Below are 57,671 nucleotides of genomic sequence, written 5' to 3'. Positions count from 1 at the left end.
AATGTCTTCGGGCTACTAAATGTCACCCGTGCTGTCCTGCCTAGTATGCGTCAAAATCGCTCTGGACACATCATTAATTTATCGTCTATCGGTGGCTATCGCTCCTACCCAGGATGGGGTGTTTATGGCTCGACCAAGTTTGCCATCGAAGGGATTACCGAAGCCCTACATTACGAGCTAGCACCGTTAGGCATTCACGCTACGGTGGTTGAGCCAGGATTTTTCCGTACCAATTTTCTTGATGCCAGTTCACTGCGTCAGACTAGAATACAAATTCCTGATTATGCTGAAACTGTGGGTAAAACGCGCGACGTGGCAGTTGAACGTAACCATCTGCAACCAGGAGATCCGATCAAACTCGCCCAAGCCATTCTTGAGATTGTCAACACCCCAGAACCGCCCCTTCGCTTACCTCTAGGTACAGACACGCTTCAAGCAATAGCTCAGAAGAACGCCTACGTTGAGCAAGAGACGCAAAAATGGCGAACTCTGGCTGAGTCTACCGATTACAGATAAGGAGTGGAATATGGAGCCAATATCAACTATGCACGTACTGATTGTAAATGATTTTCAAACTGCGACATTTCGTAGTGCTGAAATTCCCCAACCGTAAACCCACTCGCTTTGATCCACACAGGTAAAACACCCCATGCCAAATCAGTCCTCGCTGCTGTGCTAGGAACTGATCTAGGTGGGATTGTGGAAGCGGGGAGAGATGTTAGCAAAATTGCGATCGATTTATAACTCAGATAAATTCTTCCAAGAGGTTTTTTATGCTTCGACAACTTGGTATTGAAGAACGTATATTCTGGTTACATGACCAGGCGATACCGCTACATTTCACAGTAGCTGCAAAGGTAATCGGGGAAATTCAGGTTGACTCATTACAGCAGGCACTAGTTTGGGTGCAACAACGACATCCCTTACTGGGGGTACGAATCGTTCTTGATTCCTTGGGAAACCCTTGGTTTACTGAAGATTCAGCTACTATTCCCTTACGAGTGGTGCAACGACAAAGTGAACAGCAGTGGCAACAGGAAGTGGAACAAGAGCTTGCCCATCCATTTAACTGGAATCAAGCCCCACTAATTCGGATGGTACTGGTTCACGCAGCCGATTGCTCAGAACTGATAATAACCTGTCACCATACGATCGCTGATGGTATGTCAGTAGTTTACTTGCTGCGGGATATACTGCAAGTGATTGGGATACCAGGTAGTCAGCAACAGATTTTACCCGAACGTCCTGCCTATGAATATCTAACGCCGATTGCTCACAAAATTCAACCTCCAACCAAAAACTCACAATTAGAGTTGGTAAATCCTAGCCAGACTATACCGCCAGCAAAAAGTCTTCACTTTCGTCTCTTAACCTGGTCGCTTTCACCCGAAGAGACTGCTACCGTGATTCGCCGTTGTCGACAAGCACAAACTAGCGTTCATGCGGCTATTTGTGCAGCTTTCTTGTTAGCGATCGCGCAATCCCATCACTCACAAAATGACACAGAAGCTCAGAGCCTGGAGCAACAACAACCTGTCACCCTGAATTGTTTAACAGCGATTAATATTCGTCAATTCCTCACACCTCCCATTCAAGAGGACTTTGGCTACTACTTCACCTCAAATATTTCGGCTCATACCATTACCCCGAATTTATCGCTTTGGGACTTAGCCCATATCATTAAGGCGCAGCTCAATCAGAAGATGTCACCCGACCAGATTTTTGCCCATCTTCCCGAAGCTGAAGCGTTTATTGCCACAAATCCCAGTGTTGATACAATCAAAGAGGTCTTCCAAGAACTGTATAGATATGACGTTCTTGTTAGTAATCTCGGAAAATTGTCTATTCCTACACAGTATGGACATCTCCAACTTGCAGCTATATATGGCCCATCTGGAGCCATTCATGTTGAAAATGGTCGTTTTATCGGAGTTACAACCTTAGGAGACAAAATGTTTTTTAACTTGCTCTACCCCGATTTAAACATCTCATTAACCAAGATTGAGTATTTACAAAAGAAGGCAATGCAACTCTTGTTAGGAAAATCGATGGAACAAGTTCAACTATCAAACGATACTTTTATTTCTGAGGACAAGCAGAGCTTAAGCAAAGTCAAGTAAGAAATATCTGGGAGTGGCGGATGAGGAATATTATTACAATACCTTCGTAAAATAAGAGGATAAAGAGAGAGGGCTGATGTAATAGAGTTATTGGGCTTTGTTGCATGAAAGGAAAAAAAGATATACTTTCCCTGGGTTGGAGCAGTAATTAGGCTTCGACTTTGTAACTGTCCGGCTTGCCCAACTGGATCATGCGATTAAGGGCAGCACATTGCAAGAACAACTCGACAGCTTGATTATCAAAAAAGCGTCGTCTTAACTTACCGCCAAAAATGGTTTTAAGTCGAAATATTGCTGTTTCGGATAATGAACGTCGATGGTATCCACTCTCAAGTTTCCATTGCTTACGCCCGACTTGATTCACTCGACGCAGGTTTTCATCTCTAGGATGTGGCTGTGCTATCTCTTGTGGGTGTTGTTGGATTTTGGCGTTACTGCGCGGAGGAATAGTTGCTGTGGCACCTCGCTCCTGCGTCGCATCGTAACAGTCAAATGTGTCATAGCCACCATCACCAGATACTTGCTCTATCGGGTAATCAATCTGCTCCAATAAGTCGGGCAGCACCTCACAATCCGCTAAATCATTAGTAGTAACTACAGCAGCCAAAATTTCGCCACTTCCCTCATCACAGCCAAGATGCAACTTACGCCATGTCCGCCTTTTACCAACCCCATGTGTACGCACTTTCCATTCGCCTTCACCATAAACTTTCACCCCAGTTGAATCTACGACTACATGGACTGCCTTGTTCTTCGGAATTACTGGCAGTTCTACCGACAACTTGCTTAAACGTCTTGATAAGGTAGAGTGATCTGGCACTGCTAGCTCAATCCCCATCAGCGTAAACAGCGATTCTAAAAAACCTTCTGCTTGCCGCCCAGCTAGATGAAACACTGACTGAATCGTTCCCATTGTGGCTATCGCCACATCACTGTAATAATTCGATGCTCCCTTTTTCCCGGTTTTTTGCTGATTGCGCCACTGCTCGATGATCTCTTCGTTCACCCAGAAAGTTATACTGCCTCGTTGCTTGAGTGCCGCATCATAGGCGTTCCAATTCTTCACTTTGTACTGGGCTTTTGTCTTCATATGCAAGGCTAGGCAGAGAGAAAAGGCTATAGGTAAAATTTACCATTTTGCCTATTCACGCAACAACGCCAAATACAAGTTGAAATTGAGAAGCTCGTACTCCAAACTCATCAACTCAATGACATTCCCAATTGCGAGTTGCGAATTGCGAACTGCGAGTGCAAGTCCAAATACAGATTGTGGATTTTTCCTGGAAGTAGAGCAAGGAGCATGAACAATGGAACCGAGTGAAATACTCAAGACATTCAATAGCTGCTACATTCAACTTCAAGCGATAGCTCAAGATAGTCGATGGTTGGCACTATCCAATCTTCATGATGTTGACCCAGAGATGAAAATTCACTTAGGCGACGTATTGCATTATCTGGGGAAGCGATGAACGGTATCGAGCCGTTTGTTGAGGCCAAGATTAACCAGGAGACAAAAATGTGAAACTTTATCTGACCAATGTATCACCAACTCTGCCACCGTGGGCAACCATCACATCCCAAAACCCAAACTTGGTAGAGCTAGAAATTGACGAGCATCACCCCGATTTTCAATCGCTCCTGGATGGATTGGCTAGTGAGATTCAGCCGGGGGTTGTTGGGGTGAAGTCGGCTGATTTGTGTGAGGCTTTGGTTAACAGATGTGGGGATGTTAGGTCAGTTTCAGTAACAAATGTTTTTGTGTAAAAAGGGCAGGCACATGAAAAAGTGCTTGCCCGGAATACAGAATTACTGTTTAGTTGATGATGCCATACTTTGTAACGCCTGCTTTTTCTCGGCTGGGTATAGGTCGGGATTTTAAACGAATTGAAGTTTTACGTTTTGGTTGAGAATCCGGTTGCTGTTGCCCTAGAAATTCAATAAGTTCATTCCCAGTCAGCTTTTTCACTTCAAGGGGCGACAAGCGAGCTAAAGTGCTTGCTTGTCGCCCCTTGAACGCGATCGCTTTACATGGACGAGAAAAACTAGATGAGGCGGGATTGGCAGACGTTACCGATTTAGTTGTGCTGTCAAACCACAAATTACATTTACTGGAATTGAATCCAGAAGAGTTAGGTTTTAACCCAGTTCCTACTAGCACACTGCGGGGAGGGAATGTCCAAGAAAATGCTGAAATTTTGAAAGCAGTTCTGCAAGGAAAAGGTACTCAATCACAACTTGATGTAGTGACTTTAAATACAGCTTTAGCACTCTTTGTTGGGGAAGTAATTCCTGAAACTGATGATTATCTTGGTGCTTTAACAAAATGTGTTGTTCTTGCTAGAGAAGTTTTACAAAGTGGTGCTGCTTGGGCAAAGTTAGAGCAGCTAACCCGATTTCTTCAGTAATCAGGAAATTGACTGTTTATAAAGCCCCTTCTCCTGCGGAGACCAAGGCGAACGGGGCGGGTGTGGGGTGTAGTGAAAAAAAATTAGCCCTGAAGCGATGTTTAAAACCTCGCCCCTCTCTACGAGACGCTACGCTAACGTGGGCGAAAAAATCCTTGTCTCCCAAGGTAGGTCAAATAGAGAGTGGGCTAAACAACAGCCGAGACAGTTAAAGTAGGTAGTGCAAAAAGTTAAAGAAGAATGGGGAATTACAGTCAGTACTAAAACAATTAAAAGAATAATAAAAATACTATCCATACTTTATATTTGGTCAGTACCAAAATATTAGTTGGCTTACAAATCGGCAATTAGACGAGCTTTCCTCAGAAAAAATTGTAGTACAGTCTCTTCACGGGAAATAATATCTGCTCTCCCCTCCATTCCCAGTTGAATGTGACACTGATTTTTGCCTTTACCTAAGACGAGTGTTTCTGGCTCAATCGTAACTTCGTAGTAACTACCAGTTGTTGCTACTTGCGATCTAGCACTCGTGTTAGCCGCAGATGTATTGTTACTATTTTTTTGCGGAGTAATTGCATCGGGAGAAATTGCCTGTACTTGACCCTTGAGAGTACCGTAATCTGGATAAGGGCAAGCACTCACACGCATTTGCACTTTTTGACCAATTTTTAATTTATTCTTATCTTCTGATGCGATCGCAGCTTTAATAACTTGAGGTGCATAGTGAGGCACAATTTGTAGTACTTCTTCTCCAGGACGTACGGTTTGACCTGGGTTGCGTAAATTGAGTTGAGAGACTATGCCATCGGTTGTAGCAGTAATAGTAGTTTGTTTTAAGTCGAGTTCTATTTGCCCCAGGTCGCTAGTATCACGTTCTAGTTGTTTTTCTGTTTCAATTCGTTGCTTAACTAGAGCTTGCCGTTCTTTTTCTAAAGTTGCTTTGCTACTTTCTCCAGAGGCCTTTTCTTGAGCAATACGCTCAGTCGCTATTGCTACTTCAGCATTACTAGGGTTGAGAGCGGCGATCGCTCTTTGTCTTTTGGCTACAGCAGCGGCCACTGCTTGTTGCAGTCGCTCAATAGTTTGTTTTTGAACCTCAACTGCGGCTGTTTGCACGGCTACTGCTTGTTCTTGTTGTTGAGCAATAGCTACAGCCTCTTCTAGTTGATCTTGAGATAGCGCACCTTGTGTGGCTACACTCTGATAGCGTTTTTGTTTGGACTTTGCTGCACCCCAAGCCGCTTGACTAGCTCGGAGATTCGCTTGTGTTGATTTTAACTGTGCTATCCCCGCCTGTAATTCTTTGTTCGCCATTTTAATATTGGCATCAGCTTCTTGGAGTTCAGAAACAGTTGTAATTTTTTTGTCTTGATATTCCCGCTCTCGTCCACTCAATCCGGCTTGAGCAGATGCGATCGTGCGGTTGATGCGGTCATTTTCGGCGTTAATTTGACTATTAAGTGCATGAATTTGAGCGTTGATTTGCACTAATTGCAATTTAGCTTGCTGGATATTAGTTTGCAGTTGGCTTTTTTTAGTTTGCAGGCGGGAGTCATCAATAGTAGCAACAGTATCGCCTTTTTTGACTTCTTGATTTTCTTTGACATAAATCTGCATTACCTGACCTTCGGTTGCTGCTTGTACAATCCGTAATTCACCAGTCGGACGCACAACCGCCTGTCCCTTAACTGTTACTTTATATTTAGCCACAGCCGCCACAGGGATCGCTAAACTAAGAACGCCCAGAATAAATATTCCGCCCCATGTTGTCCAGCGAGTAATAGGTGGAATAAATTCGTTTGTTTGTAATGGAGGGAGGAAATCTATCTTGCTAACCATAATGATGATGACTCAATTATTAATGCTTACCATTTGTAGAAGCAAGAGAAGGTGCGATCGTTCTTTCTTTCGGGAGTGAAACAAAGTCATCTAAAAAGTCTAAATGTTCACCTGGCATTTGCCGTAAATCTTCTGGTCTACCTTGAATTTTTAACTGTCCTTGGTCTAGCAAGACAATCCAATCTGCACGTTGAATAACCTTTGGACGGTGACTGATTAAAATCGTTGTTTTACCTCGACGGTAGTACAGTAATTTATCTAAAACTTGTGCTTCACTCACTGGGTCAAGCGCGCCTGTTGATTCATCTAAAATTAAAATAGGTGGGTCAGTAACGATGGCTCTGGCTATCGCTAATCTCTGCCTTTGCCCACCAGAAAGATTTGCACCAAATTCACCTAAAACAGTTTGATATTTATCTGGTAATTTACTGATAAATTCATCTGCGCCAGCAATTTTACAAGCCTTAACAATATCTTCAAAACTAATATCAGGATAACTAAAACGGAAATTGTCAATAATCGAACGGCTCCAAAAATGGGGTTCTTGAGGTACAAGTATAACCTGTTGCCGCAAACACTCTAAAGACAGGTCTTGTTGGTTATAATCTCCATAGCGAATATTACCTGACTGCACCTGATATAAACCAGTAATTAACTTAGCCAGGGTACTTTTCCCACATCCAGATTTACCAATCAGCGCAATTACTTGACCACCAGAAATAGTTAAAGAAAAATCTTGCAACAAGTCAACTCTACCTGCGTGATAAAAGTTGAGTTGAGTACAGGTAATATCTGCATTACCCGGAATTTCTGCCCAAGGTTTTTTAAAGTCATTCTCATCTTCTGGGGTAGCATCAATCACTTCTGTGAGGCGTTGAATCACAATTTGAGCAGTGATAAATTCATCAATTAACCCAATAGCAGCACCCAAAAAGCCCAAAAAATTACCACTCATGCCGTTATACGCCATTAATTGCCCAATACTTAATGTTTGATTAATGACTAAATAACTGCCTAACCAGAGGATGCCAATATTAATGAACATAGAAAAGATGCCGGTTACTGTACTGCTGTACAGCCCCAGCTTCATCATGCTCCAGCCGAGATTAGCCAGACGACCATAATTGCCTTGATACTCTTGCCAAGCTTGGGGAGTTGCTTGGGTAGTTTTTAAGACTTGAACACCGCGAAAGGTTTCTACTAAAAAGCCTTGATTTTCCGTCCCCAAGACAATCATGTTGCGGGTTTTGCGACGCATTGCTGGGAGGAATAACAAGTTAACAGCCGTGACGATCATAAAAGCGGCAATGGAAGCGAGTGTTAATTGTACGCTGTAAATGAGCATAAAGCTCAACGATGCTACAGCAATAAAGAATTGGCTAGGTAAGCCCAAAACGATTTGCGAAACTAGAGTATTGATGGCGTTCACATCAGCAATACGGCTGACTACTTCCCCACTTCTTCTGCCTTCAAAGTATGACAGGGGTAAATGTAAGAGTTTTCGCCCGTATTCTAAAATTAACCCTAATTGCAATCTTTGACCAAAGTGACCGATGAGGTGAGATTGGACTAAGCCAATGGCACTTCTGATTAGGTTCATGGCGATAACGCCAATTGCCACAGTGGTGAGTAGTTGAGTATCTCCTCGTACTAACACATCATCGGTTAGTAGTTGCATCATAAATGGAGTTGCCAAAGAAAGCAGTCCAATGCCAATGTTAATGGCGATCGCTTGGGCGAGAATAGAACGATAAGGCCAAACCCGTTGGATATAACGTCCAAGACCACCAATTTTATCTGACTCTTGTTCATAAAAGCGACCATCATCAGGAGTCAGCAGCAGCATGACACCATTACCCCAACCCGCCATTAATTCCTGACGAGTCAGATGACGGATACCTACACCAGGGTCGGCAATTACGTATTTATTCCGGTTTTGTCCGTATAAAACTACCCAATGGTTCCCTTTCCAATGGATAATCGCTGGTAAAGGAGCTAAGTGCAAAGAATCGAGTAATTGTGGGCTGGCTTTGACTTGACGGGTATTGAATCCGAGAGTTTCTGCACCCCGACTTAAACCCAAAAGGGATGTCCCTCTTGACCCTGTACCTACGGCTTCCCGAACGCGGTTGAGGGTAAATGTGCGTCCGTAGTGTTTCGCAATGGTGGCTAGACACGCTGCACCGCAGTCTTCTTCACTATGTTGTAGGACACTTTCGTATTTCATATTCCAGCTTTTTAGTAGCCAAGAAAGAAGGTCGAGGCTTTTCACCCCGACTTATAAAACTTTAATTTTCAGCGTTATTTCAGGTGAAAACCGGGCAGTATATATTAGAGGGTTCTGTAGTACACATCATATGTAGAACCTCCTCCAGACACTCGCGTTACGCCCTGACCGTATATTGCTCCTGGAACGGTAAAACCACCTAAATAGTCGTCACCACCGTTGAAGAAGTCGTCGTCATCAAAAAGATCGACCTTTGCGAAATTACCGACCTCTAAACCTAGGTTAACTGCGACATACTGCCCTGTACCTACATCACCGGCTCCCGCAAGGCTTTGACCGTTGAGTGTAATATAGGGGTCGTCTCCGCTGTCGTTGTCTGCACCAGCGTTTATGGCTAGAAAACCATCCACCAGAAGGAAAAATCCTCCCTCTAGGGTGGCTGCTTGTTGTGGGGTTAATTCGGTCAACAGTTGTTCTAGTTGGTTGTTCATCTTCTTTTTTTACTGAAATAGAAACTACAAAATCGATGATTTGGAGTTAGGATAGGCAGTGAATTTGTTGCCAGTCAGAAATTATTTTTTGCGATCGCCTCTAAAATAATTCTTGCATAATTATTATTTTAAAAGTTCATATAAAAACTCATAATTTTTGATGAAAAACTAATGTATAACTTGAACTATATTCCCTCTTTTGTCACCTTCGGCAGAGTATAATCTGAAGCTCCTATTTTTCCTTTCTTATCATAATACATTAGCCAATTTACGAGGGTTCAACACCTGTGAAAAGGGGATGAATACGTCCCAAAGAAAGAAGTGAGCTTGGCAAAAATTTGGGCTAATAAAATAGGCTCAGGCTTTTGAGGCAGTATTTTTAACATTTCATGAACATATCGAAAACCACGGTAATAAGCTTTCAGATCAATAATGCCAGAACCAGGATTATGTTTACGGAAATCAGCCAGAAGATGATGGGATAAATTGACCATAAAGAATGCAAGATTAGCAGCATTAGTCACAGCAGTTTGGTAAAAATACATACCTTAATGAGTAATTAGATTCACATTCACCGCCCATGACTTGGAGTTTGGGCGGTGATTACGCCAGTTCTAGCTCGTCTATGTTGCTGTGACTCTATATCTTATTGTGTAACCATTTACGTTAGCCCAAGCTACAGAAGATCCTGGCGTTGGTAATGTTGAAATTTGTCTCTCACCTAGAAGATCATCGCCTGCCAGTCCAGCAGGATCATCCATATCCAAAAGTCGAAGAAGTGATTTACTCGAAAATACCCTACTTCTGTTAACTACGGCAGTCTGTCCCGCTGTCATGTTCTCCCTTGAGAAAAGAGTTATCCCGGCGAACTGAACGCGGGGATCGTTTTCGGGGCCAGGGTTTACAGCATCAACGGATAATAATGTAAATCTAGCTCCTCCCTCTACGGTGGCTGCTTGTTGGGAAGTTAATTCGGTCAACAGTTGTTCTAGTTGGTGGTTTTTCATCTTCTTTCCTTCCTGAAATACAAACTACAAAATCGATGATTTGGAGTTAGGATAGGCAGTGACTCTGTTGCTAGTCAGAAATTAGTTTTGGCGATCGCCTCTAGAGCGACATAAGACTGTAGTTAATGACATTGAATTCAGAGTCTTTGTTTGACCTCGTTAGGGTTTTAACCCTTTCATCAGAGTTAATGGAGTGGTCTTGTTTGATTTATGCACTTGACCCTAGGCAAGAATTGTTATTTTGCCTATTCAAATTCACAAAATCATTGCCCTGAGTAGCTTCTAGCTATTATGTTTGAAGTAATAAAACTTAATAAAAATGCTATTTACAGAAAATCTAGTCGGTTCAATTGAACCGACTAGATCGAGTTGTTGGATATTGATTTGAACTTAGACAGGACAATCTAAAGTTAAAAATTCAAATCCGTAAATTCACTTGAGAATTGCACATTAGCCTACGGAATAGAGTTCGAGATCATATGGATTGCCAGGACTAGGGTTATCTTGAAACTCATATATACGCCCATCTGACAAATCGTAATCTTGGTTTACGTTGTAATCAGCTCGGCTGTCTTTATCAAAGCTAATGGTTCCTCCACTTGTTGCAGTCCAGATCCATGTCTCATCAGGTTTGTGCAGCCATGACCTACCGTCTAAAACGTAGGTAATATTGTAGCTAGTTTTGTTTTTAATGGTAAACACCTCCTGGGCGCCGCCACTAATTGTTTCAGCAGCTTGTTGGTCAATTTCTTTGATCAAACCAAAATCTTCTAGGCAGCTTTGATTTAACATGATTTTTCTCCTTGTTTCGTTAAGATGACATCAATAGCCTTCAATTCGGTCAATAGACCTCTTGCATAAATATTTTTTTGTCTCGCGCAAAGGCGAGGCAGCGCGGTGGACGGGTTTCCCGACATAGAGCGACTGCCGTCGCAAAGACGCAAAGAAAAGCTCGCAAATAGCGACTTTTGCAAAAAGTCTAATCTCTGCTATCGATGATTTGGAGTCAGGATAGACGATGACTCTGTTTCCAGTCAGAAATCAGATGTGGCGACCGCCTCTAAAATAATTCTTGCATAATTATTATTTTAAAAGCTCATATAAAAACTCATAATTTTTGATGAAAAACTAATGTATAACTTGAACTATATTCCCTCTTTTGTTACCTTCGGCAGAGTATAATCTGAAGCTCCTATTTTTCCTTTCTTCTCATAATATATTAGCCAATTTACGAGGGTTCAACTGATAAATATCAGTTTGAATGCCATCTTCAATATCACTTTCACACAAATATTTCTCCGGTAGATGACGGTAGTCTAGTTTTTCCCCGTATTTACGACGAGAACATTTATTCGTCAGAAGTATAAATTGCTTTATCTATCTTGGACATTGTTTTTCTCCTGTAGTAAAGATGACATCGATTTCAATTAGTTAAAATCCTTCTGCTGCTTGCTATAGAGCCGTTGGCGTTGCATATTTGCGGGATGGGCTTTTCGTCCCATCTCTGAAATTGCCAGGGCAGGCAGGATGCCTACCCCACAAGAATCATTTCTTAATTAACAATACCTTTAATTTTCAGCGTCATTTCAGGTGAAAACCGGTCAGGATATATCAGAAGGCTCTGTAGTACACATCATATGTAGAACCTCCTCCAGACACTCGCGTTACGGCCTGACCGTTTGTTACTCCTGTAACGGTAAAACCGCCCAAATAGTCGTCACTACCGCTGAGGAAGCCGTCATCTTCATCAAAAAGATCGACATTTGCGAAATCACTGACCCCTAAGCCTCGGTTAACTGCGATAAACTGCCCTGTACTTACACCATCATAGGCTCCCGCAAGCCTTTGACCGTTGACTGTAATATAGGTGTCGTCTCCGTTGAAGGTGTCTGCACCAGCGTTTATAGCTTGAAAACCATCTACAAGAAGGAAAAGTCCTCCCTCTAGGGTGGCTGCTTGTTCTGGAGTTAATTCGGTCAAAAGTTGTTCTAGTTGGTTGTTCATTTTCTTTCCTGAAAATTTGTTTACGAATTATAGAATTAATAATTTGGAGTAGGCTGGACAATGACTCTGTTTTTAGTCAAAATCAGTTTTGGCGATCGCCTCTAGAGCGACATAAGACTGTAGTTAATGACATTCAACTCAGAGTCTTTGTTTGACCTCGTTAGGGTTTTAACCCTTTCATCAGAGTTAATGGAGTGGTCTTGTTTGATTTATGTACTTGACCCTATGCAAGAATTGTTATTTTGCCTATGCAAATTCACAAAATCATTGCCCTGAGTAGCTTCTAGTTATTATGTTTAAAGTAATAAAACTTAGTAATAATGCTATTTACAGAAAATCTAGTCGGGTCAATTGAACCGACTAGATCGAGTTGTTGGATATTGATTTGAACTTAGACAGGACAATCTAAAGTTAAAAATTCAAATCCGTAAATTCACTTGAGAATTGCACATTAGCCTACGGAATAGAGTTCGATATCATACGGATTGCCAGGAGTACCTTCGTTATATTGAAACTCATATATACGCCCATCTGACAAATCGTAATCTTGGTTTACGTTGTAATCAGATCGACCGTCTTTGTCAAAGCTAATGGTTCCTCCACTTGTTGCAGTCCAGATCCATGTCTCATCAGGTTTGTGCAACCATGACCTACCGTCTAAAACGTAGGTAATATTGTAGCTAGTTTTGTTTTTAATGGTAAATACCTCCTGGGCACCGCCACTAATTGTTTCAGCAGCTTGTTGGTCAAGTTCTTTGATCAAACCTAAATCTTCTAGGCAGCTTTGATTTAACATGATTTTTCTCCTTGTTTAGTAGTTAAGATGACATCTATAGCCTTCAATTCGGTCAATCTCTGCTATCGATGATTTGGAGTCAGGATAGACGATGACTCTGTTTCCAGTCAGAAATCAGCTGTGGCGATAATCGCCTTTCTACAGCCATAAGACTGAACAATATTGAAATTAGAGTCTTTGTCTTGACCTCTTTGAGGTTTTAACCCTTTTCATCAGAGTTAATGGAGTGGTCTTGTTTGATTTATGCACTTGACCCTAGGCAAAAATTGTGAATCTGCCCGATTAAATTAGCTGAATCCTTGTTCTGATTAGGTTCTAGCTATTATGTGTGAAGTAATAAAACTTAAGAAAACTGCTGTTTGCCTGTTGACTGTGCAAGTTTTTCAAGAACAGTGCATAAAAAGGCGATCGCCACCCCAATAATCAGATAAAAGGGGTAAAACTAATGTATCGAATTGATTGTCAATTTGTAAAAGCTTTATTAGCAAAAACAACCTCAAAGGTAGAATTGAGCAAAAGAGTTTAGTGGTTCTTACAATATATAAAGAGAAAGTTATCGTTTATTGGTTCACAATAAAACTAAAGAATCAGATCAAGTTCTTCTAAATCTGGTTTTGTCAACCTGGTTTCTCGCTCTCGATAGGTAAGACACTAACATTGAGCGGACAATCTCTGCAAATGAGCGATCAATTCTGGACTTTGTACAACTTCACCCAAACTGGCGGTCATCCTCCCTTCAAACGGCTAATTCAAAATCGCTTGCGGGAGAGAATGGAAAAGCTGGTTCACTTGCATCCCAAATGGAATGATAACGACTATGTGCATTATTTTGGAGAAATTCTCAATGACGATTCCCGACCAGAAACTGAAAAACGCTTGGCTCACTTGCACTTATTAGCTTACTTCGATCGCGATCGCTGTTATCTAATTTGGAGAAATTGGTGCCATCTGCCGTTTTATGCTACTGATGCAGAAAATTTGTATGCTCTGACTAACGAACACCTTTGTAATCGTGAGAAATTGCAGCAATATCTCAGTAAGTATCAAACTAATGGCTATGGTGGAGCAAGTCTCAAAACCTATATGGTAGGGATACTGCGAAATGTAATTCGTGACTATAGAAATTCAGAATCGAGATGGCATCTATTATGTAATGTTGAGATCAATAGCCAGAGAAAATTTCAAAAAGCCGCAGAACGGCTCAGAGCCGCGTTAAATAAAGCTGGTACAAAAGAACCGGAAATTTCTCAATATCTTTTTGCTTGGCGATATTTTATTCCTATTTATAAAAACAACCGAGTTTATCATCCAGATAGAAGAGAAGGAGGAAAATGGCCAGAGCCGGAATTGGCTGATTTTGCCCAAACGGCTAAAGATTACAACTCCCAAAGATTTCAGCTAGGCGCACCTGTGCAAGTAGCTGTCGGTACAGATGTAGCACCTGCAACGATTCAAAAATGGATGAATATTTGTATTCATGCTTTACAGCAATCTTCTCAAATCTTGGAAGTGCCTTACGATGCTGATATTAACCAGCAGCCTGATGAAACAAGCTTTGACGCTGAAGATATAGACCAAAATGAAACACAAACTGAGTCTTTACCAGCCATAGACCTAGCTTTAAAAGGCGAACTGGAGATTATTGAGCAAAATTTAGATAAAGCTCGTAGCCAAATTCCTAAATCCTATCGCTTGGCTGTAATGCCTTTGTGCTATCCCCATCGATTGGCACTTTTAACCCAAGAACAGTTAAGCAGTAAGATTGGAGTTCATCAGGGAACAATTTCGCGCTACATCTCCAAAAATGTGGAAGTACCGTTACTAGAAAAGTTTCAGGCGTTAACAAGTGAGCGAATTAATCTCAGGACTGATGTTAAAACGTTTTTAAACGAAAAATTTACCTATCTTAACTCGGCTAATCCTATTGAAGCTCAATTAATTGCAGCGATCGCCGCTTTAGATGCCCAATCTCAGCAAATTCTCAAACTTAGCTATGGTCAAAAACTGGGACTCATTGAGTTAACTCGCACTCTTAGCCAAGCACAACCTACTAGCCAAGAAGAAGTACAAAAAAAACTGGGTTTAGCTCAAAACCAATTAGAAAAAAACTTATCCAATTTACTTAACCAATGGCAAAGTAATTATGTCAAATTATGGCTCAAAAACTATTATCAAAATCTGATTCAATCAGGATTATTAAAGTCTTTTGAGCAATTAGGGTCACAGCAAAAAGAAATTCTTTGCCTAAGATATAGTCAAAAGCAAGACATTAAAACTAACTCTCAGGCCTGGCAAACCCTAGCTATGGCTAAACAGCAGTTGCAGCGTTCCTTTCTGTGGTGGATTGAAAATCATTTTGGACTTTCCCTAGAGAAAGAAACGCAACAAGTTGGGGAAATTGTTGAGGATTGGCTGTCACAAGATTTGCTGTACTTAGAAATCCAGAGAAATTAAGGTCGAAAAATGCTGAAATTGCGAAAACTTGCTACTGTTTACCCTAACCAACTCTGGTTGAACTTATCCCAAGAGCTTCAACTAGAAGCTTGGCAACAATCCCAACCTCATGCCAATGCCGCCGCTCGCTGTCAAGCTTACCTAAATTATTTATGCTTAAAAACTTTTATTCCCTGGCTGGAAGCTTGGTTAGCAGAAGCCAATGAAGCTAAAGATGTTAATCACAGGATTTTTTCTGCAAATACCTGGAACTCGCTTTGGGATGTGGTGAACGGCACTCCAATTGAGTGGCAAGGACTCCGATTAGTATTGATTCCTAGCGAAACCAGCGATTTAGAAGAATTTGCTGTTCCCCGTGAGTGGGTTGATATTCCTAGCTGGAGAAAAGATTATTATCTCGCTGTCCAAATCAATTTAGGTGAACAAGAGCAATCTTGGCTGCGGGTGTGGGGATACGCTACCTATGAAAAACTCAAAAGTCTGGGCATATATGATGAGGGCGATCGCTCTTACTATCTTAATCAAAAAGTCCTGGCTGAAGACCTCACACAAATGCTACTCGCTCCCCAGCCAGACACAAGTCCCCAAGCAGAAGAAGTGCCGCAGCAATTACCTGCAACAGTAGCTCAGGAATTATTAGCGCAACTCAGTAAACCGGAAATATACTCACCGAGACTGGCAGTGCCTTTTGAGGAGTGGGCAGCATTATTAACAAACGAACAGTGGCGACAGCAATTATACAACCAGCGTCTAGGGTTAACGGCAACTGTAGCAGTCATGGACTTGCGGCAGTGGTTACAGAAAGCTGACAGAGTAATAGAAGAAATTTGGCAAGCTGTCGAAACACTTTTAATACCTCTAGAATTGGGTGCAGTTCGCAGTGCAGAAAATCCAGACCAGACAGTTTCGCCGGAAGCGATCGCGGCATTGATTCGCCTGCTGCAATCCGACCGACCCGAAAAGGAACGCTGTCAAGCAGCCGGGGTTTTAGGACAAATCGGGATGGGACATCCAGCAGCTATTGAGGCGTTAACTCAATTGTTACACACTGCTAAAGATGAAGAAACCCGTTGGGAAGCCGCTTTAAGCTTAGGTAAAATCGCTCCTGACCATCCCGAAGCGGGTGTCAGCAAAGCTAGGTTAATTGACTTGGGGATGCAGTTGGGAGATTGCCAAGTGGCACTAATTGTGACAATCAGACCCAAAAAAGAGGAAAAAATTGGAGTGCGATTGCTAGTGCAGCCCATCAGCCCAGAAGATAAGCTGCCACCCCATCTGACACTGAGTGTGATTGCTGATGGAGAAACGCGCTTGCAAGCTCAAACAAGAAGCGATGAGCAAGGTCAAGGGAAAGATAAAATCCTCCAGTTGGGCTTTAGTCCGCCACCAGGAACTCAATTTCAGGTGAGAGTGGCACTAAATGAGGCAAGTGTGAGCGAGTATTTTCTTGCTTAATCTACAGCAATGAACAGGGTTGAAAGCCTTTGTTTTATGGCTTTGTTATTAAAATTGGTACTTTATTCGCCAGCAATCTGCTATATATACAACGAGATCATTCTGTTCTTCTTTGCACCTTTGCGCGAGAAAAAATTATGGGCAGGGTAGCAGTTCTAAAAATCGGTAAGGGAAACTTTCGCCAAGGGTTTGAAGTATCGCTAGAACTGAGGGAAGATGGCGGTTCTCCTTTGGGAGAAATTGAAGGTAAGCTCAGAGCTAATACAGAGATTGAAGGGTTGTATCTTTTATGGCAACAAGCCTTTCGGGATTTAACCAAGCTCACCCGTAATCATGGTTGGGAGATTGAAGAAAGCTTGCCGACAAATCGTGCCACTAGAGAGATTGCGGACGACTGTTGGCAACGGCTGCGACAAGTAGAGTTTAACTTGAATCAATGGCTGCAATCGTCAGGCGAACCGGGTTGGCAAAAAATTAGAGAACGATTAAGCAAAGAGCTAGCTATTAGGCCTGACACTCTGCGGTTAGCAATTAAAGCCAAAGAGCCAATCCTCTGGAAATTACCTTGGCATACCTGGGATTTGCTGTCAGATTATCCCAATGTTGGCATTAGCTATAGTCCGGTAGAGTATGAAATCAGGGAGAATACTAAACATCAAACTCAAAGCGATCGCATCCGGTTGCTAGCTATTTTTGGAGATCACCGCAATCTGGATTTAGAAGGCGATCGCCATGCAATTCAAAATCTAGCGCAAACAGAGTCAGTTTTTTGTTATCAGCCGTCGGCAAGAGAGTTAATTGCTCAACTGAGACAGCCCAAGGGCTGGGATATCTTCTTTTTTGCTGGACACAGCCAGACGGTAGAACAAAGGGGTCGAATTAGTCTTAGTGAAACAGAAACTATTGAAACTGATCAATTTAAATACGCTTTAAGCGAAGCAATTCAACATGGATTAAAAATTGCCATTTTTAACTCTTGTGAAGGATTGGGACTAGCGCAACAGTTAGCCCATTTACACGTCCCCATTATCATCGTCATGCAGGAGATAGTTCCAGATCAAGTTGCTCAATCTTTTTTGAAAGAATTCCTCCTGCAATATGCAGCCGGACAACCTTTATGTACTGCGGTGCGCCACGCCCAAGAACGTTTAGAGGAATTTACCGATTTACCAGGGGCTACCTGGTTACCAATGATTTACCAAAATCCCTCTGAGGTACCGCCAACTTGGCAGGATTTACGGCCGAAGCTTAAATGGCACGCCCAACATCAGCTTGATTGGCAGCATCTGCCACATATCTTGATGAAGAGTTTGGTAGCTACTGGCTTAGTCATGGCAGTACGGTTGTTAGGCGGACTTCAGTCAATGGAACTGTGGGCTTTTGACCAAATGACTCGCCTGCAACCCGATCAAGGAAGTGATGAACGGCTTTTGATTGTCAAAGTCACCGAAAAAGATATCCAGCAACGCCAGTATCCCCTGAGCGATCGCATAATTTTGCAGGCAATAGAAAAACTTCAGGGTTATCAACCAAGAGCTATTGGCTTGGATATCTACCGCGATTTACCAGTCGAACCCGGACACCGTGAGCTAGCCGCGCACCTCAAGAAAAACTCGCGCCTCGTAGCAATCTGTGAAGTCAGCCAACCGGAAGCTAAAGATGAGGGCAAATTTGGAGTTGCAGCCCCTGCGGCTAGTCCACCAGCCAATATCGGCTTTAGCGATTTGGTAGTTGATCCTGACGGCATAATCCGTCGTTATTTATTTCATTTAAATCCAGGTAACTCCCTTTGCCAGACATCTCAGGCCTTTAGTGCTGAATTGGCCTTTCGATATCTCTATTTTGAGGGCATTCAACCAGAAGCAACATCAGAAGGCAACTTAAAGCTTGGCTCTACAGTTTTCCTGCCCTTGGAAAGGCATACTGGTTTTTATCATAATATTGACTCTCGTGGTCATCAAGTTTTACTCAGTTACCGTTCCTTTCAAAAAGCCGCTAGGGAAGTAACACTACAAGAAGTTCTGAACAACCAGTTGAAATCGCAGTGGGTGAAAGATCGTATTGTTTTGATTGGTGTTACAGCCTCATCAGTTGGCGATCACTTCTTGACTCCCTTTAGTAAAGAACTGGAAAAAGAAATGCCTGGGATTGTGATTCACGCTCAAATGGTGAGTCAAATGCTGAGTCTAGCTAAACAAGAACGTCCTTTACTACGGTTTTGGCCCCAGGGCTTAGATGCTGTTTGGATTTGGAGTTGGTCAATAGTAGGGGGTTTATGCGTTTGGGGGTTTCACTCGCTGGTATATCGCCGAATTGCGATCGCCACAGGCATTGTAATTCTTGGTAGCGGTTGCTTTAGCTTGTTTGTGAGCGGTATTTGTGCGCCACTGATTCCATCAGTACTTGCTTTGGCGATCGCCTGGGGGATGACAACCAATTTAAAACGCAGCAACAATCAAGTTTAGGAAGGAAATTATGGCTAAGAAAAAGTTTTTTTGCTGGCAGATAAAACTAACTTTACTAAGTACCTTAGCACTTATTGCTTTGACTACCAGTAAGGGAGCCGCTCATCTTTCTCTAGACAACCCAAAAACGGTTGTAGATGCACGTCCGGCTGTTCCGTCCTCTGTTCCACAAAATTCCCAGCCACAACCCTCAACTCCTCCCCCAATACAGTTTAAGCGACCGCCACTTTCACCCAGAGGCGCACCCGGAAACCGAAAAGGCGGCGGAACTCGTGATGGACATAGTTGCTCTGCCTTGGAAATCAATGAACGTCTGTTAGCTTTAGTTCCTGTGGAATCAGAGCCAGAAATTAGTAATATTTGGGGATTGACCGTTGCAACCTCTCCTGTTTTCTGGTTTTATGTTCCTTATCTGCCTAAAGATATCAAGGCAGGTGAATTGGAATTATGGGACGAAACTGACCGTAACCCCAGAAATTACCAGCAAATTTATCAAGGAACTTTTACTGTCACAGAAACGCCAGGAATTATCTCTTTGAAGTTACCAGCGACAGTTAAAGTAGAGTCAGACAAAAATTATCATTGGTATTTATCTCTCGACATCAATTGCAATAATCAAATTCAATCAGTCGATGTCAATGGCTGGATTCAAAGAGCCAAATTGAACAATATTTCTTCTGTTGGGCAGCAATCATCACAGCGAGAGCGAGTTATGTGGTATGCCGAGAATGGGATTTGGTATGACGCTATAACTGAATTAGCTCAAATGCAGCATAGCCTTCAACAAGCAGACAATTTCATAACTGATTGGCAAAAATTGCTGCGAGATGCAGGCTTAGAAGAGTTGACAAACAAACCTATTTCTAATTGCTGTACTCTTGCGCCATGAAGAACCGAAAACTATAACCAATTACCTACTAAAACGAAGGGCGCCCAGTAATAAGGTAGCCGATAATTAGTATTAGGATGCTTTTCCATCAGATACAGTTGAGCTTGCCGTAGTGCTTGGGCTTTTGTTAATTTGTCATTCTGTAAAACTTTATAAAATTGAATAGCAAATGCAGCAGTAGAATCATCTTTGACTTGCCACAGAGTCGCTAGAGTACTACGCGCACCTGCTCGGACAGCAATTCCTGCTAAACCTAATGTTGCTCGTTTGTCACCAGTGGCGGTTTCGCAAGCACTGAGCGTCAATAATTCAATTGCTCGTGCATTGATGCGATCGCCACTTCTCAGCAATTGATCGAAATTCTTGGCTTCTAACAAGCGATCCCACAGTAAAACAAAGGTTTCGTCGGGGTTAGAACTGAAATTACCGTGAGTAGCCAGGTGAATCACAGAAAATGGAACCGACTCAACCGCCTTTCTTAAGTTGGCGGTGCTTAAATCAGAGTTCAGCAGTTTCTTACTTCTGGATACTTCAGCTTGAATTTGATCAAGTTCAATCGGCACTTGATTTAGAGAGTCAAAATTCTTACCTTCAACATAACGTCTTTCACTGATGCCTGCTGTCAAGACGTTGAGCTTAATCTGCGTCAAAGGTCGAGATTCGATTAGCTGTAAACCAGGGCTGAGAGCCAACGCATATTTCTGAACTAAATATTGTTTACCGTCATCAAGAACAGCCAGGGGAATATTCTGCAAAGAAAAATCTAATACGAATACTAAGGTATCAATACTGTTGTTAGCTAAATCAGGTTCAGCTTGGCGTAGCAGCCAGTTATATACTTTCTGAGATAATTGCGGCAGTTCTTTTGAAGGTTTAGGCTGAGTTAGCCTCTGTTGCAGTTGTTTTAAGGTACTTTCGACCTCTGCTTGAGAAACTAAAGTTCTGTAATGGAGTAACTGAGATTGTTTAGGTAACTTGAGAACGAACTCCAAGCGGTCAGACAAAACAATTCCGTAAAAGACGGCTGTTGGAGTAGCAGCACTGTCTACAATCTGATCAAGCTGTTCTGGTTTGGCTTGGGCGCAAGCATCCCGAAAGAAGTTGTCGAGTTCAGCTAGTTGTAGTGCTTCAATAGCTTCGCGGGCTTGCTTGAGATTTTCTTGGTTAGGTGTCTCGGCTTGTAAGAGTAAATTAACTAACTCTCGATAAACTGGTTCTACCTGCTCTCGAAAGCCAAATTGAATATCAGGGTTGAGGGTAACTAAATCACTGCGGAGCGATTGCAGAGATTTCACAGCTTGGGAGTAAGCCGCGATGGCTCCTGTAATATCATTTTCTTGTTTGAGTAGCCGTCCTAACTGCCACTGCCATTGGTAGCTGATATCAGCTGCTTGAATCTGTTGGGACAAATTGAGAGCTTTGGTTGTATATTCTTTTGCTTGTTGCCATTCGCCTCGCTGTTCATAAAACTGACCCAGATTTCCCAAAGCATAAGACTGGGTGCGGCTGTCTTGGAGATTTTCGGCTTGTTGCACTGCGGTATTCAACAAACTAATAATGATTGAGTTGGATGACTCATTTAAAGTTTTAGCTTGTGAAATCTGATTTTCTTTGTCTGCTGGTAAAGGGCAAATCGGTGTATTGCGTCGGAGTTGCAGACAAATCAGATTTTTCGCTAAGTTGACTTGGGCGTTCATAGTAGAGCGACCAGGAGGCAAAATCGTTAAAGGTTTGGGAATTTGCAATCCTAATTTCTGAGCCTGTTCCCACTGCTGAGTTTCAATTAGTAAGCTCAACCGATTTAGTTGTGCTTGCATCCTCAACTGGGGAAATTTATTCGCTGCAACTGTTTCTGTTTGTTGATAATATTCCAGAGCCTTTTGAGTTTGCTTTCGGACACGCGCTGTATTTCCTAAACTCAGCAAAGTTATGGTCTTGTCTTGGTGTAATTCTAATTTTTCGGCAATTGCTAAAGCCTGCACCAGCATCTTTTGCGAGGCTTCTAACTCTCCTGTTTGTTGAAAGATATCGCTTAAGGTGCGTAGACCAGTAATCTTCAAACGAGAGTCTGAAGATTGTTCTAAGCTTTGACTAATTTGCGTCAATAATTTTCTAGCTTGACGATAAAGCCCCAAAGTTTGTAGTGCTTGGGCTTGATTAATCTGACTACCCATGACACCAACAGAGTCGCCTGCTTCTCTGTAAAGAGTCTCTGCTGCTTGCCAAGTTTTAAGAGCTTCTTGAGCAGCATCATTTCCTAGTTGGGCTTTACCGCCTATTAGTTGCAGACGTGCCAGAGCGTTTAATACTTGTGCGCGAATACGACCACTTGCTTTACCTGAATTGTCTAGTAGAGATAAACTTGTATCAATTGCTGCTTGAGCTTGTTGCCATTGACCTAGTTGTTGTGTAGCTAATGAGACAAAGCTTAAGGCTAAAGCTTGATTAGTGCGATCGCCTGCTTGTTCATATTCTTGTGCAGCTTGTTGCCATATTTGAGATGCTGCTAAAAACTGACCAGCGTCGTAGTGTTGCTTACCAACTTGCATCAACGCCAATTCTTGATGTTGCGCTACTGGTTTAGCACTGACAGGGATTAGGGGGTGGATACCTAAACTTAAGAGTAGCCCTAAAAGAGCGATCGCCACGAACCGAATCAGCACTTTCATTTTTTAACTCCTACTGCTTTGCTTCCACCTTTGGCAGTCTAGGGGATGTAACCACAACCCTTGGGGAGTAGCTGTAACCGGGTTTGCCGTCAGCATCACATCACCATTCGGTGCTTTTATCCAACCTTGGGCTGCCACAATTGTTTGTGGTTGGTTGTCCTTGATATTTGGTTGCTCTCTCCTGGAAGCTGGCGGGAGTTGGGGCGAAACTGACTCACTCTCTTGGACTAAGCGTAAATCTTCCCAAGGAGCATTAGCTCTCAGCGGTTCGTTAGGAGAGGTGGGCAAACCGCCGCGACCCGTCACCACAAATTCGCTATTCTTCCCGACAACGCGACAGAAGTCTTGTTCAATCAGTCGAGAAACATCAACTAGATCTGTTGGTAATTCGGTTAATCCTTGAGCCGGGTCAGTCTCAGGTGTATTGATTTCTACAGTACCACTAAGCTCAGGTCGTCCTCCAGTAGCAGTAATGTCACTTGTCCTATCAGATGCAATAATTCGGCGTTGTGTGCCAAATATACCATTGGCAGCATAGATTGCTACTTTTCCGCCCTCAAAGTTAGCAGAGTTAGCACTTATGTCGCTATTTTGCAACGCAATGAGAAAATCGGTATTAATTTTGATATTGCCCCCAGGAATACCAGAGCCTTGGGCATTAGTGGTGATAGAACTTTGATTGCTGAGTAACACTAAGGGCGATTTTACATCTATATTTCCACCGCCTCCTGTAGTGTCAGCAGAAATTTTGCCGGCGTTATTGAGGGATATTCTCGATTTAGCGTCAACTTTTAAGTCTCCCGCAGTTCCCTGCCCAGCAGAACTAGCTGTTAGTGCAGCACCATCAGTAATAGTTAAAAAGTTAGTATTAACTGTGAGATTACCTCCCTTTCCGCTTGAGCCATCACCGACAGCAGTTGTCAACAAGCTGCGACCTACAATGTCGCTGGGTTGAGGGTTGTCCCTCGAAGTCCCACCCAGTTCTATAGAATTGGCATTTACAGTCAGGGAACCTGCGTTTCCGCTTTGAATACCAGTATTAATTGTAGAAACCGATGCTTGCGCTCCATCCTTTATTAATAACCGTCCAGTTGTAATAGCTAAGTTTCCCGCATTTCCTTGATTGGAAGTCCCAGAAATTACACCACTAGGAAATGGACGATTTTCTACAAAGTAAGAGACTGACGCTCCACCATATCCCAAAAGTTGTTGGATTTGAGAGTCCGTTACTCCTCGTTTTGATGTGCCAACAAGTTCTACGGAATCAGTGGCGTTAATAATTAAGCCGCCTCCCTGACCAGAGCCAGCAGTACCTGCCGAGATAATTCCTCCATTGCTGACCATTAGTTTTTTCGTATTAATAGCCAAATTCCCGCTATTTCCAGAACCCTGTGTTCCAGAAGCCAGTACGCTAGGAAAATTCTCTGAGGAAGTGCCAGTAAGTTCTACAGACTCAGAAGCATTAATAGTTAATTCCCCTCCTGGTTTATCGCCAGCAGTACCAGATGTTATCCATGCCCCATCACGGACAATCAACTGTCTAGTATTAAGAGTGAATTTGCCACCTGAACCGAAACCAGTAGTTTCATTACGCAATCCGCTAGGAACCTGACCCGCTACAGAAAATAGATATGATGGTGCATAATTAGCGGAAGTGCCACTAAGTTCTATCAGATTTCTGGCATTCACGGTTAAATTTCCTGCGCTACCTTTGGTTGTTGTACCTGCCGATATAACGGCCCCATTGGAGACAAGTAATTGCCCAGTATCAATCAATAAATTTCCAGCATTTCCACCTCCTGTTGGTAATTGCAGTTCACTTCCTGGAGGCAATTGATCAATATTGATATCAATGTTGCGAACATCAATCGATGCAGAAAATAAGCCAATAGGAGCGGGAAAAGATATATTTGAAGAGAATACAGGAACATCAACAAAAACAGTGGCATTTGATGAAGAACTGCCAGTTAGTTCTATTGAGTCAGCGACGTTCACAACCAGATCCCCAGCATGACCATCAGAAAAAGTAGCAGTGGCTACTATTCCATCTTCAACTATTAACTTCCCTGTCTCAACAACTAAATTACCGCCATTCCCGCTATCAAAAACAGCATTGTAAACAGAGCTATTTTTTATTGTTAATGCTCCTTCTGCACTGAGCATAAGATCTCCTGCTTGAGCGTTATTGGCTCTTTCACGTGGAGCAATGCCAGCACGCAGACTACTTCTTTCTAAAATATTTATATTCTGAGCATTGATAGCAATATTCCCACCACCGTCAGAGGCAACATTCACTTCAGCACCATTGGTGAGAAACACATCTGCTAGCGTTATATTAGCCGGAAAATCTAGTTTAAAATCGTCATTACTAATATTGAGATCAATTATCCCTTCTTGTGCTAATCCTCCTAACTCTACTCGCCCTCCCAATGCATTCAAAGAGCCACCATCTATTTTTACGTTGTCACCGATTAGCAGCAAACTATGTTTAGGGCCAACATTGAGATTACCGCTAACACTTAAAGGATATGAGTTATTTTGAATTGGAGCAGCAATTTGATTGAACAAAAATGCAGAAGGATTAACATTCAACAGTCCAAATGGCAGTTTCTCAACAGGATTTGCACTGAAAATTTCACCATTAGCCAACTTGATGGCATTTGCTGTTGTTCCTACAAATGAACCTTGAATATTCATGCTAGCATTTGGCCCAAAGTGAATACCATTGGGGTTCATCAAAAATAGATTCGCCTTCGCATTGTTTAATACTCCCAGTCTACCTCTAATTTCAGAGCCATTATTCCCTGTAACTCGAATCAAAATATTATTAATGCCATCAAGTTTCTCAAAATAAACTCCTTGTCTTGCCTCAATATTAAATTCCTTAAAACTATGTAAAATGTTAGCTCCTCGCTTGGCTCCTCGCTTGATTGTGAGCAGTGTTGAGGGAATGATCTGGTTAACAACAGAATTTTCTTGAACACCTAAGGTGTCATCAGGTATGAGTTGAGCAAGAACACAATTTATAGAGCCTGAGATGGGAGCATCAATAATTAACAAACTCCCTAAGCCTAGCAACCAGTTCCAATCTTTCCAGTTAATAAACGAATTATAAGAAAACACAAAACTCTCCAACAGCATTAAACGGAATGCCGAATTGTGCAAGGTCAATTACACCACCGGAAAACTTTAACAACAAAGGAACCCCCTGGACAATACCAACTAAATCTCCTGATGATGTAGATATATTTAAACTTCCGTTTACTACTTGAGAAGTGTAGTTCTGTGGCGATCCTTTTAGTACAATAATGTCATCGCCTTGGTCAAAGTTCTGAATCAGAGCATAATCTGTATCACCCCCACCAACATAAAATTGTTTAGGTGTGGGGGCTAATGAAGTTAAAGTAGGATGGCCAAGGAGAAAAACATCTCGTCCTTGCGTGCCAATTAGAGTATCTATCTGACCAACTCCAGCAACGGTATCTGGATTTGCTAACACTTCCAAGCCAAGCCCAGCGATGAGTTTGTTGTTACCAAAGCCAGTTATTGTATCATTCGCATTGGTTCCTAAAAAAAAGCCAAAGTATTCCGGATCAGATTGTCCAAACTGTTGATAGTGTTGTAATCCTGAACTAAAAAAGCCAGCATTAACAGCTGCCTTGACCTTAGGGTATGCTTGCAAGTAAGCTTGCTCATTGAACATAGCAATGCCTCCAGATAGTAATGGGAATATTAATAAAAAAAGACTATTTGAGCAGAGTCTGGCAGTTACTTCTAGGAGGTTAGAAGCATAATAGTATGAAAAAAGAACTATCTTAAGTTAATTAAGCGATCGCCAGATCTCTAGCCACAGCACCTAAGGAGTAAAATTTAAACTACTGTAAATTACAGTGACACCAACAACAGCACTCAGTTTTAGTTAACTATAAATTAAGTTATTAGCTGTTTACTATTTAATAATAAAACTGTAAGTTTATCGGCTGGCTAAAAACTTCTTAATATTTACAAAGTTTGGTGTTGCATAAATTCCAAATCAAGAGCGATCGCATCAACAAAGTTTTGATCGTCAAGACCTACGTGGCATCAATCTCAAAGGAGCTAATCTCCGAGATGCCAGCTTTATTGGTGCAGACTTGAGCGGAGCCAACTTATAAGATGCAGACTTATCCAGAGTCAGCTAGTACAAACCCAACTTGACGGCACAGACTTTACAGGTGCAACTCTCACCGGAGCATACATCGAAGATGGGAACATTACGACTGACACCCTTTTTGATGGAGTGAAGTAAAACCTTGTTATAACAATTGTTTCAGCCATTTTTAGTTGTGGAACCAGAAATTGATGAGCAAGTTGTTAGGGATGGATGGATAAACACGATCTTGCTTTGCAACCGTCCTCACAAGTTCCTCAATTTTTATACATATTCTGAACATAATAGAGATCAAAGAAGAAATTATCTGGCTTGGCGAAGCGGCTCATGTTCCTGTTATTTGGGCAACTCAAATACTAGAGAGTTTGGTAAAAGAGCGGATTATCTCAAGTGTGGAAAGCATGATGATGTTTTGAAAGAAGATGGTATTTGGATTTGCTGAAATTGCTTTCATACTGACAAAATGCCGAAGTCAAAATGTAAGGATTCAGAACCTAAAGCTAATCTAGGCATAGTCGGTGTGTTAATTCCAGCATTCATTATCGCAATGTTTCTAGTGATTGCTTTGGAAGAAAGATTACGGCTTGTACTTGGTTCTAGTCAAAATGTTAACCAATAACAGCGCAACATTATTAAGTAAGTATTAAGACTTTGGCAAGAGTGAGGAGGCTCAAACGCCGTCGGAGGCGATCAATTCACCAACGGGCGTTTCAATGGGACATACAGCAGATTGCAGGTAAATGAACTACAGATGTTAAGAACAAAGCCATATACTAGAAGACTTCTGACCCTATTGCCTATTGCCTGTTGCCTAGTACCTGCTGTAACTCAGATTTTTATTGTTCGAGGAACTCTCTTATGAAACCTGATTACTTGATTGTCGGTAGTGGTTTATCAGCATTAGTCTTTGGTGCTTTGATGGCAAACTCTGGCAAGAGTGTGCAAATTCTCGAAGCCCATGAGCATCCCGGAGGCTTTGGGCATACGTTTACAATGGCTAAAAAGTATACGTTTAACGCTCAATTTCACTATGTCTGGGACTGCGGTGAAGGGCAAACCGTCAATCGGGTACTCAAAAAACTAGGATTAGAGCAAGAAGTAACTTTTGAACGTTATGATTCGGAAGGCTTTGATCATATGCGAATGCCAGAGTATGCGTTAGATATTCCCTCAAAGCCAGAAGAACTGATCCAGCGATTATCTAATCTGTTTCCGGCTCATGGCGTTGGCGAAGCCTCTCGATCAGAGAATCGCATTTGCCAATTCGTCAACGAAGTAGAAAAGACTGGTGCAGGTTTGAAAAAACTCTCTCCACCGCTCAAGCCAATTGAACTGCTCAAACATTCAAATGAGGTATTGTGTGCCATCCAGTATCTCAACAGCACACTTCAGGATGTCTTTGATAAATTTCAGCTACCTCAAGCTGCTCAAACTTTATTAGCCCTGCAATGGCCTGATTTTTTGCTGCCTCCCAATCAACTCTCTTTCTATGCTTGGGTTATATTGTTTCGAGGTTATCAAGCGGGCGCATTTTACCCAACCCAGCATTTTGAGTATGTGATTAATTCGTTGGTCAATGTCATCGAATCACATGGGGGACAGGTGCTTCTCAACCAGGAAGTTACGAATTTTAGAGTCACAGACAGAACCGTTACAGGAGTTCAGGCGATGGATCTCACCACCCATCAAACCCATGAATTTACAGGTGACACCGTAATTTGCAATATTGACCCCAAAAAAGCCGCCAAGATGATCGGGGAATCGCAGTTTTCTAAAAGCGTGCGTCGAAAACTCAATTATGAATATTCGGCATCTAACTACATGGCTTATTGCGTCGTCAAAGATATCGACCTCCGAGAATATGGATTTGGCAAGTGGAATCTCTTTCATACAGGGCATCACGATCTAAATGAAGCCTTCGCGCAGATGTACGATCGCAATGATTTTTCTAATCCTAGTTTTGCTATCACAACGCCCACTTTATTGACTACAGCAAGTCGGGATTGCCCAGAAGACTGCCAGATTGTGGAATTCCTCACTGTTGCCAATTACAAATACTTCCAGGAATTACGGGAAAGCGATCGCAAAGCTTACAACCAGAAAAAGCAAGAAATCTTAGACTCCATCCTCGATGTTGTGGAAAAAAACTATGTACCGAACTTTAGAAAACACATGGTCTTCCACATCACGGGTAGTCCTACTACCAATGAGCGTTTTTGCTGGTGTCCTAATGGGAATTCCTACGGCTCTAGTTTGACACCGCGCAATATGGGTCTGGGGCGACTGAATCACGAAACCTCACTGAATCATTTTTATTTCTGCAACGCCTCATCTGGCTATCCGGGCTTTGCTGCCACTTTTTGGACAGGCGCACTGCTGTATCAACGGTTATCGGGCGACGTGATTTTAGGCTAATACCAATTCTTTGAGAAGCTGCACCAAATTTTCTTTCTTTGTGTCCTTTGCGGTAGCCTGCGGCAAGCCCTGACGCTCCTACGTCGCTACCGCTCCGCGTCTACGTTTTTCATATAGTTTGGCGTATGGCTAAACAGGCGATGTCTACGACGGGCTACGCCTACACACTTTATCTAATAAGTGAGAGGTAAATCATGAGAATTGCGATCGTTGGGGGAGGAGCCAGTGGCATGGTGACAGCTTATCTACTCGATAAACAAGGGCATCATGTAACTGTGTTTGAACGGCAATCTACTTTAGGTGGACATATTCGGACACTAAATAAGAACGTTCAGCCGAATCAATCCGATTGTAATGAAATTTTAGAAAATGGAGTTCTGGAATTTCCGACTGTGTTCCACAACTTCATCGCCCTCATGGAAGAGTTAGGGGTGGAACTAGAACCCGTAAATATGGGTTCAGCAATGTTTTTCAAAAATGGTAGCCACTATCTATCAAGAGTCACCATCCAGAAGAACTTCACAGGTATTCGCCGTCTGAGCGAATATTTACGCCTCGATACCCTTTATGCCCGTTCTGCTGGATTCTGGCTAAGAATGCAATTTGCTCACCAGCAAGATTTCTACAATCAGCCTTTGTCGCAATACTTGAAACGCCCCTGTCCTCGCAATACTTGGCTAAAATTGCTAATCATGTATAGCTATTCAATGCCGTTAGAATTGATTGATGATTTTCCGGCAGAATTGGCGATGCCTGTTTTACTCAACGATGTCGCAGTCAACTGGGTCAGGATTAAAGGCGGTGTGTATTCTTACATTGAAAAAATTCTGGCGCGATTTCAGGGAGAGGTTTTGCTGAATGTAGAGATTGACCGGATTTCCCGAACCTCGGATGGTGTGAAAATTGTGCGAAAGACGGGTGAAATTATGGAGTTTGATAAAGTTGTTTTTGCTACACCGCCCGACCAAGTGATGGCACTGTTAGCAGACCCAACTGATGCAGAAATTAAACGGTTTTCTGCCTGGAAAGCCAATTATGCAACTACCTTACTGCATACAGATAGTTCCATGTACGCCCGCTATGGCATTAAACGACCCTCAGAATTTGATTTTTTTCAGGCAGAAAGCCGATGGGGTTATAACAGTTACCTGAATCAGACTTGTGACATCTTATCGCCACCAAATTATTTTCTCTCTTTCCAACTAGAGGAGTTAATTGCACGCGATCGCCTCATTCACATTCAGGAACATCACACTCCATTGTATACCACTGAATCTTTGAGATACCGAGATGAAGTAATTGCCACTAATGGCGAGAACAACACCTATCATGCAGGAGCTTACCTTGGTGATGGCTTACATGAGGGAGCGATCGCTTCTGCCTTCCGAATCGCTCAACTGGTGCGATTAACCCAAGGCTTAATTTCTCTCACAAATCGCAAATCAACAGCACAAATTGTACAAAATTGATGAACTGATTCAAGACCTCACTCAGTCAGGTGCTTTTGCGAAGCAGGAAGAAGAGAAAGCAGAACTAGAAAGTAATATTTATGTGACTCACAAACCGAAAGAACTTATCCATGTTCCACATACTGGACGTGGCTTTAAATAATACTAGTTTGTTAATAGATAGTGTTTAGCGATCGCGCACATCTAATTTAATAATTCCTGGATTTTCAGTTGCTTACAACATATCGGTGGTAGTCACCATCATGTCAGCGTTAGGATGCAATATAAATATGCTGCTTTCACGCTTCGGTACTTTATCTGCTATTGATGAAGCATTAAGTATTTTTGCTAGTTTGAGTAAGTAAGTTGTAATTGTAATAGTATTAATCTACGAATATTATTCATCAAGCTACTTCAATAGCAAGGAGGGGGGCATGGAACCTGTAGAAGTAAAAACTACAAAAGGCGTTCATGTTGAGATAAATCCCGATGCGATTTCTGAAATAGTAGAAGTGGAAGAAGAACAGCCAGGATTTTTGTTTTTCCCTGGAAAAGAAGCAGAGTATGAAATTCACATGATGGACAAAGAAGTGTACCGGGTTACTCAAGAAGAACATAACAAATTAAGAAATTCCTCACAGTGAGTTTTGAATCTAGCCCTATCAGGACAGAGTTAGATTATCAAGCATTTGTCAATAATTTATAGGCATAAAAGTTAGTTAACTACGAACTCTGGGTGATTTGCTTCTAACCAGTTAAAAAATTAAGCGATCGCTAGTAATTCTCGATTTCAAATTAAGCGATCGCGGCTCGCCTGTATGTCAGATGTAACGCCCTAGCTACTAGTTGACCAATGCCATCATCACTACGCAACTCATTACCATAACCAATCGCGTAGGCATAGCTCGTCGTAGACATCGTATTGTAACTCATACTTTTTAGCTGTCTAACCTTGTTTTTAAGTTAGGTTAAAAACTTGAAGAACTTGTAAAGTAAGATTTGGAAAAATCCTCACAAGTTCCTCAAATTCTTTTTTTAACTTCAAGGTATAGATGCTCAGATGTTGCATTAATTAGCTTGAAAATTCATCGCCTTTTTTATACTACTTGTGTTGTAGATGGGTCGTATATTATCGCCAGAATCTATATTTGCAACAAAGTACAGACCAAGTAAAAAACATAGACATCTGCAACAAGTAGTGGTAAAAATTTTAACTTGGAATTGCTTAGGAGGTACAGACTATGAGTACCATTGTTCAACGCCAAAAAGAATTTAATTTTTTTGATTTATGGGATAGTTTTTGCAGATGGATTACTAGCACAGAAAATCGGATTTATATTGGCTGGTTTGGTGTGTTGATGATTCCCAGCTTGCTGGCTGCTACCACCTGCTTTATCTTGGCTTTTATTGCCGCTCCCAGCGTAGATATGGATGGCATACGTGAGCCAATCATGGGTTCACTGATGGAGGGTAATAACTTAATTACAGCCGCAGTTGTGCCGACATCTGCTGCCATTGGTTTGCACTTTTATCCTATGTGGGAAGCTGCTTCAATCGATGAATGGCTCTACAATGGTGGGCCATATCAATTGATTGTGCTGCATTTTCTCATTGGTATTTGGTGTTTCTTAGGGCGATTTTGGGAACTGAGCTATCGTTTGGGAATACGCCCCTGGATAGCAATTGCCTATTCTGCACCTGTCATCGCCGCTACTTCAGTTTTGCTAGTTTATCCCATTGGCCAAGGTAGTTTTTCTGATGGTTTACCTTTGGGAATTGCTGGAACTTTCCACTTTATGTTGGCTTTCCAAGGAGATCACAATATCCTGATGCACCCGTTACATATGTTGGGTGTATCAGGTGTATTCGGGGGCGCACTATTGAGTTCTTTGCATGGTTCTTTGGTGACTTCAACGCTAATTCGGAATACCGATGAAAATGAATCAATTAATGCCGGATATAAGTTGGGTCGGCAGAAAGCCACCTACAATTACTTGGCAGGACACTATGGCTTCTTGGGACGGTTATTGATTCCTCCCTTTGCTAGCAAAAATCATCGTGCTTTCCATTTGTTATTAGCAGCATTACCAACTGTAGGTATTTGGTTCGCAGCGATGGGTGTATGTTCGATGGCATTTAATATCAATGGCTTGAACTTTAATCATTCCATCTTAGATAGTCGGGGTGAAGTAATTAGAACCGACGCTGATATGCTGAACCGTGCCAATCTTGGTATAAGTGCAATGCACGCTCCTAATGTCCATAATTTCCCTTTGATTCTGTCTAGCGGTCAACCTATTCCAGTTAGTTAAAGATTGCGTCTATCTATTTTATAGTTGTTTTCAACCTGCCTGTGATTCTGGTATTAGTCAATATTACAGGCAGGTTTTTCTCATGACATTATACGAAATTGAGTGTATACACAATCAAGATCGGCGCGCTTTAACTTCCAGAGGAGTACGATCGCGCAGGCCTTTTAACTTCTATCCAAAGTACTCGTATCATTCATGTAATTGCTCTGCCATATTTAGTTCTGCGATCGCTTCTTGTTCATTACCTTGTGTAGCTAAAGCCAATCCTAAATTGTGGTGAGTTTCTGCCAGATAAGGATCGAGGGGAACGGCTTTACGAAATTCAGCAATCGCCTCATCTACTTGACCTTGCTGATACAAGACTACCCCTAAATTGTCGTGTGCATCGGCTAATCCAAAATTGAGGCGAATCGCTTGACGGAATGCAACTGCTGCTTCTTCCCATTTATCTTGTTGGCACAGGACGACTCCTAAATTGTAGTGAGCATCAACGCAATTAGGGTTGAGTTGGATTGCTTGCTCAAACGCCGTCACTGCTGATTCTAGTCTGCCCTGACGGTAAAGGGCAAGCCCCAGATTAGAATGCACTTCCGCTATCTCTGGATCGAGGCTGATTGCCCGTTTGAATTCTAAGATCGCCTCCTCGAATTGCCCTTGTTGATACAACACGGTTCCTAGATTAGAGTGTGCTGCTGCTAGTGGAGGGTTGGGATAAATGGGTTGTTGGACTTGCATACCATACTCCTTCTTTAATTAGGTCTGTGTAAACTTTGCTGATTCAATGGCTAATCTCGAAAGTTAATCGCTATCTGCTCCAAAGCGAAAGTCTCAGCTGATATCGTCAGATATGCTGAACTGCCAGTGGTGGAGTCCATTGGCTGTAGTATTGTGCTAAGACTATTGGGAATTGATCTACAACCTGTCTAACTTTGGTTGCAGGGGTTGGTTGAACCATTTGTCCGGCGATGCGGTTAATCCGACAAGCCATAACGGCCGCTTCTTTGTGGCTCAATCCAGCATAGACGAGCGCTGAAACTAAACCCGTAATGGTATCTCCTGTTCCCCCAATTGCTTCTAAGGTGGGAACATTAGGTTGATCAATCTTGTCCACAATCTGCCCAGCGATCGCTACATAGTCAGTTTTGCCTTTAACCAGCAAAAGTTTTGCAGCACTGTTGAGTTGGAATGCTGCCTTAATTTGCTCAGGAACAGCACTGGCATCCGAGGCAAACAAGTGATGGGAAATATACGCTGGATGGGTGGCTTGCGGGTCAGCCAAAAACGCGATTTCGCAGGTATCTGGTGTGAAAATGTCAAACTCTTGCGCTAACCCGGCTCCTTTCGCTGCATACATTCCCCCAGCATCGGCAATCATAATGGGTCGTTGAGGACAGCTTTGAATGGCTTCACAGAGTTTTTTCAACAGTCCCATGATCGGTAGACAATAGTGCAGAGTCAGTACTTGCGGCGAGAGGGCAACAATGTTTTGGGTCAGATATTGAAACAGTGCCTTGGTGCCTTTGCCATCTCCAATATCACCTGCAACTAGAGCATAGGGTGGATCTAAACCTAAACTTGTAGTGACAGCTAAGGCGGCACTGATCATCGCACCCGTTCCTTGAGTGCGAGAGAATCTGCGTCCTTCTGCCACCAGTACATCCCCATCCCGTTGAACTGCACCCAATGTCAGTGGTAAGGATGGATCGGGGATACTACCAAACAGGAGTAGCATAGTTAGATTCCTCCTTTTTCAAGCTGAAGGGACTCTTCGTAAGCACGTTGCAGCATTGTCGCACAGAGGGTATAGCCCAAGTCTCGTGGATGAGGAGCCTGATTGAGAGGTTTATCTACCATTTCAGCATGGAGATACGGAATATCCGGACACCCTCCACCAGATATGTTAACGATCGCTCCTGTTTCCTTCTCATAGGAAAGTTTCATATTCCCGGCTTTCACCATCACCCACTGACCAAAATCAGTGACTTTGACAATTTCGCACATCCGGGTACTTCCTTTGCTGATAGGCAGGATTTTGACATAGGTAAGACTTCGATCCTGCAACAACCGTTCAATACCTTGCTGCTGCACTAAACTAATTTCTAGTGCTAGATCGCAACCCATTCGCAGTTCAGGAGGAGGCGCAACTAGCTTCACATCATACCCAGTTATTTGAATTGCCTTTTCTGCTTTCATGGCTGAGGCAACATCAGGGAAGATAATTATCCCATCTCCTGCAAACATCTGTTTTTGAGGTTGAGCTTGAGGTTGCATACTTCTCAGTTGCAGGAACCCCAAAACTAGACAGAAGGCAAGCCCGAAGAGGACAGCCATTGGCCCCCAACTTCCCAAACCTGCTGGGCTAGAGGCGATGGGTAGACGATGGGCGATCGCCGCCCCTGCAAAATAACCGAGGATTGTAAAGGTAGCATCGGTATCACCCTCACCAGCGCGGATTAAGTTTCGCAGTGGGCAACCTTCTAGAAAAGTTCCAGCTAAACCCACTAAAGCCAGACTCAGGAACGTCCAGACATATTCACTCCAGTGTGTCATCGGCAGTGCGATTGGTTGGTGAGTGAAGCCCCAGTGATAGCCAATGCCAGTTGGACTGAAATTTCCAGCTATATAGTTAGTGAACAGAGCCGCTATTAAGAAAGTTGCAACACCACTGAACAATTGGAAATCTTTGACCAAAAAGATATCTCGCCATGCTCCAATCGAACAAAATCGAGTACGCTGTACCATCACACCAACCAATAATCCCAATCCCAGACCGAGAAGCAGTGGTGTATGTTGAGCGCCAGGCCCGGCTGTACTGAAGGCAATGAAAGCAGGACGGCTGACCAGCAGGATCAGCAAGCCCACTGTCATCAAGGGCGCTATTAATCCTACCACTGGAACTTGATTAGTGTTACTCCCCAGCGAAAAACCTTGCTTCAAGAAGAATGTCCCCGTTCCGATTCCGGTCACGAATCCAGCTAGCGCGATCGCACCATTGAGGTCACCTCCAGCAATGCGAAGTATGACTCGAATGGGACACCCTAAAAACACCAGCACGCCAATCATGACGAACGCACCTAAGAAAAAGCGAAGAATGGGAGAAGAACCCCCACGCGATCGCCATTCTCCCATCGCCATAGAAATGCCAAATGCCCCTAAGACAAATCCAATGATTTCCGGACGGATGTATTGTGCCATAGGGTTGTGGTGTAGTTGCAGCGCACCAGCCGTATCCCGCAAAAAACAGGCTGCACAAATACCCATATTTGGTGGATTTCCCCAGTTGACGGCTAGTGTCCCCAATGTACCAAACAGAATTCCTGTTAGGATAATCCACCTATTTGAGTTCAAGAATTGTTTGATATTCACCTTCTTTTCCTCCTTCTACTAATAATTAGGAGTTCACCCGTGAGAAGAAGAAAAAACTACTGAGCAGATTTTTTTCCTTCATTCTCAGAGCTTTATATGAGTAGAGTTAAACAGTCAGGATGTTAAGTGATTTTATTTTCAGACTAAATTTACAATAAAGATATTGAGGAACTTGTGAGGAAGTAAAAATGCCAATCATTCACCAATGCTAGATTGACTAACTTGATTAAAAGTACTTGTAGATGCGATCGCACTTTTGTAGCTCACCAAGCCCCGTTGCGGCGGGTGTGGGGTGTAGGGTGTAGGGAAACAGACAGCCCCAAAAAGCCGTATAGCTAAGGAAACATCCTCTTCATACTCTTATTTTGGCAACGGTATGGAAAATTAATATTTTATTTATATTTTTGTAATATTTAGTTAATAATTGCCGTCAGGCATGGGATGCTTGATGAAGGAGTGTAAATATTCTCCCTAATTTGTAATATGCCGGACACCTGGACGCTACTCATCATTGATGATTGTGCCGAGGATCGGAAAATTTATCGTCGATACCTATTAAAAGATCCTCAAAATTCATATCAGATTTTCGAGGCAGATTCTGCGGAAGAAGGGCTGGCATTGTGTCAAGCAATGCACTGCGATGTGATTGTGCTGGATTTTTGCCTGCCTGATATGAGTGGTTTAGATTTGCTGGAACGCCTGAAAAAGTGTAAATTTGAACGCCCTGTATCCATAATTATGTTGACTGGGCGTGGTGATGAAGCAGTAGCAGTGCAAGCTATGAAGCAAGGCGCACATGATTATTTAGTCAAGCAGCACCTCCAACCGGATGTATTGCAATTAGCAGTTCGCAATGCGATTAAACAATCTTGCCTAAAAGTTAAACTCAGCAAAACTCAAGAACGACAGCGTTTAATTGCCACGACAGCATTACGCATTCGCCAGTCTTTAAATTTAGAAGAAATTTTGCATACTGCTGTAGTTGAGGTACAGCAACTTTTAAAGTGCGATCGCGTAATCATCTATCAATTTACTTCTGATTTGGGTGGTAAGATAGTGGCATCATCTGGTGAGCCTCAGCAAAAATGCGATTGCTTCTGGGATATTCGCTACCAACCAGAAACCAGCGTCATCACACAGATAGCTCATAGTTCAACCACAACTAAACAAAAAAGCTTAGTTGTGGCTTACAGCAATCTTGGTGAAAATCATCTTTGGCGATATAGACATAGAATTTCGCGTAACTATGAAGCGAGTTTGAGTCATTTCTGCTTTCACCAAAAAGAGCAACTAAATCCTCAGGCAAATTTGGTAGTTCCGATTAATTTAAATCACAACAGTAACCCTAACCCGAAACTTTGGGGATTTTTGATTGCTCAACCTAGTTCTCAAGACAGACTATGGCCAGCTGATGAAGTAGAGATTCTCAATCAAGTATCAGTCCAATTAGCGATCGCCATTCAACAAGCTGAACTTTTGGCAATGACTCAAGCCGCATTAGCCAAGGAAAAACAACTCAACGAATTTAGATCGCAAATTATCACAACAGTTTCTCACGAGTACCGCACACCCTTAGCTTCTATCTTGGCGGCCGCATCAACTATCAAGCAACACGGCACACGACTGGATGAGTCGAAAAAAAATAGATTTCTGCAAATTATTGAGCAAAAAGCTAGGCATATGTCGAAACTTGTGGATAATTTGCTGTTAGTTCATCAACTAGAACTAGACAAAACCAAATTTAAGCCGCAGCCTTTAGATTTACTGCAATTTATTTCCGAAATCATCGAAGAACAGCAAGAAATGTTAGGAAATCACCATCAATTAATTTTGAAGGTAACAGGAAATTATCAAGGTTTTTGGGGCGATCGCGGACTTTTACGGCAAATACTTTTAAATTTATTATCTAATGCTATTAAATATTCCCCAGAAGGTGGGAATATAGAAGTTCAACTGAACGGACAAGAATCAGAAATCCTACTAGAAATTCAAGATGAAGGTATTGGCATTCCAATAGAAGATCACGAAAACTTGTTCAAATCCTTTAGTCGTGGGAGTAATGTAGACACAATACCGGGAACAGGTTTGGGTTTAGTAATTACTAAAGCTTGTGTAGAATTACATCGCGGTAGTATTAATTTGTCTAGTCAAGTAGCGCAGGGAACTAAAGTTACAGTTAGGTTTCCGAAACAAGATACCAATAACAAAGGTAGCAAATTAGAGATATGAGAAGACAAAAAAGAGATGGCACAGAAGAACTGATGATTTTTGGCTTTCCAGAAAGCTGGATTAAACTCTTTAGAGATGATGGTGGCAAGTTAGTCAGGTATACCCGACAATGGGAACTGAGTCTGAGTGACGGTGCAAACAAACGCCATGAATCATCACGAACTCTATTTAAAGGGGTTAGACAAAGCCAAGCAAAAAGATTATGCTGGGGCGATCGCAGATTTTAGCCAAGTTTTGCAGGTTGCGCCTTATGATACTGAGGCTTTTCTGCAAAGAGGTTTAGCCTATTACGACTCAGGACAAATTCTCCAAGCTGTTTCTGACTACACCGCCGCATTAAATATTGATTCTAAGTTTGTTGAGGCTTACTACAGTCGTGCATTGGCGAGGGTAGCACTGAAAAATTTACCTGGCGCGTTAGAAGATGTGGAACGTGCAATTTCCTTGCGGAGTAATTACGCCGCAGCTTATAGCTTGCGAGGGATGATCAGACGCAAACAAGGATTTATTCAAGATGCGATAACTAGTTTTAAACAAGCGGCAGAATTATATTTACAGCAAAAAGATAAAGAAAATTGTCGTCTTTGTCTAGAAAAGATTAAACAGATACAACCTCCAGCCAAACCAGCAGTGCAACCCCAAAATTCTGCAACTGCACCCATCATCTCAACCCAAGATTATTTTACGCAACTATTAGACAAAGCCGAAAAGGGAGATACAAAAGAAGCGATCGCAGATTTAAACTGGGTATTACAAGCAGATCCCCAGGATGCTCAAGCTTATTGCTGCCGGGGCGTAGTGCGTTGCAAAATGGGGAATTATCGTGAGGCAATAGCTGACTTTAACCAAGCACTGCTGCTAAATTTTCAAGATGCCATTGTTTATCGTAATCGAGGTAAAGCCCGTGCTTTGTTGGGAGATCATCAAGGTGCGATCGCAGATTTGAACCAAGCACTCGAAATGCAACCCCAAGACACCTTAATTTATGTTGCCAGAGGGAATGTCTATCGAGCAATGGGTAATTATCTTGGGGCAATTCAAGATTATAATCAAGCCCTAAAAATTAACTCTGATGATGCCCAAGCTTACTACAATCGCGGCATTGCTTATACATTACTCGAAGAAATGCAAAGTGCCGTCAAAGATTATCAAAGTGCAGCTAGTATTTTTTGTGAACAAGAAGATTGGGATAATTATCAACTAGTTTTAGACAGCCTGCAAAAAATTCAGACAGCTTATCCTGAAACTAAAAAGCAAAAGTATGAATTATTACGCCAAAAACTTTTGCGCTTAGTTGGCGGTTATTGGGAAATTGCCCAAAGATTAATTGACCAAAAACAAGATTATTATCCAGGAATGCCAGAAGAGTGGTGTATGCAAAAAGTGATTGAAGATTTAGAACGCGATCGTGGTAGGTAATATCGTTTTCGGTTAAAGGGGAAAGGGGAAAGGGGAAGGGGAAAAAGTAGAAGAAAACCTTTAACCCCTTCGGGGTGACGTTCGCAAGCTCGCTAACGCCAGTCGCTCATGGGAAGCCAGTCTCGTGGGCGGCTCTGCCGACTTGAGAGAACTGGCGTGGAAACCACGCCACGTGCTTCAAGCCGGGAAACCCGTCCAACGCAGTGGCTCCCCTACGAACCCGTCGCTGGCTCACCTTTTCCCAAAACCAGATTACAAGTTAAAAATGCTTAACCGAACCATATTGAAACCGCAGGGGAGAGGGTTTTGTCGGTAGGAATACTATTTCTGAAGGCAACTTAAATATAATTAGCCTTATACTTAAGTACAAAGCTAATTATAGTTATTATTAATACTAGTATTTGAGCATAGCTTTAAACTTCCGCCGGGTGATATTCTAGTTGTCTTTCCACAAAAGTCTGCACACGGTGACGGTAGTTTCTAATAGCATCATCTACCCAATCGCGATCGCCACTATTTGCATACAAATGTACTAATGGCTCACTGGCATCGGGTAGAACTAACACCCAATTATCATCATAAGGTTGACCAATTTTCACCCCATCGATGAGTTCGAGGTTTTGGGCTGGATGAGTTTCTACCAAATATCGCATTAATGCACCCTTCGCAGTCCAAGGACAGCGAATTGTCTGACTTCGATGAATCACACGGGGCAATTCTGAACGCGCCGTAGCAAGCGATCGCTCCTGAATCGTTAGCATTTCAATAATCTTGGCAATGCAAAACATCGAATCAAACCCCGGATGCAGTTGCGGAAAAATGAACCCAGTCTCCCCACTACCACCCAACACCACATTAGGATTTTTCTGGCAAGCTTCCATTAAAGCGGTGGGGTTAGCCTTGGTACGAATCACTCTACCATCATGGCGACGAGCGACTTGTTCCACTGCACTGGAAGTGTGAACTGGTACAACTACCGTACCTCTGGGGTTGGAGGTCAATATCATATCCACCATCAGTGCTGTTAATATTTCCCCACGAATCGGAAAGCCGGATTCATCTACTAAAATTAGCTGTTCGCCATTAGCCGAGACTTGCACACCAAAATTTGCTTTTAGTGCTTCCACTACATGACCTAGCTGTGTCAATAACCCTTCTCGGTCTGCGGTGGTGACAGCGTGTTTATTCAAGCTGGCATTTAGTACGACTGCATCCGCGCCAAATTTATCCAGCATTTGGGGTAAAACCGCCCCCGACACAGAATAAACATAGTCAATTACGACTTTCGCTCGACTATTTCGCAACGTAGCAACGTGCAGAAGTTTCTCAAAAGCGGTGCAGTAAAGGTCGTTAATTTGGCTGGGGTAAGCAACATCGCCCACTTCATGAATCAACGCCCGGCGCATATCTTCTTTAAAGTAAGCCCCTTCAATTTTCTTTTCTTGGGCTTTGGAAATGTTAATCCCTTTGGCATCCATGAATTCAATCAGGATGTAGTCGGGGCGGTCTGGATGTACTCGGATATGAATACCGCCAGCTACCGACATCGTAGGGATAACTGTCCGGGCGATGGGGATAGCAGTAGCATCCAGGTTTTGAATATCAATTCCTACAGACATTAAACCGGCGATCAGCGATCGCGTCACCATACGAGAAATATTCCGTTGATCTCTCGAAACCGTGACTTTAGACCCAGGTTTTAAAATCGAACCGTAAGCCGAACCTAACCGCACAGCAAATTCTGGGGTAATGTCAATATTCGCTAATCCTTGTACGCCACGTTGGCCAAATAAATTCCTTTGGGCAGTGTTACCCCAAATCAGGTTGATGTTTAAAATCGCACCAGACTCAATTTTCTTACTCGGCCAAACACGCACACCAGTACTAATTTGTGCTTCTTCACCCACCGTAGATAACGAACCCACCACAGCCGCTTCTAATACATGAGCGCGGCGGTCTACACGGCTACCACGAGAAATCACACAGGCACTTAGATGGGCTTCTTCGCCAATAATTGCCCCATTCCACACAATCGGACGCTTGAGATTAGCTTCAGCCCCAATCGTGACGTTATCACCAATTACTGTACCGCCTTCAATTTGCACCTTAGACCCAATGCGGCAATTGTCACCTATAAGGGCTGGTGCTTCAATATTAGCCGTCCTGTCGATATAAGTATTTTGCCCTACCCAGACACCAGGCGATATTTCTTGATAATCGACTTCGAGTTTTACCTTACGATCTAAAGCATCATATTGAGCTTCACGATAAGCATCTAAATGGCCGACATCACACCAATAACCTTGAGCAATATAGCCATACATTGGCTCATTTTTTTCTAAAAGTAAGGGAAACAAATCTTTAGAAAAGTCTGTTTCGGTGTTAACTGGTAAATAATCTAAAACTTCTGGTTCAAGGATGTAAGTACCCGTGTTGACTGTGTCTGAAAAAATTTCGCTTGTAGATGGTTTTTCTAAAAATCGCTGAATTTTTCCTTGTTCGTCAGTAATGACTACTCCAAACTCAATCGGATTAGGAACTCTAGTTAAAATTAAAGTTGCTTTTGATTGTTTTTGTTTATGAAATTCAATTGCTGCTGTTAAGTCAAAATCTGTTATGCTATCACCGCTAATTACTAAAAAAGTTTCATCCAGAAGTTCAGCAATATTTTTCACACAGCCTGCCGTGCCTAGAGGCTGGTCTTCTTCCACAGCGTAGGTCATTTGTACGCCAAAATCACTACCATCTTGAAAGTAGTCTCGCAAGACATCAGGCAAATAATGTAATGTTGCAATCACTTCAGTGATTTGATGTCTTTTGAGAAGATTGATAATATGTTCGGCAATGGGCCGATTGAGAATCGGCACCATAGGTTTAGGTAAATCGCACGTTAACGGACGAAGCCGTGTCCCCGAACCGCCTGCCATCAGTACTGCACGCATAAGTCCTCCTAAACTATTTGCAGCCTCAGCTGCTTACAAACCCATGAAAATATAGTAGTTTCATTTTTCCTTAGTGTCCTATAGATGTTCTCATCTCCGGAACTTCCACAAGATGCATCTAATAAATGTTAAGCATATTTACTCAAGAAAATAGCCTATTTGTCTAGGAAAAATTAAGCAATGTTTCTGGAATCAAGTCATCTATTATGACAGTTCCAAAAACTTTAGAGGTGGCAAGGGAGTAGAAACAGTAACTTCTAATTCTAGAATAATGTGTTTTTTATCTTTATAATTGGACTTAAATTATAGCCAACTTTTATATGTGGCAATAAATACTAAGTTAACTAGCTACAATACCAGATACTCCTTTAAACTAGAGTAATATAATGTACTATTACATCCTTCAGTAGTCTGAAAATTAAGTAGAGAATCTAGTTTGTTAGTATAAATGAAGAATTGCTGAGATATTTTGACAATTCTTAACTTAACTGAAAGTTAGTAGCGAACGGAGTTGATTAAAATGAGCGGATTAATTGGATTTGTTTTAATAGTAGGTTATGTGGGTTTAGGTTGGAAGTTTTGGGCTGGTTTTACGCGGACTAACTTTACCCCATCCTTACTTAATCGTATTGCTTTATCTTTATTATGGCCAGCTTTATTTATCGCTAATAAATCATATCGCCGCAACTTTAGAAAGGCGTTGAAGGGCTAGGTGTTAATTATAAGTTTGCAAGTAGCGATTTCTGGCGATCGCCTATATCTTAAAACAGTTTAGGAGTTTGGGGTAGGATAAAAAGCCTACCTTTTAATTTTCTAAAAATTAGTACAATTTTCGCAGAGATTTTACTAAAACTTAATCTGGTCTACCTTGGCATATTTCTTGCTCTTTGGGAATTCTAAATATGGACAGGTATGGTTATAGATGATGCCTCGATTTAAAGGTCAGTTGATAAAAAATTTGTTCTGCCGCTCACTCACTCGTGACATACTCCTCAGTATGGGGCTGAGAATTTTAGCTGTTGTTATTGTCTCCTCCGGCCTGAGCTACTTCCATTTGATGTCCACATTAGAATCCCAAACCCGCGAGCAATTACAAAAGTATGTTATTGAACGTGGAAAGCGAGAAGAAAGCCTGTTCAAATTGGCAGAAGATAACCATAAAACCTTGAAACAAGCATTATTAAAACGACTGGAGCAGTTGGGAAATCAAGACCCACGCGAGCAATTTAACAAATTATTTTACTTATGGTCTGATGGTACAAGGCGTAACTTTTTAGAGAATCTGCCTGTCAAACAGTTCGATAGTGAGCAGTATCCGTCAGTCTTCATAGGAAAACAAGTCCCAAATACGGCCGATGTTCGTCGCCGGATGCTGGCCTTTTATGAATTGACGAAAAGTTATGGGCCAGCCTGGAGCAATCGGTTTGTCGATACTTATATCATGGGGCCTGAAAACTTTGTGGCTAATTACTGGGCGACAGTGCCTTGGGGGATAGAGGCGAAAGTGGATGTATTTATGCCCAATGAGGAGTATTTTTACATTTCTGATAAAAAACATAATCCTGCCAGAGAAACCGTTTGGACAGGCCTTTATTTTGACACTGTGCCAAAACTATGGATGGTTTCAGTCGAAACACCAGTAGATGACCGCTTTGGCAATCACATTGCAACTATTGGGCATGACATTATTCTTAATGAGTTGATGGAACGTACGGTCAACGACCATCTACATGGAACGTATAACCTGATTTTTCGCAGCGATGGGCGTTTGATTGTTCATCCCGATTATATGCCTCAGATTCAACAAAAGCTGGGGCATTTCAACATCTTGGAGTCAGGTAACGCACATTTGCAGCATATTTTTCATGTAGTCAAAACCCTGCGAGTCGAGACAGGGGTGATTGATAATTCCAAAGAAGATGATGATGAATATTTGGCTGTAACCAGAATCAATGGCCCAGATTGGTATTTTGTCACCGTCTACCCTAAATCTTTATTAGCAGAAATTGCAGCTAACAACGCCCGTTTTGTTCTCAATGTAGGATTAATCGCCCTGGTATTAGAAATCCTGCTGTTGTTTGCTGTCTTGTATAAGCAAGTGACAACTCCCTTAAATAAGCTCCTAATTGCAACTGATCAGGTTTCTGAAGGGAATTTTGATATTGATCTTAATACTAAGTTACCTAACGAATTAGGCCGCTTGGCAAATGCTTTTACCACTATGGCCAAGCAATTGCATGAATCTTTTATGCTTTTAGAAAAAAGCAATGAAGAACTGGAAGTGCGAGTTCAAAATCGGACTACCGAATTATCCCAAGTACTTCAGGACTTGCAACAAACTCAGTCTCAATTAATCCAGACTGAAAAGATGTCGAGTCTGGGACAACTGGTGGCTGGCGTTGCCCACGAAATTAATAATCCTGTGAATTTTATTCATGGCAATATTGCTCATATTGATAACTACACTCAAGATTTATTGAAATTAATTGAGGCATATCAGGCACACTACCCCAATCCACCAGAAACGCTCCAAGAAACTTTAGATGACGTGGATTTCGACTTTATTAATGAAGACCTGATCAAGCTATTGCAATCAATGAAAATTGGCACTGATCGGATTCGGCAAATTGTGTTATCTTTGCGTAACTTCTCCCGCTTAGATGAATCCGAATTTAAAGCTGTTAATCTTCATGAAGGCATCGACAGTACGTTGCTGATTTTACAACATCGCCTTAAGTCTAAACCAGATTTTCCGGCAATTGAAGTGGTGAAAAATTACAGCGAATTACCTTTAGTTGAGTGCTATGCCGGACAACTCAATCAAGTATTTATGAACTTACTGTCAAATGCTATAGATGCTTTGGAGGAATCTGCTCAACAAAAGAGAAATACTAATTTACAAAACCATGCAGCTACAATTTGTATTTCTACTCAAGTGATGGCTAATCATTGGGTACAAATTGCGATCGCTGATAATGGTTTAGGAATCCCTGAAACACTAACATCACGCATTTTTGATCCCTTCTTCACAACCAAACCCATCGGTCAAGGTACAGGCTTAGGCTTATCTATCAGCTACCAAATTGTTGCAGAAAAGCATCATGGTAAGATGTGGTGTGATTCCAGCCCCGGAGAAGGTAGTAAATTTGTAATTGAAATCCCAATTTGCCAACCTAAACTAAAACACAGTTGAGGTATGGATACCGTATAGGTAACTCGACTGTTCTACATAGCAACCTACTCAATAAAAGCAGAACACATATATTGCCTATTACCTACTACATTACTCAACCAATAGGTAAATTACCTGGATTGACTGCGTGAATATATTCACTACCAGAATGTGGTCTACCACGTTTATAGCGGGCTTCTTCGGGATTACCCCATCCTAACTGTAAAATCATCTCTAAAAAGTTAGAATTTTGCCATTTCCATAAACTTGCCCATTGGGTTCTTTGAGCAATTCTTTCGACATCAGATGTGGTAATTTGTTGATATTGCTTACTGTTATTAAAACTTAAATATAAATCCATATCCCCAGTGACTTCATACCAAAAATTCAAGATCGAATTTTTGGCAGATTGTAATATTGCTATGTCACTAGTCAGCCCCACTAATTCGGTATCTACTTCGGGATAGCGCAAGCTTTTCCCTTTGACTGTCATCTCACGCCAAACAATACCCGAAACTTGATGTTCTCTTTGATAATCGTGAATAGCCGCCTTAAAATCTTGATAGGCAGTGAACTTTTGGAACCCTTCGGTTCTGATAAACTGGTCTATTACAGGATTGCCAGAGACAGTTACCTCTAACTTCAGACGCTCCCCCTTAAGACAAGCTTGGCGTTCGGCTGCCAAAATTTGGATTAGCTCTTCGGTAGTGTAAACTTTTGACATCAGAACCTACTCTTTTTGTCATTAGTTATTAGTCAATAGTCAATCGTTTTGCAACTTTGGACTATTAATTAACTTCCTCTTTTGTTAAAACAGGTTATTTAAACATTATCCTTTGGATGATGGGTGATGCAGTAGCCGACAGTACTAAAAATTAGGGTAGACCCAGATGGTCTACCCTGGCAGTTATTTCGCTAACTCACTACTAAATTCATTAAATGAGCGGCGTTTTAATTCCACTGACTCAGTGCGTGGTAATAAATCAAACACTTCTCGGAATTTATCGTCTATTTCCTCAAAGGGTACTTGACCTTTTTTATTTAAAATTACCTGGCCTGACTGGTTAAACACCACAACTTGGGGGACAGCACCAGAGTAGTAATATCCTGCTTCAGTAGGATCGTATTTCTCTTTGAGTGGAATTGTATCGACATCAACAGGAATAATCTCAGCCGCTCGACCGTAGAATTCCTGTACACGAGAAATTACAATGGCATATTTTTTGCAATCGCTGCTGTCATCAACATAAAATGCCAAAAATGCAGGCTTATGTTCTTTTAAAGTCTGTGCTAGTGTTTGTCTTGGTGGAACCAAGGAACCATTGCCAGAATAAACTACAAACATATTGCCATCGTAAATATCATCATTAATACCAGCGAAAGCTGGCTTGATACTGAGCATCAGTAGGCAAACAAGCAACAACAGGCATTTGGATACCAACCGTCGCCAGTCAGCCATTAGTTTTTGTAAAAAAAGAAACTTTGTAATATTCATCAAAAGGAACCTTGCTTGCAAGCTACGATTGGTCGTAAGTTTGTGCTGAATTCGGCAAACTAAGCTGGATATGTAATTACACCCACGCACTATTTTTTAAGATAACGCCTATGGGGATCTGTAGGGAGTAGGGAGTGGGGAGTGGGGAGTGGGGAGTGGGAGAAGAATTTTATTTAATACCTAAATATCTCAGGCTGGCTTTTTCAGTCAGGATTAGCTAAACTCACAGGATTAAATTTACAACTACATTAATTAGCAACAAGATTAGGGTACAGTTGTGGGCAAAAAAATCAAACTGATAGATAGACTGCGACTTGGTTTTGCGGTATTGGCGGCAAAAAGCGTAACTTTTGGAGTGCGATCGCTGCGTTTAGGTGCTGCTAGTGTATTACCAGGGTCAATTGCACGTCGCATTGAACCTCGACTCTTGCAATTATTGAGTCAGCAGGTAAAAAATGGCGTAATTCTCATTGCTGGGACGAATGGTAAAACTACTACGTCGCTGTTGTTAAAAACAATTCTCGAACGCAAAGGCTATCGCGTCGCGCACAACTCCACAGGTGCAAATCTCGAAAATGGCTTGATGACAGCGTTACTAGAAAACACTAATTTGGTGGGTACGCTGGCGGCTGACTACGCCATTTTGGAAGTAGACGAGAACATTGTCCCCAAGGTCTTAACGCCACTCCAGCCGCGCATCATCCTCTGTTTAAACTTGTTCCGCGACCAACTCGACAGATACGGCGAAGTAGATACCATCAGTAAACGCTGGACAAAGGTAATTTCGACTCTCCCCAAGGAAACGGTTGTCATTCCCAATGCTGATGACCCGACTTTATCTCACCTTGGTCAGCAGTTACCGCAACGGGTGTTATTCTTTGGCTTGAATGAACCAGAACAATATCTCGAAGCTATTCAGCACGCTGTAGATTCTATTTACTGTCCCAATTGTGGACATTCTTTAGATTACAAAGGTGTGTACTTGTCTCACTTGGGAGATTTTACCTGTCCAAGTTGCGGCTTTAGTAAGAGTAAACCAACCCTAGAAAGCAGTGAATGGGGGCAAATTCTGGTTGGTTTGTACAACAAATACAATACTTTAGCTGCGGTTACGGCTGCTATTGAATTGGGTGTTGATGAAGCCACAATTAGAGATACTATTAATAATTTCCAAGCTGCTTTTGGTCGTGCGGAAGATTTAGTAATTGATGGTAAAAAGGTCAGAATTTTATTATCAAAAAATCCTGTAGGGACTAATGAAACTATTAGAGTAGTGAATCAAAGTACTGATAAAACTACACTGATGGTGTTGAACGATCGCACTCCCGATGGCACTGATGTATCCTGGATTTGGGATGTGGATACAGAAAAATTAGTCGAACGCGGCGGAACTATTGTAGTGAGTGGCGATCGCGTTTATGATATGGCATTACGTTTACGCTATAGCGAAAAATCTGTTGAGAGTAATTTAAACTTAATTGTCGAAGAAGATTTAAAGCAAGCGATCGCAACTGCCTTAAAAAATACACCAGACAACGAAACTTTGCACATTCTACCTACATATTCTGCCATGCTAGAAGTGCGTGAAGTATTGACTGGAAGAAAAATTCTTTAAGAATAGGGAATGGGAAATGGGGAATTGAGAAGCTTTTTTATAATCTTTCTCACTTCCTAAACTAAATAAACGTGAATTCGACAGACCTCTCCCTCCCAGCCTCCCTCTCCTAAAAGGCGAGGGAGGAGCAATGAAAAATAAGAGTTTTACTCCCCTCTCCTCGTAGGAGAGGGGCTGGGGGTGAGGTCAAAACAGCCCTCATCGAACTCAAGTTAAATAAATGGTATTCGGGACAATAGGAAAGAAAGCGTATTCATACCAAGCAGTCCAGATAAAACTTCTCAACCACCGTTGACGCTTTTGGGGATTAAATTCATAATCAAATGCCCCACGAGATGGATCAATAGAAGATAAATGAGAGTTGCAACCACAACCATGTTGATAAGTAAAGCCATATTTAGAGGCGATGCTTTGCACCTTCATTTGCATCGCAAAAACCTTACCTGCGTGTAATATCGCATCCCAAGAACGCTTATGTTCGATATCTCGCTTATCAAACCTTAAAGCGCGTTCTTCAAATACATGATCGCGGTAAATTGGTGCTAGATGCACATGATAAAAACTAGCTGGTAGTTCATAGCCAAACTCTTGGAAAAGTTCTATTCCTATTTGAGCTACTTTTACTTCATTTGCAAACTCTTCTCCCTTTGATTCTACATCTTGAAGCAGTGTAGCAAAATCTGGATAGCTAGTTTTTATAAAGTCATAACCGTAAAATTCTAGGGTTTCCCAAGCTAACTTTCCAAATAGCTGGGAGAATGACGATTTAAAATAGTCTAGTTCTGGACGTTCGTTAAATAAGTCAACATCACCCTGTTCTAACTTATATTGAAATAACTGCGCCATCTCAACATAAATTTGTGGATCAGGCATTCCCACATTTGCCAACCCTTTAGCAATATCTTGCCACACAGAAGGTAGTTGAGACACAGGAACTGCATTTTCAAAGGCAATTACCGTCAAATTGGGAGCTTCAATTGCTTGCATATAATCTCCGTTTTAGATATTAAGAATTTGTCGCTTAGTTAAACAAAGTTAACTTTTTCGTAATTTGAAAAAACAGTGTAACTATTTACCCAATATTTAGTAAATTTACAGTTACCTCTGGAGATTATGACTGTCTGACAATTACAAAACTGTGACCTAAAATACTGAAGCCTGGCGATAATTACTATATGTCTGTCCGTCCAAAAATTTTAACTACCAAACCCATTACCGAAGATAGATTTACGATATGCTGACCCCAGCCCGTTGGGGTGGGCTGAGTGGGTGTAGGGGAAAAGACAGCCCCAACAACCCCGACAGTACACCCCGTATTTTAAGACAATGGCATTTGTGGGGGTACAAGTCCCAACCAATGCCGTCTTCCCTACACCCCACACCCTACACCCTGTTTTTGACCCCAGCGTCTTTGGTTGTGGATCTGCGCCGGATTCTGCAACCACATAGAGAAAAAAGTTATAAATTATCAGTTATGAGTAAAAAGTTATGAGTTCTGAACAATTAGAATTAACGATTGGTTGGTTGTATCCGACCTTAATGAGTACCTATGGCGATCGCGGTAATGTAATTACAATAGAACGCCGCGCCCAGTGGCGAGGATACAGCGTCAAGGTATTACCTTTAGACCAAAACTCCACCGCCGAAGATATTAAATCTGTAGATGTGATTGTTGGTGGTGGCGCACAAGACCGTCAACAAGAAATTGTGATGCGTGACTTGCAAGGCGCGAAGGCTGACGCAATGCGCGAAAAAATCGAAAATGCTACGCCAGGAGTATTTACCTGTGGTTCACCCCAACTGCTAGGACATTATTATGAACCAGGATTTGGACAGCGTATTGAAGGTTTAGGGATACTCGATTTAGTTTCTATCCATCCTGGGGAAAATACCAAACGTTGTATCGGTAACTTGGTAATTGAAGTGACAGCTTCACGCCTAGCAAAAGATTTAGCCGAAATGACAGGTAGCAAACCCTATCTCGTCGGTTTTGAAAATCACGGCGGACGCACCAAGTTAGGCAAAGTAGAAGCCTTGGGGCGTGTAGTGTATGGCTTAGGCAATAATGGCGAAGATGGTACCGAAGGCGCATTTTATCAGAATGCGATCGCTACTTATTCTCACGGCCCCTTATTACCAAAAAATCCCTTTGTCGCTGACTGGTTAATTCAAACAGCGTTGCGGTTGAAGTATCAACAACCCATCACCCTCAAACCATTAGATGATGACCTAGCAATGCAAGCACGAGAAGCGATGTTTAAGCGGTTAAAGGTGAATTTACCATCTCCGATTGCTGCTATTTAATTAGGTGTAAGGGCAATACGGTTCGGTTAAAGGGGAAAGGCGAAGGGGGAAAAGGGAAGAAAAACCTTTAACCTTTTCCCCAAACCAATTCTTAGTTCAAAATGCTTATCCGAACCGTATTAAGTTCTTAATGTCCGTCGAACTCACGTTAATCACTAATCTCCAACCCAACTAATTTTTGCCAGCCAAACGCTTAAACTGTTCTTTAATTTTGGCATAGCACTCACAAGCATTCGCTTCTAAGCCCTTTCTATCCAAAATAATCATATTGCCGCGATTGTAACGAATGAATCCAAACTCTTGAAACTGACTAGCCACTTCACTCACTCCAGCCCGGCGTACACCCAGCATATGAGCTAAAAACTCTTGCGTTAATACGAACTCATCTGAACCGGCGCGATCGTGAGTCATCAATAGCCAGCGACAGAATCGCTTTTCAATTAAATGTAGGCGATTGCAAGCAGCTGACTGTGCTACTTGATTAAACAGAGTTTGAATGTAACGTTGCAGCAAACTATAGAGTTGACTTCCTGGAGGGACTTCACGCTTGAATGTGTCAGTTCTCATTCTTAACGCTAAACCAGGAATTTGGGAAAAAGTACGGCTGGGAACTTGATCTGTTTCCAGAAGTACAGGAATGCCTACCATCCCTTCATTACCAACTGTACCAATTTCAACTGCATCCCCATTATCCATGACAGTCAGCAGAGAAATAACAACCGTTTGAGGAAAGTAGACGTATTCGATAGGTTCATTCACTTCATAGAGAGTTTGCTTGAGTGGCAAATAAACTGTTTCTAAAAAAGGCAGAAGCCGCTCATACTCTTCTTGAGATAGCGCACTCAAAAGCTGATTGTGCGGAGTACTGGGTTCATTAGAGGTAGGCATTAGTTCTTTAATTAAGCCTTCTTAATTTCTATACATAAATTCATTGACAAAAGTCTTCTGCCAAAAGGCTTTCTGCACAGACACACAAGATAGAATTAAACAACTATGTACACTAATGTACATCTATCGTACGCTAGCGTACATAAGTTAAGCTTTTGAGCTATAAGTAATGAATGAGTTGTCACTCACTCGATTTAAGTAACCTCAATCTCTCTAGGGGAGCTAATCGTGACTCAACGTCACAGTGTTTTACCAAAAACTAGCAAAATCATCGCCATTACATCTTGTGCAGGAAAATTTAAGGATATTTTTACAATTTTATCTTCCTTACCAGCTAACTTTCCTGCGGCGATTGTGATGATTCAACAGCCGACAGCCTTCCTACCTGAGTATGCAGTGAATATTCTAGATAGCGAAATCGCTTTGCGAGTTAAGCAGGCTGAGAATGGAGAGCAGCTAAGTTCAGGAGTGGTTTATGTGAAATTACCAAATCAAAGTTTCACCATTACTCCCAACCAGATACTGTGTCTACAAAACACAGCGAATGTTGATCCTGCGGCTGATGTATTTTTGACCTCACTAGCTAGTAATTGCAAAGCAGATGCTATTGCCGTTGCTCTCACAGAAAACGAAGATTTATTGGCATTGCAAACCATTAGACAGTGTGGTGGCAAAACGATCGCGCCTACCCAAGCAAAGCTTCGACGTTCCCATCATTCTCAGGGTACTGTTGATGCTCAAGTGTGCGATTTTATGCTTCCTTTAGAGCAAATTGCATCTCTTCTGATGCATTTAGTAATGCCAGAACAGTTTTCTATATCTCCTCAAGTTGAAACTAGAGAAAATCACTTAAGATTAGAGCCAACTTTGTATCCCCCTTCCTAATGAGACTGTATGACTGAATGTAATTTATTTCAGACTTACCTTAGTTAGTGATTACTCACGATTTTTAGGAGGATTTGACAAACGCTCAAACTCTTTTTGAATTTTGCCATAGCACTCACAAACACTAGTCTCTAAACCTTTTCGGTTCAGAATCATCATTTTGCCACGGCTATATTGAATTGCTCCTTTTTGTTGAAATAAACGAGCAACTTCACTAACCCCGGCGCGGCGTACACCCAGCATTTGCGCCAGAGATTCTTGTGTTAACAAAAATTCATCAGCACCAACTTGATCGTGAATGGTCAACAACCATCGACCGAATCGTTCTTCAAGCGAATGTAAACGGTTGCAGGCTGCTGTTTGTGCTACTTGATTGAATAGTATTTGGGTATAACGTTGCAGCAGATGATACATCGAACTTTTATCAGCGATCTCAGCCTTAAACGCCTCAGCCTTCATCCGGAAAGCAATGCCAGGAACCTGAGCGATCGCCTTACCAGGAAAACGCCCTTCACCTAGTAGCAAAGGCGCACCAACCATTCCCTCCTTACCAACAGTAGCAATCTCAACAGCAGTTCCATCTGCCATCAAAATCAGCAGAGAAACCATCGCAGTTTGGGGGAAATAGACATATTCAATGGGTTCGTCAACATTGTAGAGAGTTTGCCATAAAGAAAGATAAATCGTTTCTAAGTGAGGTAGGAGTCGCTGATATTCCTCTAGCGGCAGGCTAGACAGAAGTTGATTACGAACTGCGGCACGAGGATCTTCGGAAATGGACATCGAGTGCTGAGTTGAATCACAAATAAAATAAGGAGCCTTTAGCGTTAAGCATTCTATCAAAAAGCAGAAGTAATCGCTGTGACTATTTTTGTGTACGTTGAGGACAAATTAGGTACGATAGCGTACATAAGCAGTGGAGATTTTTGAATTTAGCAAACCAAAAGCAAACCAAAAAGCCACGGAACTATCAATATAAAGAGACATTTGTATGTCCGAACTCCCAAGCATAAGTTACAAAGAGTTATACCGCTTCTGGTTCAGTAAGTTGACTCGTGAGCAGCAGTTAGCAGAAATTCGGGCGACTTTCACACGGTTTCAATCTGCTGTAGAAGCCATAGAGGGAATAAACTATCGAATACAGTTGTCGCAACTGAATTCGACACCAGCAGAATCAACCCCAAGGCGTTTTGATTCTGCCTCTCGAATTGTGATTGCTGATGGTTGTTCAGAAAACTTGGCATTGTTAAAACTGGTTTTGGAGCTTGAAGGTTATGAAATTGTCTTGGCAGACACCGGTAGTAAGGCTTTAAGTTTAATTGAAGCGCATCAACCAGATTTAGCACTATTAAACGTGGTATTGCCAAGAATTAGCGGTTATGAACTGACTCGATGCCTTCGCAATCATCCTCGATTTGTCTATTTACCGATTCTCTTGATTACAGCTTGTAGTACATCACTTATACAGCAAGGGCTAGAATGTGGAGCAAATGACATGATCCATCAACCGATCAGTATTCGAGATCTACTATTAAAAATTCGTGTCTTTTGTAATTAGGTTTCGTATGTATAGGGAACAGGCAATAGGCAATAGTAAAGAAGGCAGGTAAAAATCTACTGAGTTTTTTTCACAAATCAAATATGAGTCGTATAAAAGAATTGCTTAGAAAAATAAAGTCTTTTCCTAAAGATGTAAATAATTTCTCCCCTGCCCCTCTACTCCTCCGCTCCCCTGCCCCCATCTCCCTAAATTCCCGGTAATCCCCCATACAGTCTAATGGCTGTGATATTATGGGAGACTGCTGCATATATTTAGAAAAATTAGAAATTTAATCGATCATGGCTCTGACGCAACAGCGCAAACAAGAAATAATCTCCAACTTCCAAGTTCACGAAACCGATACTGGTTCGACGGACGTTCAAATTGCTATGCTCACCGAGCGGATTAACCGCCTCAGCGAACACCTGCAAGCCAATAAAAAAGACCATTCTTCCCGGAGAGGTTTATTAAAGCTAATTGGTCATCGTAAGCGTCTGCTGGCTTATCTCCAACAAGAAAGCCGGGAAAAATATCAAGCTTTGATTGCTCGCCTTGGTATTCGTGGATAGGGACTACCGCTTATGTCTGCTGAAGAATCTGAACGCAGTCGCTTGCCTTTTGAACCGAACAAAAAACGCCAAAAACCTGTAAAAGTTCAAAAAGCTCCCATCAAGGTAAATACCCCAGAAAAAGCAGCCAGCAAGCAACCGCCTTTTAACAAAGAAGAAATGGCTATACCCCAAGTGGTGAGCCAAAGGATGATTCGGCGGGTAGCAGTATTTTGTGGTGGCCCCACAGCTTTGGGAATTGCCACCCTAGTAGTTAGCTATTTGCTGGCTACTCAAGCGCATATTCAACTACCACCCCTTGCCGTTTTATTGGTAAATATGGGGTTATTTGGTTTAGGGGTGTTGGGAATCACTTATGGGGTTCTGTCAGCCTCATGGGATGAAGAAAGAACAGGAAGCTTGCTAGGTTTGAGTGAGTTCGGCACTAATTGGGGTCGCATGGTAGCGGTTTGGCGCGAAACGCGGCAAAAGAACGTTTAATAAATTGCGATCGCGTATTCAGATAACTGCGGTATTGGGTATGAGAGTAAATGTTGAAGTTAAAATTTCATAACTTCAACATTGCTATTTAAAAATATTGTCCTTGATTAAACCCAATCTTCAGTCACCCAACAGGCGATCGCTTTATTTTTTATAATTAATCAAGGTTAGTTTTTAATTATTAAAATTACACTAAATAATTAGAACCACAAATATAGCAGTTCTACATCATTTGCAAACAAAAAGATCCTCGACTTCTTTAAGAAGTCGGGGATCTGAAACTCTCAAATAGTTACCCTTACCATTTAATATCCAACTCAACTAATCAGGGAATTTTAAGATGATTGTAGTCATGAAAATTGGTTCCCCAGAGGCGGAAATTAACCGCATTGACGAGGAACTAACTAGCTGGGGATTAACACCAGAAAAAATCATCGGGAAGCATAAAGTAGTAATTGGCTTAGTTGGCGAAACTGCCGACTTAGATCCTCTGCAAATTCAAGAAATTAGCCCGTGGATTGAGCAAGTACTGCGGGTAGAACAACCATATAAGCGTGCTAGCCGCCAATACCGCCACGACGAAGCATCGGAAGTGATAGTTAATACACCAGCTGGCGCAGTTGTGTTTGGCGAAAATCACCCTTTGGTAGTCGTGGCTGGCCCTTGCTCAGTTGAAAACGAAGAAATGATTGTCGAAACAGCACAGCGCGTGAAAGCTGCTGGTGCTAAATTTTTACGTGGTGGTGCATACAAACCCCGAACTTCACCTTATGCCTTTCAAGGACATGGCGAGAGTGCTTTAGATCTACTAGCCAAGGCGCGAGAAGTAAGTGGACTGGGCATCATTACAGAAGTTATGGACGCGGCTGAACTAGATAAAATTGCCGAAATTGCGGATGTCGTTCAAGTAGGCGCAAGAAATATGCAAAATTTCTCCCTACTCAAAAAAGTGGGAGCGCAACCGAAGCCAGTGCTTTTAAAGCGGGGAATGTCAGCCACCATTGAAGAGTGGTTGATGGCGGCTGAATACATTTTGGCGGCGGGAAATCCTAATGTGATTTTGTGTGAACGCGGAATTCGCACCTTTGACCGCCAATATACTCGCAACACCCTAGATTTATCGGTAGTGCCTGTATTGCGGAAGTTGACACATTTACCAATTATGATTGACCCTAGTCATGGTGTCGGCTGGGCAGAATTTGTGCCATCAATGGCAATGGCTGCGATCGCATCTGGTACTGATTCTTTGATGATTGAGGTTCACCCGAACCCGAAAAAAGCTCTCTCTGACGGGCCGCAGTCCCTCACACCAGCCCGGTTTGACCAATTAATGCAAGAACTATCTGTAGTTGGCAAAGCACTAGGACGCTGGCCACAACCAGCCGTTGCTTTAGCTTAGAATTCTTCAAAAACTTGGAGGTATGAAATCGCTTCCAAGTTTTTGGATGTTTGTGAAGAGTTGTCGGAACTTGCGGGTTTGACGACTGCTGGAGTTGGAATTTTCGGAACGTCCCCTTGGCGCAGGACTGTTTCATTTTAAAAAGGAAAAAAGTAATTTAATATCATGGGCGCAATTTCGGATTGCTCTGGTTAGAGAATCAAAACCATTGTGACGCAGGAG

At 42.1% G+C, this 57,671-nt stretch carries 52 protein-coding genes and 2 pseudogenes (1 of these 54 running past the window's edge); 30 read left to right on the top strand and 24 right to left on the bottom strand.

Going from position 1 to position 57,671, the window contains the following annotated elements; translation table 11 throughout:
• Positions 1-516, top strand: partial view of an oxidoreductase gene (locus tag H6G76_RS21485; RefSeq protein ID WP_190705260.1) — the 3' portion only. 315 nt of this gene lie to the left of the window's left edge; 516 of the gene's 831 nt are visible here — the last part of the coding sequence; its start codon lies off the left edge, out of view; the stop codon is at positions 514-516.
• Between the two features lie 257 nt (positions 517-773).
• Positions 774-2,120: a condensation domain-containing protein gene (locus tag H6G76_RS21480; protein WP_190705257.1), complete on the top strand. Its 1,347-nt coding sequence runs from the start codon at positions 774-776 to the stop codon at positions 2,118-2,120.
• Between the two features lie 148 nt (positions 2,121-2,268).
• On the opposite strand, the gene H6G76_RS21475 is transcribed toward H6G76_RS21480, so the two are convergent.
• Complete coding sequence (locus H6G76_RS21475; protein WP_190705254.1) at positions 2,269-3,210, bottom strand: IS5 family transposase; 942 nt, start codon at positions 3,208-3,210, stop codon at positions 2,269-2,271.
• Between the two features lie 217 nt (positions 3,211-3,427).
• On the opposite strand from H6G76_RS21475, the gene H6G76_RS21470 reads away from it, so the two are divergent.
• A complete protein-coding gene (locus H6G76_RS21470; protein WP_190705250.1) occupies positions 3,428-3,589 on the top strand; it encodes a hypothetical protein in 162 nt (53 codons plus the stop codon).
• Positions 3,590-3,638: 49 nt separating this feature from the next.
• Positions 3,639-3,884 (top strand): hypothetical protein, encoded by a 246-nt coding sequence (locus H6G76_RS21465; RefSeq protein ID WP_190705248.1) that lies wholly within the window; start codon positions 3,639-3,641, stop codon positions 3,882-3,884.
• A 49-nt stretch (positions 3,885-3,933) separates the two neighbouring features.
• Here the strand turns inward: H6G76_RS21465 and H6G76_RS21460 are convergent, their stop codons facing one another.
• Entirely contained in the window at positions 3,934-4,086 is a 153-nt protein-coding gene (locus tag H6G76_RS21460; protein WP_190705245.1) for a hypothetical protein, read from the bottom strand.
• A 49-nt stretch (positions 4,087-4,135) separates the two neighbouring features.
• On the opposite strand from H6G76_RS21460, the pseudogene H6G76_RS21455 reads away from it, so the two are divergent.
• Positions 4,136-4,525, top strand: a pseudogene (locus H6G76_RS21455) (anthranilate phosphoribosyltransferase); the annotation flags it as partial.
• A 333-nt stretch (positions 4,526-4,858) separates the two neighbouring features.
• On the opposite strand, the gene H6G76_RS21450 reads toward H6G76_RS21455, so the two are convergent.
• The 8 genes and pseudogenes from H6G76_RS21450 to H6G76_RS21415 form a co-directional block, all read right to left on the bottom strand.
• Positions 4,859-6,364, bottom strand: coding sequence for an HlyD family efflux transporter periplasmic adaptor subunit (locus tag H6G76_RS21450; RefSeq protein ID WP_190705242.1), 1,506 nt, complete (start codon positions 6,362-6,364; stop codon positions 4,859-4,861).
• Between the two features lie 19 nt (positions 6,365-6,383).
• A complete protein-coding gene (locus H6G76_RS21445) occupies positions 6,384-8,591 on the bottom strand; it encodes a peptidase domain-containing ABC transporter (protein ID WP_190705240.1) in 2,208 nt (735 codons plus the stop codon).
• Between the two features lie 104 nt (positions 8,592-8,695).
• Positions 8,696-9,082: a hypothetical protein gene (locus H6G76_RS21440; protein ID WP_190705236.1), complete on the bottom strand. Its 387-nt coding sequence runs from the start codon at positions 9,080-9,082 to the stop codon at positions 8,696-8,698.
• Positions 9,083-9,350: 268 nt separating this feature from the next.
• A pseudogene (locus H6G76_RS21435) lies at positions 9,351-9,615 on the bottom strand (IS4 family transposase); the annotation flags it as partial.
• 90 nt (positions 9,616-9,705) lie between these two features.
• Positions 9,706-10,089, bottom strand: coding sequence for a hypothetical protein (locus H6G76_RS21430; RefSeq protein ID WP_190705233.1), 384 nt, complete (start codon positions 10,087-10,089; stop codon positions 9,706-9,708).
• 450 nt (positions 10,090-10,539) lie between these two features.
• Complete coding sequence (locus tag H6G76_RS21425) at positions 10,540-10,881, bottom strand: hypothetical protein (RefSeq protein ID WP_190705230.1); 342 nt, start codon at positions 10,879-10,881, stop codon at positions 10,540-10,542.
• 819 nt (positions 10,882-11,700) lie between these two features.
• The gene (locus tag H6G76_RS21420; RefSeq protein WP_190705227.1) at positions 11,701-12,093 is read right to left on the bottom strand and encodes a hypothetical protein; all 393 of its coding nucleotides are present in this window, start codon (positions 12,091-12,093) and stop codon (positions 11,701-11,703) included.
• 451 nt (positions 12,094-12,544) lie between these two features.
• Positions 12,545-12,889 carry a hypothetical protein gene (locus tag H6G76_RS21415; protein ID WP_190705224.1) on the bottom strand — a complete coding sequence of 115 codons (345 nt, stop codon included), beginning with the start codon at positions 12,887-12,889 and terminating at the stop codon, positions 12,545-12,547.
• A gap of 678 nt (positions 12,890-13,567) precedes the next feature.
• On the opposite strand from H6G76_RS21415, the gene H6G76_RS21410 reads away from it, so the two are divergent.
• The 4 genes from H6G76_RS21410 to H6G76_RS21395 all read left to right on the top strand — a co-directional run bounded on the left by H6G76_RS21410 (position 13,568) and on the right by H6G76_RS21395 (position 20,152).
• Entirely contained in the window at positions 13,568-15,343 is a 1,776-nt protein-coding gene (locus H6G76_RS21410; RefSeq protein WP_190705221.1) for a helix-turn-helix transcriptional regulator, read from the top strand.
• Positions 15,344-15,352: 9 nt separating this feature from the next.
• On the top strand, positions 15,353-16,798 hold the full coding sequence (locus H6G76_RS21405; RefSeq protein ID WP_190705219.1) for a DUF1822 family protein: 1,446 nt from the start codon (positions 15,353-15,355) through the stop codon (positions 16,796-16,798).
• Positions 16,799-16,935: 137 nt separating this feature from the next.
• The gene (locus tag H6G76_RS21400) at positions 16,936-19,263 is read left to right on the top strand and encodes a CHASE2 domain-containing protein (RefSeq protein ID WP_190705216.1); all 2,328 of its coding nucleotides are present in this window, start codon (positions 16,936-16,938) and stop codon (positions 19,261-19,263) included.
• A gap of 10 nt (positions 19,264-19,273) precedes the next feature.
• Positions 19,274-20,152 carry a DUF928 domain-containing protein gene (locus H6G76_RS21395; RefSeq protein WP_190705213.1) on the top strand — a complete coding sequence of 293 codons (879 nt, stop codon included), beginning with the start codon at positions 19,274-19,276 and terminating at the stop codon, positions 20,150-20,152.
• Positions 20,153-20,163: 11 nt separating this feature from the next.
• Here the strand turns inward: H6G76_RS21395 and H6G76_RS21390 are convergent, their stop codons facing one another.
• Genes H6G76_RS21390 through H6G76_RS21380 form a run of 3 tightly spaced genes read right to left on the bottom strand, consistent with a single transcriptional unit; the run spans position 20,164 to position 26,524 of the window.
• Complete coding sequence (locus tag H6G76_RS21390; protein WP_190705210.1) at positions 20,164-22,821, bottom strand: CHAT domain-containing protein; 2,658 nt, start codon at positions 22,819-22,821, stop codon at positions 20,164-20,166.
• A 3-nt stretch (positions 22,822-22,824) separates the two neighbouring features.
• Positions 22,825-25,944 (bottom strand): S-layer family protein, encoded by a 3,120-nt coding sequence (locus H6G76_RS21385; protein ID WP_190705207.1) that lies wholly within the window; start codon positions 25,942-25,944, stop codon positions 22,825-22,827.
• Positions 25,931-26,524 carry a hypothetical protein gene (locus H6G76_RS21380; protein ID WP_190705204.1) on the bottom strand — a complete coding sequence of 198 codons (594 nt, stop codon included), beginning with the start codon at positions 26,522-26,524 and terminating at the stop codon, positions 25,931-25,933. Before H6G76_RS21380 ends, H6G76_RS21385 begins: the two co-directional genes overlap by 14 nt.
• A gap of 322 nt (positions 26,525-26,846) precedes the next feature.
• On the opposite strand from H6G76_RS21380, the gene H6G76_RS38270 reads away from it, so the two are divergent.
• The 7 genes from H6G76_RS38270 to H6G76_RS21350 all read left to right on the top strand — a co-directional run bounded on the left by H6G76_RS38270 (position 26,847) and on the right by H6G76_RS21350 (position 31,478).
• Positions 26,847-26,975 (top strand): pentapeptide repeat-containing protein, encoded by a 129-nt coding sequence (locus tag H6G76_RS38270; RefSeq protein WP_397333982.1) that lies wholly within the window; start codon positions 26,847-26,849, stop codon positions 26,973-26,975.
• Positions 26,972-27,109 carry a pentapeptide repeat-containing protein gene (locus H6G76_RS38265; RefSeq protein WP_397333981.1) on the top strand — a complete coding sequence of 46 codons (138 nt, stop codon included), beginning with the start codon at positions 26,972-26,974 and terminating at the stop codon, positions 27,107-27,109. The genes H6G76_RS38270 and H6G76_RS38265 overlap by 4 nt, the downstream gene beginning before the upstream one ends.
• Before the next feature lie 325 nt (positions 27,110-27,434).
• Entirely contained in the window at positions 27,435-27,590 is a 156-nt protein-coding gene (locus tag H6G76_RS21370; RefSeq protein ID WP_190705202.1) for a hypothetical protein, read from the top strand.
• A 239-nt stretch (positions 27,591-27,829) separates the two neighbouring features.
• Positions 27,830-29,386: an NAD(P)/FAD-dependent oxidoreductase gene (locus tag H6G76_RS21365; RefSeq protein WP_190705199.1), complete on the top strand. Its 1,557-nt coding sequence runs from the start codon at positions 27,830-27,832 to the stop codon at positions 29,384-29,386.
• 194 nt (positions 29,387-29,580) lie between these two features.
• Entirely contained in the window at positions 29,581-30,855 is a 1,275-nt protein-coding gene (locus H6G76_RS21360) for an FAD-dependent oxidoreductase (RefSeq protein ID WP_190705196.1), read from the top strand.
• Complete coding sequence (locus tag H6G76_RS21355; RefSeq protein WP_190705193.1) at positions 30,842-30,997, top strand: hypothetical protein; 156 nt, start codon at positions 30,842-30,844, stop codon at positions 30,995-30,997. Before H6G76_RS21360 ends, H6G76_RS21355 begins: the two co-directional genes overlap by 14 nt.
• Before the next feature lie 271 nt (positions 30,998-31,268).
• Positions 31,269-31,478 (top strand): hypothetical protein, encoded by a 210-nt coding sequence (locus H6G76_RS21350; RefSeq protein WP_190705191.1) that lies wholly within the window; start codon positions 31,269-31,271, stop codon positions 31,476-31,478.
• A 151-nt stretch (positions 31,479-31,629) separates the two neighbouring features.
• Here the strand turns inward: H6G76_RS21350 and H6G76_RS21345 are convergent, their stop codons facing one another.
• Positions 31,630-31,767 carry a hypothetical protein gene (locus H6G76_RS21345; RefSeq protein WP_190705282.1) on the bottom strand — a complete coding sequence of 46 codons (138 nt, stop codon included), beginning with the start codon at positions 31,765-31,767 and terminating at the stop codon, positions 31,630-31,632.
• A 308-nt stretch (positions 31,768-32,075) separates the two neighbouring features.
• Between H6G76_RS21345 and H6G76_RS21340 the strand changes: the two genes are divergently transcribed.
• Entirely contained in the window at positions 32,076-33,146 is a 1,071-nt protein-coding gene (locus tag H6G76_RS21340) for a Photosystem Q(B) protein 1 (RefSeq protein ID WP_190705188.1), read from the top strand.
• Positions 33,147-33,335: 189 nt separating this feature from the next.
• Here H6G76_RS21340 and H6G76_RS21335 read toward each other — a convergent pair whose 3' ends face one another.
• The 3 genes from H6G76_RS21335 to yedE all read right to left on the bottom strand — a co-directional run bounded on the left by H6G76_RS21335 (position 33,336) and on the right by yedE (position 36,512).
• Positions 33,336-33,881 (bottom strand): tetratricopeptide repeat protein, encoded by a 546-nt coding sequence (locus H6G76_RS21335; protein ID WP_190705185.1) that lies wholly within the window; start codon positions 33,879-33,881, stop codon positions 33,336-33,338.
• A gap of 106 nt (positions 33,882-33,987) precedes the next feature.
• Entirely contained in the window at positions 33,988-34,878 is an 891-nt protein-coding gene (locus H6G76_RS21330) for an NAD(P)H-hydrate dehydratase (protein WP_190705182.1), read from the bottom strand.
• 2 nt (positions 34,879-34,880) lie between these two features.
• The gene (gene yedE, locus H6G76_RS21325; RefSeq protein ID WP_190705179.1) at positions 34,881-36,512 is read right to left on the bottom strand and encodes a YedE family putative selenium transporter; all 1,632 of its coding nucleotides are present in this window, start codon (positions 36,510-36,512) and stop codon (positions 34,881-34,883) included.
• A 483-nt stretch (positions 36,513-36,995) separates the two neighbouring features.
• On the opposite strand from yedE, the gene H6G76_RS21320 reads away from it, so the two are divergent.
• The 4 genes from H6G76_RS21320 (at position 36,996) to H6G76_RS21305 (ending at position 40,433) form a co-directional block, all read left to right on the top strand.
• Positions 36,996-38,741 (top strand): ATP-binding protein, encoded by a 1,746-nt coding sequence (locus tag H6G76_RS21320; protein WP_190705176.1) that lies wholly within the window; start codon positions 36,996-36,998, stop codon positions 38,739-38,741.
• Entirely contained in the window at positions 38,738-38,968 is a 231-nt protein-coding gene (locus H6G76_RS21315; protein ID WP_190705173.1) for a hypothetical protein, read from the top strand. The genes H6G76_RS21320 and H6G76_RS21315 overlap by 4 nt, the downstream gene beginning before the upstream one ends.
• Positions 38,889-40,160, top strand: coding sequence for a tetratricopeptide repeat protein (locus H6G76_RS21310; RefSeq protein WP_190705170.1), 1,272 nt, complete (start codon positions 38,889-38,891; stop codon positions 40,158-40,160). Before H6G76_RS21315 ends, H6G76_RS21310 begins: the two co-directional genes overlap by 80 nt.
• Positions 40,161-40,268: 108 nt before the next feature.
• On the top strand, positions 40,269-40,433 hold the full coding sequence (locus tag H6G76_RS21305; protein WP_190705167.1) for a hypothetical protein: 165 nt from the start codon (positions 40,269-40,271) through the stop codon (positions 40,431-40,433).
• Between the two features lie 140 nt (positions 40,434-40,573).
• Here the strand turns inward: H6G76_RS21305 and H6G76_RS21300 are convergent, their stop codons facing one another.
• Positions 40,574-43,102, bottom strand: a complete 2,529-nt coding sequence (locus H6G76_RS21300; RefSeq protein WP_190705164.1) for a mannose-1-phosphate guanyltransferase — start codon at positions 43,100-43,102, stop codon at positions 40,574-40,576.
• A gap of 520 nt (positions 43,103-43,622) precedes the next feature.
• Between H6G76_RS21300 and H6G76_RS21295 the strand changes: the two genes are divergently transcribed.
• Together H6G76_RS21295 and H6G76_RS21290 are read left to right on the top strand one after the other, a co-directional pair.
• Positions 43,623-43,814, top strand: coding sequence for a hypothetical protein (locus H6G76_RS21295; RefSeq protein ID WP_190705161.1), 192 nt, complete (start codon positions 43,623-43,625; stop codon positions 43,812-43,814).
• 345 nt (positions 43,815-44,159) lie between these two features.
• On the top strand, positions 44,160-46,295 hold the full coding sequence (locus H6G76_RS21290; protein ID WP_199337470.1) for an ATP-binding protein: 2,136 nt from the start codon (positions 44,160-44,162) through the stop codon (positions 46,293-46,295).
• A gap of 94 nt (positions 46,296-46,389) precedes the next feature.
• Here H6G76_RS21290 and H6G76_RS21285 read toward each other — a convergent pair whose 3' ends face one another.
• Both H6G76_RS21285 and H6G76_RS21280 read right to left on the bottom strand, forming a co-directional pair.
• Complete coding sequence (locus tag H6G76_RS21285) at positions 46,390-46,998, bottom strand: hypothetical protein (protein WP_190705160.1); 609 nt, start codon at positions 46,996-46,998, stop codon at positions 46,390-46,392.
• 183 nt (positions 46,999-47,181) lie between these two features.
• Positions 47,182-47,769, bottom strand: a complete 588-nt coding sequence (locus H6G76_RS21280) for a thylakoid membrane photosystem I accumulation factor (RefSeq protein WP_190705157.1) — start codon at positions 47,767-47,769, stop codon at positions 47,182-47,184.
• Between the two features lie 277 nt (positions 47,770-48,046).
• On the opposite strand from H6G76_RS21280, the gene H6G76_RS21275 reads away from it, so the two are divergent.
• Positions 48,047-49,384 carry a MurT ligase domain-containing protein gene (locus H6G76_RS21275; RefSeq protein WP_190705154.1) on the top strand — a complete coding sequence of 446 codons (1,338 nt, stop codon included), beginning with the start codon at positions 48,047-48,049 and terminating at the stop codon, positions 49,382-49,384.
• Positions 49,385-49,591: 207 nt separating this feature from the next.
• On the opposite strand, the gene H6G76_RS21270 is transcribed toward H6G76_RS21275, so the two are convergent.
• Together H6G76_RS21270 and H6G76_RS21265 are read right to left on the bottom strand one after the other, a co-directional pair.
• Positions 49,592-50,371, bottom strand: coding sequence for a hypothetical protein (locus tag H6G76_RS21270; protein ID WP_190705152.1), 780 nt, complete (start codon positions 50,369-50,371; stop codon positions 49,592-49,594).
• Positions 50,372-50,580: 209 nt separating this feature from the next.
• Positions 50,581-50,829, bottom strand: coding sequence for a hypothetical protein (locus tag H6G76_RS21265; RefSeq protein ID WP_190705149.1), 249 nt, complete (start codon positions 50,827-50,829; stop codon positions 50,581-50,583).
• A 43-nt stretch (positions 50,830-50,872) separates the two neighbouring features.
• On the opposite strand from H6G76_RS21265, the gene H6G76_RS21260 reads away from it, so the two are divergent.
• Positions 50,873-51,688: a type 1 glutamine amidotransferase gene (locus tag H6G76_RS21260; RefSeq protein ID WP_190705146.1), complete on the top strand. Its 816-nt coding sequence runs from the start codon at positions 50,873-50,875 to the stop codon at positions 51,686-51,688.
• Positions 51,689-51,859: 171 nt separating this feature from the next.
• Here H6G76_RS21260 and H6G76_RS21255 read toward each other — a convergent pair whose 3' ends face one another.
• Positions 51,860-52,576, bottom strand: a complete 717-nt coding sequence (locus H6G76_RS21255; RefSeq protein WP_190705143.1) for a Crp/Fnr family transcriptional regulator — start codon at positions 52,574-52,576, stop codon at positions 51,860-51,862.
• Between the two features lie 228 nt (positions 52,577-52,804).
• On the opposite strand from H6G76_RS21255, the gene H6G76_RS21250 reads away from it, so the two are divergent.
• Positions 52,805-53,461 (top strand): chemotaxis protein CheB, encoded by a 657-nt coding sequence (locus tag H6G76_RS21250; RefSeq protein ID WP_190705140.1) that lies wholly within the window; start codon positions 52,805-52,807, stop codon positions 53,459-53,461.
• 51 nt (positions 53,462-53,512) lie between these two features.
• Here the strand turns inward: H6G76_RS21250 and H6G76_RS21245 are convergent, their stop codons facing one another.
• On the bottom strand, positions 53,513-54,244 hold the full coding sequence (locus H6G76_RS21245) for a Crp/Fnr family transcriptional regulator (RefSeq protein WP_190705138.1): 732 nt from the start codon (positions 54,242-54,244) through the stop codon (positions 53,513-53,515).
• Between the two features lie 208 nt (positions 54,245-54,452).
• Here H6G76_RS21245 and H6G76_RS21240 point away from each other — a divergent pair, with 208 nt between their 5' ends.
• The 4 genes from H6G76_RS21240 (at position 54,453) to aroF (ending at position 57,449) form a co-directional block, all read left to right on the top strand.
• On the top strand, positions 54,453-55,019 hold the full coding sequence (locus H6G76_RS21240) for a two-component system response regulator (RefSeq protein ID WP_190705133.1): 567 nt from the start codon (positions 54,453-54,455) through the stop codon (positions 55,017-55,019).
• Between the two features lie 281 nt (positions 55,020-55,300).
• Positions 55,301-55,570: a 30S ribosomal protein S15 gene (gene rpsO, locus H6G76_RS21235; RefSeq protein WP_190705130.1), complete on the top strand. Its 270-nt coding sequence runs from the start codon at positions 55,301-55,303 to the stop codon at positions 55,568-55,570.
• Between the two features lie 12 nt (positions 55,571-55,582).
• Positions 55,583-56,050, top strand: a complete 468-nt coding sequence (locus tag H6G76_RS21230) for a PAM68 family protein (protein WP_190705127.1) — start codon at positions 55,583-55,585, stop codon at positions 56,048-56,050.
• A 340-nt stretch (positions 56,051-56,390) separates the two neighbouring features.
• On the top strand, positions 56,391-57,449 hold the full coding sequence (gene aroF, locus H6G76_RS21225; RefSeq protein ID WP_190705125.1) for a 3-deoxy-7-phosphoheptulonate synthase: 1,059 nt from the start codon (positions 56,391-56,393) through the stop codon (positions 57,447-57,449).
• Positions 57,450-57,671 lie beyond the last annotated feature (222 nt).

This window comes from Nostoc sp. FACHB-152, assembly GCF_014697475.1.
Lineage (GTDB): Bacteria > Cyanobacteriota > Cyanobacteriia > Cyanobacteriales > Nostocaceae > Nostoc_B.
The sequence above is the reverse complement of the archived record's forward strand: the minus strand, read 5'-3'. Positions and strand labels throughout refer to the sequence as shown.

Excerpts from the sequence above, each read along its gene's own strand:
- H6G76_RS21480 (WP_190705257.1), top strand. The coding sequence starts at position 774 with ATGCTTCGACAACTTGGTATTGAAGAACGTATATTCTGGTTACATGAC.
- H6G76_RS21475 (WP_190705254.1), bottom strand. The coding sequence starts at position 3,210 with ATGAAGACAAAAGCCCAGTACAAAGTGAAGAATTGGAACGCCTATGAT.
- H6G76_RS21470 (WP_190705250.1), top strand. The coding sequence starts at position 3,428 with ATGGAACCGAGTGAAATACTCAAGACATTCAATAGCTGCTACATTCAA.
- H6G76_RS21450 (WP_190705242.1), bottom strand. The coding sequence starts at position 6,364 with ATGGTTAGCAAGATAGATTTCCTCCCTCCATTACAAACAAACGAATTT.
- H6G76_RS21445 (WP_190705240.1), bottom strand. The coding sequence starts at position 8,591 with ATGAAATACGAAAGTGTCCTACAACATAGTGAAGAAGACTGCGGTGCA.
- H6G76_RS21440 (WP_190705236.1), bottom strand. The coding sequence starts at position 9,082 with ATGAACAACCAACTAGAACAACTGTTGACCGAATTAACCCCACAACAA.
- H6G76_RS21430 (WP_190705233.1), bottom strand. The coding sequence starts at position 10,089 with ATGAAAAACCACCAACTAGAACAACTGTTGACCGAATTAACTTCCCAA.
- H6G76_RS21425 (WP_190705230.1), bottom strand. The coding sequence starts at position 10,881 with ATGTTAAATCAAAGCTGCCTAGAAGATTTTGGTTTGATCAAAGAAATT.
- H6G76_RS21420 (WP_190705227.1), bottom strand. The coding sequence starts at position 12,093 with ATGAACAACCAACTAGAACAACTTTTGACCGAATTAACTCCAGAACAA.
- H6G76_RS21415 (WP_190705224.1), bottom strand. The coding sequence starts at position 12,889 with ATGTTAAATCAAAGCTGCCTAGAAGATTTAGGTTTGATCAAAGAACTT.
- H6G76_RS21410 (WP_190705221.1), top strand. The coding sequence starts at position 13,568 with ATGAGCGATCAATTCTGGACTTTGTACAACTTCACCCAAACTGGCGGT.
- H6G76_RS21405 (WP_190705219.1), top strand. The coding sequence starts at position 15,353 with ATGCTGAAATTGCGAAAACTTGCTACTGTTTACCCTAACCAACTCTGG.
- H6G76_RS21400 (WP_190705216.1), top strand. The coding sequence starts at position 16,936 with ATGGGCAGGGTAGCAGTTCTAAAAATCGGTAAGGGAAACTTTCGCCAA.
- H6G76_RS21395 (WP_190705213.1), top strand. The coding sequence starts at position 19,274 with ATGGCTAAGAAAAAGTTTTTTTGCTGGCAGATAAAACTAACTTTACTA.
- H6G76_RS21390 (WP_190705210.1), bottom strand. The coding sequence starts at position 22,821 with ATGAAAGTGCTGATTCGGTTCGTGGCGATCGCTCTTTTAGGGCTACTC.
- H6G76_RS21380 (WP_190705204.1), bottom strand. The coding sequence starts at position 26,524 with ATGTTCAATGAGCAAGCTTACTTGCAAGCATACCCTAAGGTCAAGGCA.
- H6G76_RS21370 (WP_190705202.1), top strand. The coding sequence starts at position 27,435 with ATGCCGAAGTCAAAATGTAAGGATTCAGAACCTAAAGCTAATCTAGGC.
- H6G76_RS21365 (WP_190705199.1), top strand. The coding sequence starts at position 27,830 with ATGAAACCTGATTACTTGATTGTCGGTAGTGGTTTATCAGCATTAGTC.
- H6G76_RS21360 (WP_190705196.1), top strand. The coding sequence starts at position 29,581 with ATGAGAATTGCGATCGTTGGGGGAGGAGCCAGTGGCATGGTGACAGCT.
- H6G76_RS21350 (WP_190705191.1), top strand. The coding sequence starts at position 31,269 with ATGGAACCTGTAGAAGTAAAAACTACAAAAGGCGTTCATGTTGAGATA.
- H6G76_RS21345 (WP_190705282.1), bottom strand. The coding sequence starts at position 31,767 with ATGAGTTACAATACGATGTCTACGACGAGCTATGCCTACGCGATTGGT.
- H6G76_RS21340 (WP_190705188.1), top strand. The coding sequence starts at position 32,076 with ATGAGTACCATTGTTCAACGCCAAAAAGAATTTAATTTTTTTGATTTA.
- H6G76_RS21335 (WP_190705185.1), bottom strand. The coding sequence starts at position 33,881 with ATGCAAGTCCAACAACCCATTTATCCCAACCCTCCACTAGCAGCAGCA.
- H6G76_RS21330 (WP_190705182.1), bottom strand. The coding sequence starts at position 34,878 with ATGCTACTCCTGTTTGGTAGTATCCCCGATCCATCCTTACCACTGACA.
- H6G76_RS21320 (WP_190705176.1), top strand. The coding sequence starts at position 36,996 with ATGCCGGACACCTGGACGCTACTCATCATTGATGATTGTGCCGAGGAT.
- H6G76_RS21315 (WP_190705173.1), top strand. The coding sequence starts at position 38,738 with ATGAGAAGACAAAAAAGAGATGGCACAGAAGAACTGATGATTTTTGGC.
- H6G76_RS21310 (WP_190705170.1), top strand. The coding sequence starts at position 38,889 with ATGAATCATCACGAACTCTATTTAAAGGGGTTAGACAAAGCCAAGCAA.
- H6G76_RS21305 (WP_190705167.1), top strand. The coding sequence starts at position 40,269 with ATGGGAAGCCAGTCTCGTGGGCGGCTCTGCCGACTTGAGAGAACTGGC.
- H6G76_RS21300 (WP_190705164.1), bottom strand. The coding sequence starts at position 43,102 with ATGCGTGCAGTACTGATGGCAGGCGGTTCGGGGACACGGCTTCGTCCG.
- H6G76_RS21295 (WP_190705161.1), top strand. The coding sequence starts at position 43,623 with ATGAGCGGATTAATTGGATTTGTTTTAATAGTAGGTTATGTGGGTTTA.
- H6G76_RS21290 (WP_199337470.1), top strand. The coding sequence starts at position 44,160 with ATGTCCACATTAGAATCCCAAACCCGCGAGCAATTACAAAAGTATGTT.
- H6G76_RS21285 (WP_190705160.1), bottom strand. The coding sequence starts at position 46,998 with ATGTCAAAAGTTTACACTACCGAAGAGCTAATCCAAATTTTGGCAGCC.
- H6G76_RS21280 (WP_190705157.1), bottom strand. The coding sequence starts at position 47,769 with ATGAATATTACAAAGTTTCTTTTTTTACAAAAACTAATGGCTGACTGG.
- H6G76_RS21270 (WP_190705152.1), bottom strand. The coding sequence starts at position 50,371 with ATGCAAGCAATTGAAGCTCCCAATTTGACGGTAATTGCCTTTGAAAAT.
- H6G76_RS21260 (WP_190705146.1), top strand. The coding sequence starts at position 50,873 with ATGAGTTCTGAACAATTAGAATTAACGATTGGTTGGTTGTATCCGACC.
- H6G76_RS21255 (WP_190705143.1), bottom strand. The coding sequence starts at position 52,576 with ATGCCTACCTCTAATGAACCCAGTACTCCGCACAATCAGCTTTTGAGT.
- H6G76_RS21245 (WP_190705138.1), bottom strand. The coding sequence starts at position 54,244 with ATGTCCATTTCCGAAGATCCTCGTGCCGCAGTTCGTAATCAACTTCTG.
- H6G76_RS21240 (WP_190705133.1), top strand. The coding sequence starts at position 54,453 with ATGTCCGAACTCCCAAGCATAAGTTACAAAGAGTTATACCGCTTCTGG.
- rpsO (WP_190705130.1), top strand. The coding sequence starts at position 55,301 with ATGGCTCTGACGCAACAGCGCAAACAAGAAATAATCTCCAACTTCCAA.
- H6G76_RS21230 (WP_190705127.1), top strand. The coding sequence starts at position 55,583 with ATGTCTGCTGAAGAATCTGAACGCAGTCGCTTGCCTTTTGAACCGAAC.
- aroF (WP_190705125.1), top strand. The coding sequence starts at position 56,391 with ATGATTGTAGTCATGAAAATTGGTTCCCCAGAGGCGGAAATTAACCGC.